The sequence below is a fragment of the Caulobacter sp. GW822-FHT01G02 genome, assembly GCF_058802865.1.
The window spans coordinates 1-54,872 of sequence record NZ_JBXAON010000006.1; the positions used below are offsets into that span (position 1 = coordinate 1).

Consider the following 54,872-nt stretch of genomic DNA (forward strand, 5'->3'; position numbering starts at 1 on the left):
GGGGTGGAGCAGCCCGGTAGCTCGTCAGGCTCATAACCTGAAGGTCACAGGTTCAAATCCTGTCCCCGCACCCAAGGCCCTAGACCGTAACACCCACCCTGTCCGCGCGCGGTCAGGGCTTTTTTGTACCTCCGCGTGCAATCCAGAGTGGCATTCCGGCAACGCTCGAAGCCGGAAGCGCGAATTTTTATGGCCTTGGCCGCCTTACAGCCGATTTTCTCCATTCAAAGCCCATAGCGCATGGCGCGGTTTTGCGTCATGACTTCCGTTGGAAGGACGCGGGCCGACTATCAGCCCGTCGATTGAGGTGTTTGAGGATAATATGGCGAACGGTGTCGTTAAGTGGTTCAACCCGGCCAAGGGCTTTGGTTTCATTCAGCCCGAGGACGGCGGCCAGGACGTGTTCGTCCACATCGCCGCGGTTGAACGTTCGGGCCTGGCTGGCCTGAATGAAGGTGACCTGGTCAATTACGAGCTGGAAGAAGATCGTCGCTCGGGCAAGACCTCGGCCGGCAACCTGCGCGTCACGGGCCAAGGCGCCGTGCCGGCCGGTGGCGGCGCCCGCGGTGGCCCCGGTGGCGCTCGTCCGCCGCGCAGCTTCGACGCCCCGCGTGGCGGCGGCTACGGCGGCGGCGGCGGCGGTGGTGGCGGTGAAGCCGGCACGGGCGTCGTGAAGTGGTTCAACACCACCAAGGGCTTTGGCTTCATCCAGCCGGACAACGGCGGTGGCGACATTTTCGTGCACATCTCGGCCGTGGAACGCGCCGGCCTGCGCGGCCTGAACGAAGGCCAGCAAGTCGGTTACGAGCTTGAACAGGACCGCCGCTCGGGCAAGACCTCGGCCGGCAACCTGCGCATCCTCTAAGGGTGCGAATTCGAAAAGGCCGCCCGGACGGACGGCCTTTTCAGAGACTTTTGAGGGGCCCCGCCGACGTGCGAACGTCGGACGGGGCCTTTCGACGTTCTGGACAAGCTTTACCGGTGGCCACCTTGGCGCTTCCGGCGGGCCGGCTCGGGCCACCCGGCGATGAAAAAAGGCCGCCCGGCATGGGGCGGCCTTTCAACATTCTGGATGGGGGCGAGGCTGACCGTCAGGTCTCCTAAAGGGCCCGTTCCGAAGCCGCCTGATTCACGCTGAGCGCCGTCAGGTTGACGATGCCGCGCGCCGTGACACTGGGCACCAGCACGTGCAGCGGCTTGCTCATGCCCAGCAGGATCGGGCCGACCAGCAGCGACTCCGTGGCGGCGCTGAGCAGGGTCAGGGCGATATTGGCCGCGTCGAGCGTCGGCATGACCAACAGGTTGGCCGAGCCCTTCAGCGGGCTGTCAGCGACCATACGCTCGCGCAGGTGCTGGCTGAGGGCGGCGTCGGCGTGCATCTCGCCGTCGACCTCGAGCTCCGGCGCCTGCTCGCGCAGGATCGCCAGGGCCTCGCGCATCTTGCGGGCGGTCGGCGAATTGCTGGCCCCGAACGAGGAGTGCGAGAGCAGGGCGGCCTTGGGCGTCAGGCCGAAACGCCGCACGGCCTCGGCGGCCAGCTGGGTGCACTCGGCGACCTGTTCGGCGGTCGGGTCGACGTTCACGTGGGTGTCGCAGAAGAACAGCGTGCCGTTGTCGAGGATCAGGGTCGACAGGGCGTAAACCCGGCTGACGCTCTCCCGGCGCGGGATGATCGGCAGGGCGTAGGTCATGTGCTGCCACCAGTCGCCGCTGCCGCCGACCAGGGCGGCCTCGACATAGCCCGACGACAGCAGCATCGAGGCGGCCACGGTGCGACGGCCCTCGACGCGACGCTCGGCGGCGGTCGGCGGCACGCCGCGGCGACCCACCAGCTTCTGATAGTCGGCGACCAGCGGCCCGAACAGGTCCTTGTCGGTATAGGGGTCGACGATCTCGACCTTACCGTCCAGGTCCAGGCGCAGGCCCATCTCGGCGACCTTGGCCTTGATCACTTCGCGACGGCCGACCAGCACGGGATGGGCCAGGCCTTCATCGACGACGGTCTGGACGGCGCGCAGCACGCGCTCGTCCTCGCCCTCGGCATAGGCCACCTTGACCGGGGCCTTGCGCGCGCGCTCGAACACCGGGCGCATCAGCTGGCCCGAGCGGTAGACGAAGAGCTCCAACTCCGCCTGGTAGGCGTCGAAGTCGGTGATCGGCCGGGTGGCCACGCCGCTGTCCATGGCCGCCTTGGCGACGGCCGGCGCGATCTGCAGGATCAGGCGCGGGTCGAACGGCTTGGGGATGATGTATTGCGCGCCGAACACCGGCGCGACGCCGCCATAGGCCGAGGCGACGACTTCGGAAGCCTCGGCGCGGGCCAGTTCGGCGATCGCCTCGACGGCCGCGACCTTCATCGCCTCGTTGATCTCACTGGCCCCGACGTCCAGGGCGCCCCGGAAGATGAAGGGGAAGCAGAGGACGTTGTTGACCTGATTGGCGTAGTCGCTGCGGCCGGTGGCCATGATGGCGTCGGGACGGGCGGCGTAGACCAGCTCGGGCAGGATCTCCGGCTCCGGGTTGGCCATGGCGAGGATCAGCGGGTTCGGCGCCAGCAGCGGCAGCCACTCGGCCTTGAACACCCGCGGAGCCGACAGGCCCAGGAAGATGTCGGCGCCGGCGATGACCTCCGACAGGGTGCGAGCGTCGGTCTGGCGCGCATAGCGGGCCATGTTGTCGAGCATGTCGTCGTCGCGACCGGCGTACACGACGCCCTTGATGTCGGTCAGGGTGACGTTCTCGACCGGCAGGCCCATCGAGACCAGCAGGTCGACGCAGGCCAGGGCCGCCGCGCCGGCGCCCGAGGTGACCAGCTTGACGTCCTTGAGGCTCTTGCCCTGGACCAGCAGGGCGTTGCGGACGGCCGCGGCGCAGACGATGGCGGTGCCGTGCTGGTCGTCGTGGAAGACCGGGATATTCATCCGCTCGCGCAGGGTGCGCTCGATGATGAAGCACTCGGGGGCCTTGATGTCCTCGAGATTGATGCCGCCGAAGGTGGGCTCCAGCGCCGCCACCACCTCGATGAAGCGGTCGGGGTCGTTGGCGTCGACCTCGATATCGAAGACGTCGATGCCGGCGAACTTCTTGAACAGGACGGCCTTGCCCTCCATCACCGGCTTGCTGGCCAGCGGGCCGATATTGCCCAGGCCCAGCACGGCGGTGCCGTTGGAGATCACGGCCACCAGATTGCCGCGCGCGGTGTAGTCGCGGGCCTTGTCGGGATCGGCGGCGATGGCTTCGCAAGGCGCGGCGACCCCGGGGGAGTAGGCCAGGCCCAGGTCGCGCTGGGTGGCCATCCGCTTGGTGGCCTCGATGGCCAGTTTCCCGGGCCGCGGCAGACGGTGGTAATCCAGCGCCGCCTTACGGAAATCCTCGTCCATCAGTGTCCCTCTTGAAGCATCTGCGCGCACGCGGCGCGGCCCGTCTCTGTCGCGAGCCGTCACGGGTCAAGCTATGGGGGTCTAGCTACCGGGGATGGCCCGGTTTTCCAACCCTGCGCGACGCCTTTGGCGTCGCTTGCGATGATAGCGTTATCGAAAAGGGTCCCGCCAAATCCCTCGGATAAGTAATAATTCTATTATATAATGCCTCTGCTTCGGGCGCCCGCCGCCCCGTTCCTCGGCGCTGTTCCTTCCCGCGCCGCCTCGAGGGGCATGGCGCTGGACAGGGCGCCCGGAGCGACCGAGCATCGACTCGGCAATGAGATCCGAGGGCGGAGCATGAGCGGACTGACGACACACATCCTCGACCAGGCGGCCGGAAAGCCGGCCGCCGGCGTGACGGTTCGGGTGTCGCGGCGCGAGGGTTCGCACGTCTCGCTGCTGGCGGAATGCCGCACGGACGCCGACGGTCGTGCGCGGCTTGTCGCCGGAGAGGACCTGGAGGTCGGCGCCTATCGCCTGGAATTCGCGATCGGCGCGCATTTCGCGCCGTCCGGCCTGCCGGTCACCGACCCGCCGTTCCTGGACGTGGTGGTCATCGATTTCGCCGTCTCGAACGTCGACCAGCACTGGCACGTGCCGCTGCTGGTTTCGCCGTACGGCTATTCCACCTACCGGGGCAGCTGATGGGCGAGACGATCCGCTTTCTGCTGGACGGTGAGGTCCGAGAGGTCCGTGGGGCGAACCCGACAACGACCCTGCTGGAGCACCTGCGCGGGCCAATGCGCCGGACCGGGACCAAGGAGGGCTGCGCCGAGGGCGACTGCGGGTCTTGCACCGTGCTGGTGGGCGAGGCGGACGGCGACGCCGTGGCCTGGCGAGCGGTCAACAGCTGCATCCAGTTCCTGCCCATGCTGCACGGCAAGGCGCTGCTGACGGTCGAGAGCCTGGCTAAAGGCGGCGCGCTGCATCCGGTGCAGCAGGCCATGGTCGACAAGCACGGCTCGCAGTGCGGCTTCTGTACGCCGGGCATCGTCATGTCGCTGTACGGTCGCGCGATCGCGGCCAAGGGCGCGGCCGCGCCGGTCGGCGAGGTGCTGGCCGGGAACCTCTGCCGCTGCACCGGCTATGGCCCGATCCTCGAGGTGGCCAAGGGCATGGCGGCCGAGGCGGCGCCGACGGTCGATCTGTCGGTCGTGCGCGACGAGACCATGCTGAGCCTCAGCTACGAGGACGAGATCCACGGCGTCACCCGCACGTGGCTGTCGCCGCGCACCGACGATGAACTTGCTCAGGCCTATCTGGAACATCCCGACGCGACGATCGTGGCCGGCGCGACCGATGTCGGCCTGTGGGTCACCAAGCAGCGGCGTCCGTTGCCGACCCTGATCAGCGTGTCCGAGGTCGTCGAACTGAAGGCTCTGGAGGAGACGGTCGAGGGTCTGCGCATCGGCGCCGGCGTTCGCTATGTCGACGCCATCGAGGCGGTGGCGAAGCTATATCCGGACCTCGGCGCGATGATGCGACGGCTGGGCTCCACCCAGGTGCGCAATAGCGGCACGATCGGCGGCAACATCGCCAATGGCTCGCCGATCGGCGACATGCCGCCGGCGCTGATCGCGGCCGGGGCGACCCTGGTGCTGCGCCGGGGCGGCGAGCGGCGCGAGCTGGCGCTGGAAGACTTCTTCCTCGACTACGGCAAGCAGGACCGCCGGCCGGGCGAGTTCGTCGAGGCGGTGATCACGCCGAAGCTGGACGCCGGCCGGATCTTCAAGGTCTTCAAACTTACCAAGCGCTTCGACCAGGACATCTCGGCGGTGTGCGGAGCCTTCTCGCTGGCGGTGGAGGGCGGCGTGGTCGCCGACGCCCGTATCGCCTTCGGCGGCATGGCCGGCACGCCGAAGCGGGCCAAGGCCTGCGAAGCGGCGCTGATCGGCCAGCCCTGGACCGAGGCGACGGTCGAGGCGGCGATGGCCGCGCTGGACGCCGACTACGCGCCGATGAGCGACATGCGCGCCTCCGCCGCCTACCGGTCGCTGACCGCCAGGAACATGCTGCGCAAGGTGTTCCTGGAGAGCCAAAACAGGGACGTTGAGACCCGCGTGGTTCCGGAGAGCGCCCATGGCTGATTCCGCCGCGACCGCGTCCGTCCAGAACGCCGCCTCCCAGGGCGTCTCCGCGCCGCTGCCGCATGACAGCGCCGCCCGCCACGTGGCGGGCTCGGCGATCTATATCGACGACATGCCCGAGCCAGCCGGCCTGCTGCACGTGGCCTTCGGGATGAGCGCCAAGGCGCACGCCAGGATCACCAGGATGGATCTGTCGGCCGTCCGCACCGCGCCCGGGGTGGAGCTGGTGCTGTCGGCCGAGGACATCCCCGGCGAGAACGACGTCAGTCCGGTCCTTCACGACGACAAGCTTTTCGCTGATGGCGAGGTTTATTGCGTCGGCCAGAGTCTGTTCGCCGTGGCCGCCATCTCGATCGCCGCCGCTCGCGCCGCCGTCGGCAAGGCCGTCGTCGACTACGAAGACCTGCCGGCCGCCATCGACATCGCCGCCGCGCGCGGGATGGACCAGAAGATCGAGGCCAGCCAGCGCATGGCGCGGGGCGACGCCCAGGCCGCGCTGGCGACGGCGCCGCGCCGCGTCCAGGGCCGGTTCGCGATCGGCGGCCAGGACCACTTCTATCTCGAAGGCCAGGTCGCCCTGGCCACGCCGGGCGAAGACGGCGATGTCCACATCTGGTCGTCGACCCAGCATCCCAGCGAGGTGCAGCATCTGGTGGCGCGCGTGCTGGATCGCCCGCACACCGCCGTCACCGTCGAGGTGCGCCGTATGGGCGGCGGCTTCGGCGGCAAGGAGACGCAAGCCTCGCTGTTCGCCGCCGCCGCCGCCCTGGTCGCGGTGAAGACAGGCCGCGCCGCCAAGTGCCGGCCGGACCGCGACGAGGACATGGTCATGACCGGCAAGCGGCATGACTTCGAGGTCGCCTACGATGTCGGCTTCGACGATGAGGGTCGGCTGACCGGCCTGTCGCTGGACCTGGCCTCGCGCTGTGGCGCGACCACCGACCTGTCCATGGCGATCAACGACCGGGCGATGTTCCACGCCGACAACACCTACTTCCTGCCGGCGGTCGAGATCCTGTCGCATCGGTTCAAGACGCATACGGTCTCCAACACCGCCTTCCGGGGCTTTGGCGGACCACAAGGGATGTTGGCCATCGAGCGGGTGATGGACGCCGTCGCCGCCGAGGTCGGGATCGACCCGCTGGAGGTGCGCCGCCGTAACCTCTATGGCGGCGAGGGGCGCAACCTCACGCCCTACCATCAGGTGGTGGAAGACAATGTCGCGCCGCAGCTGATCGACGAGCTGGCCGCGTCATGCGACTACGAGACCCGACGCCGCGAGATCGAGGCGTTCAACAAGACGAGCCCGGTGCTTAAGAAGGGCATCGCCCTGACGCCCGTGAAGTTCGGCATCTCATTCACCACCACCCACCTGAACCAGGCCGGGGCGCTGATCCACCTCTATGCCGACGGCTCGATCATGCTGAACCACGGCGGGACCGAGATGGGGCAGGGGCTGAACATCAAGGTCGCCCAGATCGTCGCCAACGCCTTCCAGGTCGAGATCGGCCGTGTGAAGATCACCGCGACCGTCACCGACAAGGTGCCCAACACCTCGGCCACCGCCGCCTCGTCGGGCGCGGACCTGAACGGCATGGCCGCCCTCAACGCGGCCGAGACCATCAAGGCGCGGCTGGTGGCGTTCGCGGCCGGGAAGTGGGGCGTGGGTCCCACCGAGGTGACGTTCACGCCGGACGGCGTTCGTGTCGGGGCCGAGACCTTTGAGTTCGGCTGGTTCGCGCGCCAGGCCTATCTGGCGCGGACCTCGCTGTCGGCGACCGGCTACTACGCCACGCCCAAGATCCACTACGACCGCGCGACGCACACGGGCCGGCCGTTCTATTACTTCGCCTATGGCGCGGCCTGCAGCGAGGTGCTGATCGACACCCTGACGGGCGAGATGAAGGTCACCCGCGCCGACATTCTGCACGACGTCGGCAAGTCGCTGAATCCCGCCATCGACCTCGGCCAGATCGAGGGCGGCTTCATCCAGGGCATGGGCTGGCTGACGACGGAGGAGCTGGTCTACGACGCGCAAGGCCGCCTGCGGACCCATGCGCCGTCGACCTACAAGATCCCGACCATCGGCGACCGCCCGGCGCACCTGGACGTTCGCCTGTGGAAGGCCGGCCGCAATGTCGAGGCCACGGTGCACCGCTCCAAGGCCGTGGGCGAGCCGCCGCTGATGCTGGCGATCTCGGTCTACTGCGCGATCAACCACGCGGTGGCCAGCGTCGGGGACTATCGGGTGTTCCCGAAGCTGGACGCGCCGGCGACGCCCGAGGCGATCCTGATGGCCTGCGAGGACGTGCGAGCGAGGGCTATGAATGCCTGAGTTTCTTTCTCCCGTTCTCCCCGGCCTTCGCCGGGGAAATCGGATTCTTGGGGTAGTCGCATGAGCCGGAACTGGGCGCGTGCGGCCTTGGCCAGGCTCGATGCCCACGACGAGGCCGCCCTGGTCACCGTGCTGGCCACCGAGGGCTCGGCCCCGCGCGAGGCCGGGACCAAGATGGTCGTCTGGCGTGACGGGCAGTCCGGCACGATCGGCGGCGGCAATCTGGAATACCGTGTCGCCGACCAGGCCCGGCGGATGCTGGACGGCGGCCAGGCCCATTTCGCGATCCAGGACTACCCGTTGGGCCCGCTGCTGGCCCAGTGCTGCGGCGGCCGCGTGCGCCTGTTCCTGGAGCGCCTGAACGACAACAGCCGCGACTGGCTGACCGAGGCCGCCAGGCGCATGGACGCCGCCCAGCCGTTCGAGGTCCGCACGCGCTTCGATCCCGGCCTGCTGACCAAGGTGGTCGCGCCGATCGTGGCCACCGATGGCGACGGCCCGGCGGTCTCCTTCGGAGAGGTCCCGGCCACCGCGCGCGGGGCGCGACCCGAGCTTGGCGACGTGATGGTCGAGCGCGCCGACGCGCCGCGTCCGCCGCTGCTGCTGTTCGGCGCCGGCCATGTCGGCCAGGCGATCGCCAGAGCTTTCGAGCCGCTGCCGTTCCGCCTCTTCTGGTACGATACCCGTCCCGAGACCGCCGACATCCCCGGCGTCACGGTGCTGACGCCCGCCGAGGTCGCCGCCAAGGCCATGGGCGCGAGCCCCGACGCCTACGGTCTGGTTCTCACCCACGACCACGCCCTCGACTATGCGCTGGTCTCGGCCGGTCTGGCGGGGGGCGGATTTTGTTTCTTCGGCGTCATAGGTTCGAAGACCAAGCGCGCTAGGTTCATGAGCCGGCTGCGCGACGACGGGTTCTCGGAGGCGGTGCTGACCCGCCTGACCAGTCCCATCGGCCTGCCGCAGCTGAAGAGCAAGGCGCCCGAGGTGATCGCGGTCTCGGTGGCGGCCGACCTCCTGATGCGCCAGGAAGCGGCGCGCATTCGAAACGACGAGAGCGCCAGTGCAAGCTTATAGGGCGTCGATCCTCCACCTCGTGGATGATCCGACCAAGAACGCGGAAGCCGTGGCCTTCCACGAGGACGGCCTGCTGCTGGTCGAGGACGGCCGCGTCGCGGGCTGCGGCGCCTATGCCGAGCTGTCGCCGTGGCTGGGCGACGCCGAGCTGCACGACCTGACCGGCCATCTGATCACGCCGGGCTTCATCGACACCCACATCCACTTGCCGCAGGTCGATGTCATCGCCGCCCACGGCAAGCAGCTTCTGGACTGGCTGGAGCAGCACACCTTCCCGGCCGAGGCGGCCTTCGCCGATCCCAAGCACGCGACCGACACGGCGGCGTTTTTCATCGACGAGCTGCTGCGCAACGGCACCACCACGGCGCTGGTGTTCGGCTCGGTGCACAAGGTCTCGGTCGACGCCCTGTTCGCCGAGGCCTATGAGCGCGACATGCGGCTGATCGCCGGCAAGGCGCTGATGGACCGCAATGCGCCGGACGGCCTGACCGACACGGTCGAGAGCAGTCGCGCCGACATGGAGCAGCTGATCGCCGACTGGCATGGCAAGGGCCGCCTTGGCTACGCCGTCACCCCGCGCTTCGCGATCAGCTGCAGCGACGCACAGCTGGCCATGGCCGGCGAGGTCCTGGCGGCGCATCCTGACGTCTGGATGCAGACCCACCTGTCGGAGAATATCCACGAGATCAAGGAGACGGCGCGCCTGTTCCCCGCGGCCAAGGACTATCTCGACGTCTACGACCGCTTCGGCCTGCTGCGCGAACGATCCGTCTTCGCCCACTGCGTCCACCTGAAGGGCGACGCGTTCCGGCGGCTGGCGGCCAAGGGCGGGGCGGTGGCCTTCTGCCCGACCTCGAACCTGTTCCTGGGGTCTGGCCTGTTTCCGCTGGAGGAGGCCTGCTCACATGGGGTCAAGGTCGGCATGGGCACCGACGTCGGGGCGGGCACGACCTTCTCGATCCTGCATACGCTGGGCGAGGCCTACAAGGTCGGCCAACTGCGGGGCGACGCGCTGGATCCGTTCCAGGCGCTGTACCTGGCGACCCTGGGCGGGGCGCGGGCGCTGGATCTCGGCGACAAGATCGGCAATCTCGAGCCCGGCAAGGAAGCCGACTTCGTGGTGCTGGACCTGGCCGCGACGCCGCTGATGGCGCGGCGCCTCGCCGGGGCGAAGAGCCTGGAGAACAAGCTCTTCGCGCTGACCGTGCTGGGGGATGATCGGGTCGTGGCCCGGACCTATCTGGCGGGCGTGGAGCGGTACAGGCGCTAGGCGCCCATCGTCTCCGCATAGAGCTTCAGCAACCGGGCCCCGTCCACCGCCACGGTCGCGGCCTGGATCGGCTGATCGTCCCAGGCTGACGGTCCGAACAGTTCGCCCTCGGGGCTCTGGCAGGTCTGGCCCAGCGTTATGCCCTGGGTCACCACGCGCACCGAGCCTCGACGCACGGTGAACAGTGTCGGATCGATCACGAAGGCCACCGCCGCGGCGTCGTGCACGCAGCAGCCGACGATGCCGTCGCGGCCGCCGTAGAACGCCGCATAGGGCTTGGAGATGGCGTTCAGGAACCCGCCGGCGTCACTGCCCGTGGCGGCCAGCGCCTCCATGTAGTCTGGCGACATCACCACCTGGGTGGTCACGTCCAGGCTGACGGCGGTCAGGTTCCAGGGAGCGGTGAACACCTGGTCGGCGGCTTCCGGGTCGTTCCAGATATTAGCCTCGGCCACCGGGGTGACATTGCCCGGCTTGCCGGCCACGCCGAACGCGCCGCCCATGATCACCACGGACTTCAGCAGGGTGGCGACCTCGGGATCGGCCTTGAGCGCCAGGGCGAGGTTGGTCAGCGGACCGACGGCGCAGAGGACCACCTCGCCCGGATACTGGCGGGCCAGGTCGATGATCGCCTGGTGGGCCGGTTTGGCCTCGGGCTCGGCGGGAACCAGGCCGGTCAGCTCGACATCGCCAAGGCCGTTCTCGCCATGCACGAAGGTCGGCGAGGGGTTGCGCGGCCGGGTCAGGGGCTTGTCCGCGCCCTTGTAGACCGGCGCCGTCAGGCCGAAGCGGGCCTTCAGGTAAAGCGCGTTGCGCGTCGTGGTCTCGATGTCGGAATTGCCGAAGACAGTTGTCACCGCGATCAGCTCGAGGGCGGGGCTCGCCTCGATGAACAGCAGCGCCATGGCGTCGTCGATGCCGGGATCGGTGTCGAAGATGATCTTGGTCGGGGTCGTCATTCGCGGGCTCTAGCGCTTTTCTTCGTTCGAGGCGAGGCGCTGGTCAGCCCCGCCCTGCATCAGGGATACGTGGGCCGAGGCGACCTTCCAGCCGTCGTCGGTGCGGATCCAGGTCTGGCTCTGGCGGCCGATCTTGCCGCTGTCGTCGCGGCGGAACTCGACGTGAGCGACGGCGAAGTCCGCGCCAAAAGTGGTGATCTCAGTGCGCAACCGGGTGCGCGGCGGCGAACCGCCGGACCGGCCGACGCGGAAGGCGGCGATCTCGTCGAAGCTCCACAGGTTCTCGGCCACGCCCAGCCGCACCGTGTGGGCCGAGTTCCAGAACGCGCCGTCCAGGGCCTCCACGTCGTTGCTCATCAGCGCCGCCTCATAGGCGTCGACCAGGGCCGTCACCTCGGCCAGCACGGCGGGATCGTTGACGATCATAGAGCGCCCTTCGGGGGATGGGCGGCCACGACACCCTCGCGCTGCAGCCTTGCGGCGGCGGCGAAGGCCAGGTCCTCACGCCAGGCCGGGGCGATGATCTGCACGCCGATCGGCAATTGGCCCGGACGGTTCACAGGCGCGGCCACCACCGGCAGGCCGATATAGCTGATCGGCTGGGTGAAGGCGCCGAGGTTCTTGCGCACCGAGACGGGGACGCCGTCCATCTCCATGGTCGCCTGGCCGATCGGCGGGGCGGGGCAGACCGACGATGGAGCCAAGAGGACATCGTAGCGCTGGAAGGCCTCGCGGACCTCGTCGCGGAAGATCGTGCGGAAGCGCTGGGCCGCCTTATGTACGCCCTCGGGCAAAAGGGCGCCGGCCAGCAGCCGGTCGCGGACGGCCGGGTCGTAGTCCATGGCGCGTTTGGCCAGGTCGTCGTGATGCAGTTCGCCGCCCTCGAAGGCGGTCAGGCAGAAGGCCGCGGCCCGGGCGGCGACCGCGTTCGGCAAGGTGACGAGGTCGTCGGCCTTCAGCGCCGAGCCGACGCGGCCGAGGGCTTCGAGCACTTCGGGGAAGGCGCCCTGCTGGAACCAGCCGCCCAGCACGCCGACCCGCAAGGGACGCTCGGCCAGTGTGTCGAGGCGATCGGCCAGAGGCTCGGCGTCGCGCACGCAGATGGAATCGCCTTGGGGATCGGGACCCTGCAGGGCGTCGTACGCCAGCGCCAGGTCCTCGACCGACCGCGCGAACGGGCCGACGTGGTCCAGGCTCTCGACGAACGGGAACACCCCTTGGCGCGACAGACGGCCGTAGGTGGGCTTTAGGCCGAAGACGCCGCACAGACTGGCCGGGATGCGGATCGAACCATTGGTGTCCGAGCCCAGGGTCAGGGGCACCAGCCCCGCCGCCACGGCCGCCGCCGACCCGCCCGACGAGCCGCCGGCGATCCGGCTGGGGTCGTGCGGATTATGGACCGGGCCGTCGTGGGCGTTCTCGGTGACGAAGCCGTAGGCGAACTCGTCCATGTTGAGCGCCCCGACCAGGATCGCCCCGGCGGCGGTCAGACGCCTTACCAGCGTCGCGTCGTGGGCCGGCGGGACGGCGTCGCGGCGGATCCTCGAGCCGGCCAAGGTCGGCAGACTCTCGATGTCGAACAGGTTCTTCACCGCCACCGGCACGCCGGCCAGCGGACCGACCGGACGGCCGGCGGCGAGGTCGGCGTCGACCGCCTCGGCGGCGGCCAGGGCGCGCTCGGCGGTGACGGCCGTGAAGGCGTTGATCCCGCCGTTCAGGCGCTGGATGCGCGAGAGGGTGGCCTCGGTGACGGCTCGGGCGGTGACGCGGCCCGCGCGGACCTCGCCGGCGATCTCGACGACGCTGCAGAAGCTCACGGCTGGAACGTCTCCGGCGGTTCGCCGGCGAGGTCACCCCCACCTGTCTCTTGGAGCGCTGACACGAACAGGGACGCCTGGGTGCGCAGCAGGGCGACGTTGTCGATCACGGTCGGCAGGACGTCCGGTGACAGGGTCAGGTCGCGCGCGGCGGCGCGGGCGGCCGTCCACGGCGCGATCTCGTGGTCCTTCAGGTCCAGAAAGGCCTTCGTCTCCGCGTCCAGCGCCATGCGGTCTCCCCGAAACTCAGCAAGTAAGAAAAAACTTCATACACCCGCGTTCGTGGGAATCGCCAGCCCCGCCGCCGCTGGAAGGGCGCAGCGCCCAAGCCCGCGCCATCCTGGCCGCCGATCGCCCGCGTCGCGAGCAGGGAAGGGCGATCGTCACTCCAGTCCTCCGCCAGGCCTAGGCGCTGAGCCAGCGCCAGCGCGAGATACGCTTGTAAGAAGGAACTTACTTGATGGCGCATCACCGGCTGGCTTCCACCCCCGACACCATCCGCTTCGGCATGTTCGATGCGGCTTTCGATCCCGTGTTGACGGTGAACTCCGGCGACAGCGTCACCTTCGAGTGCGTCTCGGGCGGCGTCGAGGTCATGCCGCCGCCGGGTTCGCCGCTCGTCGTGCCGCCCGCGCTTCAGGCGATCCATGACAGCAATCCGCCGAGGATCGGCCCGCACATTCTGACCGGCCCCGTCGCCATCGCCGGCGCCGAGCCGGGCGACACGCTGGAGGTGCGGATCGAGACGATCGAGCCCAATAACGACTGGGGCTATTGCGCCGTTCGGCCCCTGGCCGGCACCCTGCCGGAAGACTTCCCCGAGCGCTATGTCAGCCACATCGCCGTCGACCGCGCGGCCGGGACCTGCAAGCCGGAATGGGGCCCGGAGCTACCGTTGGCGCCGTTCTTCGGCACCATGGGCGTCGCCCCGCCGGCCAGCTACGGTCGCCTCTCCAGCCGCGAGCCCCGTGAGCACGGCGGCAACATGGACAACAAGGAGCTGGTCGCCGGCTCGACCCTCTACCTGCCGGTCTGGGTTCCTGGCGCGAACTTCTCGGTCGGCGACGGCCATGGCCGCCAGGGGGACGGTGAGGTTTGCGTCAACGCGCTGGAGATGGGCCTGACCGGGACCTTCACCTTCGCGCTGCACAAGGGGAGCGAGCCCTTCAAGTGGCCGCGCGCCGAGACGCCGACCCACTACATCCTGATGGGCTTCAACGAGGATCTCGACCTGGCCATGAAGCTGGCCCTGCGCCAGACGATCGACTTCATCACCGCGCGCTCGGCCCTGACCCGCGTCCAGGCCTACCAGTTCTGCTCCCTGGCCGTGGACTTCCGGGTGACCCAGACCGTCAACGGCGAGAAGGGGGTCCACGCGCTGCTGGCCAAGGGGCTGTTGTTCTAGCGACACTACTTCTGAGCGTGGCGAAGATCACACGCGAACCCACGCATCGCGCGCGGGCGTCGAAGAGTCTCACGCTTCATGCGATCGACGCAAACCCCAATCCCGTAAAGGGTTGGTTGTTCCAGAACGACACGCGCGCGCCGTTTCGGCACAGGATTTATCCTTAATATTCCCGCGAACGCTGAAAGCGATCCGGCCCACGTCTTGCACTCGCTAGGTCACGCTGAGGTTGCAGCTTGTTGCGAGGGGTTGAGGCGATGGATTTTCGGGGCACGGAAGGCGCGGACGTTCTGAACGGCGGCGCGGGTGACGATGTCATCTACGGGTTCGGCGGCAATGACACCCTGAAGGGCGGCGCGGGCAACGATGTCCTGGCCGGCAACGACGGCGCCGACATCCTGCAAGGCGGCGACGGCGACGACTACATCCTGGGCGGAGCCGGCAACGACACCATCGACGGTGGCGCGGGCAATGACTGGGCGGCCTACGAGGACGCCACGGCCGGCGTGAAGGTCGACCTGAACCTCGCCGGCGCGCAGAACACCGGCGGCTCCGGGACCGACAAGCTGACCGGGATCGAGAACGTCTACGGCTCGGCCTTCAACGACACCCTGACCGGCGACGCCAAGGACAACATGATGTTCGGGGACGCTGGCAACGACACGATCAGCGGCGGCAAGGGCAATGACACCCTGCTGGGCGGCGACGGCAACGACACCCTGGACGGCGGCGGCGACGATGACTACGTCGTTGGCGGCGCGGGCGACGATGTCATCAAGGGCGGCGCCGGCGACGACTGGAGCTCGTACGAGAATGCCACGGCCGGCGTCACGGTCGACCTGACCAAGACCACGGCTCAGGACACCGGCGGCGCGGGCAAGGACACCATCACCGGCGTCGAGCTGCTGTACGGCTCCAAGTTCGACGACGTTTTGACCGGCGACGCCAAGGCCAACTACCTCTGGGGCTCGGACGGCAACGACAAGCTCTACGGCGGCGCGGGCGACGACCACCTGTCGGGCGGCACGGGCGTCAACCTCATCGACGGCGGCGACGGCTGGGACACGGTCGACTACGCGTTCAGCGACAAGGGCGTGACGATCAACCTGTCGGGCGGTCCGGCGCCGCAGATCCCGATCCCGGACGGCTTCGACGCGATCCGCTCGGTCGAGGCGGCGATGGGCTCGGCCTATAGCGACGCCATCGTTGGCAACGACGCCGAGAACTACCTGTTCGGCGACGCCGGCGACGACGTCATCTTCGGCGTCGGCGGCAACGACACTCTGGACGGAGGCGACGGCAACGACGTCCTGCGCGGCAGCTTCTACAAGCCCGGCGACATGCTGCTGGGCGGCGCGGGCGCCGACCAGATCCTCGTGTGGACGGGGGCGGGTAGCGAGGGCTTGACGACAGTCGACGGCGGCTCTGGCGTCGACGTGCTCATGTTCTCGTCGGACTACAACCTCACACTGGACCTGAAGAACACTGGCGATCAACTGATCGCGCCCGGCATCCACATGATGGTGCGGAACGTCGAGAACGTCATGGGCGGTTACGGCGACGACCGTTTGACCGGCGACGCGAGCGGCAACGTGATCAACGGTGGTCACGGTGACGACATCCTGGATGGGGGCGCGGGCTTCGACGTTGCCTCCTACGCGACCTCCCCCGGAGTGTGGGTCGACCTTTCCAAGACCGGTCCGCAGGACACCAAGGGCGCTGGCGTCGACACCTTGATGAACTTCGAGGGCCTGGCGGGCTCCAACGCGAACGACGTCCTGATCGGCGACGCCAAGGACAACACCCTCGACGGGGCAGGCGGCGACGACATCCTCGACGGCGGCGCAGGCACGGACACCGCGATCTTTTTCGGCGACGCCAGAGACTACACTTGGAGCAAGAACGACAGCGGAACCTGGACGGTGAAGGGCTTCAATGAAGTCGACACACTGCTGAACGTCGAGGTCCTGAAGTTCCACGACAAGTCGGTGGCCCTGCCGTCCTCGAACGCGACGGTGACGGTAGGCGACCTGGTGAAGCCGAAAATGATCGTCTCCTCGGCCACCGGCGATCTGCGGGACGCGGTGCTTTCGGCTAGCGGCCGGCAGGCCTATGTCTCCGACAAGGACGGCTATGTCAGCATCGTCAACGCCACCACCGGCGACGTCTCCGCCCGCATCAAGGTCGGGACCGATCTAGGCGGAATGGATGTGACGGCCGACGGGCACTACCTGGTCGTCGCCGAGCACGCGGTCACGAATCTGGTCGCGGGCGAGGACTGGACGAAGACCCGGGCTACCGCGACGGTTCACATGGTGGACCTGTGGACCAAGACCGTGAGGGACTATACCACGACGGCCACGGGGCTCGATCGCGGCTTCGCCGACGTGGCCGTCCTGGGCAATAACACGGTGATCCTTACCCAGGATTTGGAGGCGTCAGGCACGAACTACGTCACAACGCTGACCCTGAGCACCGGGGTCTTCACCCAGGACACCCAGAACTACCGCCAGAGCAGCGTGATGGTCAGCAGCGCCGACCATGATCAGGCCCTGCTGGCCTCGGGCGGCTTCACGCTCGAACTGTTTGAATTCGACAAGGGCCACACCGTTTCGGGCGCGCCCTACGAGGGCAGCCAGGCCGGCGGCGGCTCCAGCACCATGGCCATTTCGCGTGACGGCTCGCTCATCGCCAGCGGCGGCGCTATCTTCGACGGCGCGCTGAACTACAAGCTCAGCCTGTTCGCCGGACAGCCGCAGGTTCTGGGCCTCTACGGCCTCGATTTCAGCGCCGACGGAAAACATCTCTTCGTCGTCGACAACTACGACCGGCTGTTCCAGTATTCGACGACGACGTGGGGCCTCGAGCAGGTGTTTTCGCTGGGCGTCGACATCAATCCGCTGGACTCGCCTGCCTATCACTTCGGCGGCTACGGCAACCGGGTCCAGGTCAGCGACGATGGCGGGACCATACTGGTCTTCAGCGCCACGGGCATCGTTTCGCTCAACATGATCGGCCTGGCTCCGATCTCCAGCACGGTGGCGATGCAGCCGACGTCGGGCGCAGACACCATCCAAGGCAGCGCCGATTATGATGTGATCACCGGCGGCGCCGGCAATGACGTCCTGTACGGCGGGGGCGGCAACGACCTGCTGAACGGCGGTGATGGCGCGGATGTGCTCTTCGGCGGCCAGGGCTCCGACATGCTGATCGGCGGCGCAGGCGCGGATGTCTTCAAGTTCCTCGCTGGTGACGGCTACTTCAGCCCGTCGCTGACGGGGGCGGACGTCATCACCGACTTCGGCGTCAACGACAAGCTGGCCTTCTCAGGCGCGCCGGCGGTGGTGAAGGAAGGCGACGTCATTCGCATGGGCGACGTCGGGCAGATCAGTCCGTTCACCGGCGCGATCAGCGCGGCCGCGCAACTGGCGCTTGCAGCCTACGACCAGCAGCGCCAGATGGGCTTCTATGGCCAGAAGTACATCATAGTCGGCGCTGGCGCAGACACCTATGTCGTCGCCGACACCGACGGGGTCGCGGGCTACGACCAGGTCGTCCTGCTCAAGAACGTCTCCTCGTCCCTCGTGACGGCGGACATGTTCATGGCCGCCTAAGGCGGGCCCGTCCGCAACCTCTGTCGGGTCCCCTACGTTGACGTTGCGTCGGCGTAGGGGCCTGTTGCCCCGGCCTTCGGGTTCTTGGAGGGAAGCGCATGAGATCGATCCTGCCCGTCATGGCGCTGCTCGCGGTGGCCGCCTGTTCGCCCCAGCCCGCCGCCGACAAGAAGGCGGACGCGCCCGTCGTCGCCGCGCCGCCGGCCGCCGCGCTGAAGCCGCCGAAAGCCGATATCCCGGCCGGCGACTATACGCTGGACAAGCATCACGCGACGTTGGTGTTCAGCGTCAGCCACCTCGGCTTCTCGAACTACACGGCCGCGTTCGCCGACTTCGACGCCAAGCTGCATTTCGACCAGAACAACGCCGCGGCCAGCACGCTGGAGGCGACGATCAATCCGATGTCGCTGACCCTGCCGGTCCCGCCGGAGGGATTCCTGGCCGAGCTGACCGGGCCGCAGTGGCTGAACACGGCGACCTATCCGGCCATCACCTTCAAGTCGACCAAGGTCGAGACCACCGGTCCCGACACCGGCAAGGTCACCGGCGATCTGACCCTGCACGGCGTCACCAAGCCGGTCGTGCTGGATGTGACCTATAACGGCGGCTATCCGGGCCATCCGATGGACCCGCACGCCCGCGTTGGCTTCTCGGCCAAGGGCGCGTTCAACCGCTCGGACTTCGGCATCGCCTACGGCGTTCCGGCCCCGGGCACGACCATGGGCGTCGGCGACGAGGTCCAGGTGAGGATCGAGGCCGAGTTCAGCGGCCCGCCGCTGGCGACCGCGCCGGCCGCCAAACCTTAGCGCGCGCCGCGCGTCAGATAGCCTTCGAGCAGCGCCAGGGCGTGGTCCAGCCGCGCCTTGCGCCACTCGGGAGCGCTCATGTCGGTGTCCAGGGTCGCCGACAGCGAATAGCCATTGGCCAGATGGAAGCGGCTCATGGCCGCGATGGTCACGTAGATCTGCACCGGGTCGAGGTTCGGACCAAAGATCCCCTGGCGCTGGCCGCTCTCGATCAGCTTCTCGATCGTGCGGCGCAGCGGGAAGGCGGTCTCGGTGACCACGCGCGACTGGGCGGCGAACTTGCCGTGCTGCAGGTTCTCGTTGCGCAGCAGGCCCTCGAAGCGGGGGTTCTTCTCGAAATAGTCGAAGGTGAAGCGCTGCAGCTCCAGAAAGCCGTCGAGGGGCTTGTCGAAGTCGATCTTCAGCTCGGCCTCGCGAGCGCGCAGGTCCATGTAGGCGCTCTCGAGGACGGCCATGTACAGGCCCTTCTTGTCCCCGAAGTAGTGGTACAGCATCCGGATGTTGCACTTGGCGGCCTTGACGATCCGCTCGATGCGCGCGCCGGCGAAGCCCGCCTGGGCGAATTCCTTCAAGGCCGCGGCGAGGATCGCCTTGCGCGTGCGCTCGGCGTTGCGCTTGCGCGGGGTGTTCTCGGTCTCGGTCTTGGTGGTCGCGTCCAGGACGGCGTCGGTCACGGGATCTTGGCTCCTTGATGGATCCAGGCGCCCAGCTGGGCGCGCTCCTCTACAGTCATGCTTGTCTCGTTGCCAAGGGGCATGCTGGTCGAGAGCACGGCGCGCTCGCGGATTTTCGGGGCGTAGGTCCGGATATGCTCAGGCGTGTCGAAGGTCGCGCCCAAAGGCGGCGCCGAGAAGCCCGCGTGCGTCGGCGTGGCGCCGTGGCACATGACGCAGTGCTTTTGCACGATCGCCTGGGCGGTTGAGAACGGGACCGGGGTGGAGATCTCGACCTTGTCCTTGGGCTTCATGCTGGCGACGACCGTGGCGGCGAAGATCAGCATCGCGCCGTAGAACAGGAAATCATGGCGGATCTTGCCGTGGTGCTTGAGCAGGAAGAACTGCCGGATCGAGATCCCGCCGGCGCTGATCATGGCCAGCAGTAGCCAGCTCAGCGGATGGCCGGTGACCATCGGATAGTGGTTGCTGATCATGATGAAGATGACCGGCAGGGTCATGTAGGTGTTGTGCACCGACCGCTGCTTGCCCATGGCGCCCAGGCGCGGATCGACCGGACGGCCGGCCAGCATGTCGGCGACGATCCTGCGCTGGTTGGGGATGATCACCAGGAAGACGTTGGCGACCATGGCCGTGCCAATGATCGCGCCGACGTGGATGAAGGCGCCGCGGTCGCTGAACAGCTTGGACAGGGCATAGGCCGCCGCCGTCAGCGCGCCGAACCAGACGATCCCGAACCACAGGCCGCGCTGGCCCAGCGGCGAGCGGCACAGCGCCTCGTAGAGCGCCAGCCCGCCGAAGATGAAGGCCAGGCCCGCGCCGATCGCGGCCGGCTGGCTGAACGCGTGCTTGGCGGTGTCGATCAGATAGACCGGCGCCTGCCAGTAGTAGAGCACGATCAGCAGCGCGAAGCCCGACAGCCAGGTGGTGTAGGCCTCCCATTTGAACCAGTGCAGGTGGTCGGGCATGTGCGCCGGGGCCACCATGTACTTCTGCGAATGATAGAAGCCGCCGCCGTGCACGGCCCACAGTTCGCCCTTCACGCCCTCTTTTTCGGGGACAGGAGCGCGCAGATTGTTGTCCAGCCAGACGAAGTAGAACGAGGCCCCGATCCAGGCGACGCCGGCGATCACGTGCAGCCAGCGCAGCGAGAGGTTCAGCCAGCCGGGAAGGTCGTAGTCCATCTATTCGGTCACCGCGTCGAGCAGCCGGAGTTTGGAGATCAGGCCGATCTGCAGAATCGCCTCGGCGATCTCCTCGGCCTCGTCGTTGGCGAGGCGCGCCTGCATGGCGGCCAGGATCGAGCTCTTGTCGTTCAGCCGCACCGCGATGATGAACGGGAAACCGAAGCGCTCGTAGTAGGCGGTGTTCAGCGCATGGAAGCGCGCGAACTCGTCCGGCGTCAGCCTGTCGAGGCCCGCGCTGGCCTGTTCGGCGTTGCTCTCGGCGGTCAGCGACTTGGCGATCGCGGCCTTGCCGGCCAGTTCGGGGTGGGCGCGGATCAGCGCGAGCTTGTCGGCGGTGGTCGCGGCGTCGAGCACGGCCATCATCGCGCCATGCAGGGCCTCGACGCTGGCGAAGGGCCGCTCATTGAAGGCGCGTTCGACGACCCAGGGCGACAGCTCGAAGGCGAAGCCCAGGGCGGTGGTGAAGCCAGTCTGGTTCATGCTGTTCAGCCGAGCCAGGGTCAGGGGCGGGGCGCCGCTCATGTCTTCACCTCATACGGATGGGTCGCGATCCAGTGGCGGGCGATGTCGATGCGCCTGGCCACCCAGACGCGGTCGTGCCGGGTGATATGCTCCAGGAACCGCCGCAGGGCGCCGATGCGACCGGGCTTGCCGACCACGCGGCAGTGCAGGCCGACGCTCATCATCTTGGGCGCGGTCTCGCCTTCCAGATAGAGGGCGTCAAAGGCGTCGCGCAGATAGGTGAAGAACTGTTCGCCGGTGTTGAAGCCCTGGGCCGCTGTGAAGCGCATGTCGTTGGCTTCCAGCGTGTAGGGCACGATCAACTGGGCGCGGCCGTGCTGGTCGTCCCAGTACGGAAGATCGTCGGCATAGCTGTCGGCGTCGTAGACGAAGCCGCCTTCCAGCGCGACCAGACGGGCGGTGTTGGGGCTGGTGCGCCCCTGGTACCACCCGAGGGGCCGCTCGCCGGTCAGCCGTTTCTGGATCTCGATGGCGCGATGAATGTGCTCCAGCTCCTGCTCGGGCGTGAAGTGCTGGTAGTCGATCCAGCGATAGCCGTGGCTGGCGATCTCCCAGCCGGACTTCATCATCGCCTCGACGGCGTCTGGATGGCGCGCCATGGCCTGGGCGACGCCGAACACCGTCAGCGGCAGGCCAAAGTCTTCGAACAGTCGCCGGATACGCCAGAAGCCGGCGCGCGAACCGTATTCGTAGAGGCTCTCCATCGACATGTTGCGCATGCCTTCGATGGGCTGGGCGCCGACCATTTCGGAGAGAAAGAACTCGCTGACCGGGTCTCCGTGCAGGATCGACCGCTCGGCGCCTTCCTCGTAGTTCAGCACGAACTGCACCGCCACGCGGGCGTCGTTGGGCCAATTAGCCTGGGGCGGGTGCTCGCCGTACCCGATCAGGTCTCTCGGATAGCTCATGCGTAGACCTTCGCCGCCGCGTCGACGCCCGCGCCGGCCGGGGCGCTGAAGCCCTCCCAGCGCAGCACGGCCTCGAACGCCGCCAGGGTCTGAAGCACCGCGTGCTTGCGCGCGTTCACGCCCATGGTCCCGATCCGCCAGATCTGGCCGGCCAGAGGTCCGAAGGCCGAGCCGATCTCGATCTCGAACTCGGTGCGCATGCGGGCCTTCACCCGGTCGTAGTCGACGCCGCTGGGCGCGATCACGCCGGTGACGTTGGTCATCTTGTGAGCCTGGTCGCCGTAGACCGTCAGGCCCAGCGCCTCGATCCCCGCGACCATGGCCGCGCCGGCCTGGGCGTGGCGGGCGAAGCGCGCGTCGAGGCCTTCCTCCAGCACGATCCGCGCGCACTCCCGCGAGGCGAACAGCATGCTGGCCGCCTCGGTGTGGTGGTTCAGGCGCTTGTCGGACCAGTAGTCCATGATCATCGCCAGGTCGAAGTAGTTGGAGGCGATCCGGCGACCCTGGCCCGAGGCGGCGCCCGCCGTGGCGATGCCGCGCTCGACATGTTTGCGACTGGCGATGTGCTCGGCGGCGCGGTCGCTGATGGTGATCGGGGCCGAGCCCGAGGGGCCGCCCAGGCACTTTTGCAGACCGGCGGTGACGATGTCGGCCTGCCAGGCGTCGACCGGGACGTTCATGCCGGCCAGCGTCGCGGTCGCGTCGACATAGAGCAGGGCGTCGTGGCGGCGGCAGATCTCGCCGATGGCCTCGATCGGCTGGGCGATGGTGGTCGAGGTGTCGCCGTGCACGCAGGCGACCAGGCGCGGCTTGACGCGCGCCACGGCGTCCTCGACCGCCTGCGGGTCGACGATCGCACCCCACGCGCCCTCGACGAAGGTGACCTTGGCGTCGCAGCGTTCGGCGATCTCGGCCAGCAGCAGGCCGAAGCGCCCGGCATTGACCACCACGACGTCGTCGCCCGGCGAAAGCGTCGAGACCAGGGCCGCCTCGATGCCGGCGCGCGAGGTGCCGTCGATCAGGAAGGTCCACTGGTTCCTGGTCTGGAAGACGCCGCGATACAGCGCCATGACCTCGTTCATATAGCCGGTGAACTCGGGGTCGAACTGGCCCAGCAGCTGTACCGACATGGCCCGCAGCACGCGCGGATGCACGTTGATCGGGCCGGGCCCCATCAGCAGGCGGGCGGGGTGGTCGAGCTCGCGGAATGTGTCGGTCATCGTGTCTTTGTTCTTGGGCCACCCTCGTCCTTCGACAGGCTCAGGATGAGGGTTACTGTTGGGTCGTCGCGGCGGATCATTCGTAGTCCTCACCCTGAGCCTGTCGAAGGGCGAGGATTACGCGCCGCCAGCTTCTCGACAAATCCGAGCATGGCCTGGGCCGCCAAGGCGCAATCGGCCTCGGTGACGGCCTCGGCCGGGTTGTGGCTGATCCCGCCCTCGCAGCGGATGAACAGCATGGCGACGGGGCAAAGGTCGGCCATCACCATGGCGTCGTGACCCGCGCCCGAGGGCAGGCGACGCACGGGCAAGAAAAGGTCAGCCAGCGCTCCATCCAGCAGGCCCATCAGCGATGGGTCGCAGGGGCTCTCGGCCAGGGCCTGCATCAGGGTGACGGTCGCCGACAGGCCGCGCTTGGCGGCGATGGCGTGGATCTCGGCGCCGATGGTGATCACCGCCTCGTCGCGCGTCGCCGAGGTCTCGGCGCGGATGTCCATCGAGAACTCGATCGCGCTGGGGATGACGTTGAAGGCGCCGGGCAGGGCGGTCATGCGTCCCACCGTGCCGACCAGGCCATCGGTCCCCGCGCGGCAGATCCGCTCCAGGGCCAGGATCGCCTCGGCGGCGGCAGGACCGGGATCCTTGCGCAGGTTCATCGGTGTCGTGCCGGCGTGGCCGGCGGTCCCCTCGATGCGCACCATCAGCCGCTTCTGGGCGGCGATGGCGGTGACGACGCCCAGGGCCAGGCCCTCGGCCTCCAGCACCGGACCCTGTTCAATGTGCGCTTCGAGGAAGGCCAGCACCTGCTCGGGCTTGCGCGCCGCGCTGGCGATAGCGTCTGGATCGCCGCCGAACGCCTTCAGCGCCTCCGCGACCGACACGCCGTCGGCGTCCTTCATGTCCAGCGCCGAGGCGTCCAACGTCCCGGCGATCGCCCGGCTGCAGCTCATCGAGGCCGGGAAGCGCGAGCCTTCCTCGTCGCCGAACGCCACGACCTCGATCGCGAACGGCAGGCGGCCGCCGGCGCGGTTCAAGGCCTCGACCACATCGATCCCGAGCATGATCCCCAGCGGCCCATCATAGCGCCCGCCGTTGCGGACGCTGTCGATATGCGAGCCAATGATCAGGGCCTTCGCGTCGGGGAACTCGCCCTCGTAGCGGCCAATCAGGTTGGCGGCGGCGTCGCGGCGGACGCTCATGCCGGCTTCCCGCATCCAGCCGCTCACGGCGGTCAGGGCGGCCTCGTGCGCCGGGGTCAGGAACCGTCGCGTCAGCTGCCCCTCGACCTCGCTGTAGGGCGCAAGGCCCAGCAGGTCGCAACGCGCCTTGGCTCTGGCCCCGATGTCGAACGCTTCCGCCACTCCCGATTCGACCCCGCTCTACTCGCCGTCGAGACCCCAGCGATAGCAGGAGAGACCCCGGAAGCCCCGTTCCGCAACCGTCGCCGCGTGCTCATCACGCGCGGGCGCCTCGACACGCGCCATCCATCGAGGGGCGGCGCCTGTTGCTAAGTCATAAACGACTTACTTGGCGACGGCGAGAGCGGCTATTCCGTCTGGGCCACGAACTTGCCCGCCGCGCGGACCTGACCGGTGGCGACGCCAGTGGGCGCGCCGCCGGGCGGCTCGTCGGTGATGGCTAGCAAGGCGGTGTAAGTCCCCGCGCCGGTCAGGCCGACGGGCAGGGGGATGGCCTTGGGCGCGTCGCTGGGAACAATGCCCAGGGAGATGGCTTTCTGGCCCTCGGGGATGATCCACAGTTCGGCCTCGCGGCCGGCCGGCATCTTCATCGAGACGGGCGTCAGGATCAGCTTGCCGGCGGCGTGATCGAGGGTCGCGACCAGGGCGGGCTGCTTGGTGGCCGGATCGGCGATCAGCGCCACCTCGGCGACGGCCGGCGGCGGCTTGGCCGGGGCGACGGCCGGCGGCGGGGCCGGACGCGGGGTCACGACAAGGGCGACGATGCTGGCCGCCGCCAGCGCCAGGGCGCCAGCCGAAGCGCCTTGCCACAGGCGGACATTGTTCCAGGCCGAGGGTTTCCGCGTCGCGGCTCCGATCAGATTGGCGATGCGCGGCCAGATGGCGGCCGGGGGCTCGACCGGCGGGATGCGTTCGGCCAGATGGGCCAGGCGACCTTCCCACCATTCGACGGCGCGGGCGAAGGCTGGTTCGGCGGCGATCCGGCGTTGCGCTTCCACGCGTTCGTCCGCGTCCAGGACGCCCAGAGCGTATTCGCCGGCCAGCGGGCGGTCTTCACCTTCGGGGGGCAGGGCGTCGGTCATGCTTCGAGGCACGCGCGCAGGCTGATCAGGCTGCGTCGGATCCAGCTCTTCATCGTGCCCAGAGGCACGCTCAGCATGTTGGCCAGGGCCTCATAGGTGACGCCCTCGAAGAAGGCGGTGCGCACCGCGCCGGCGTGCTTCGGGTCCAGCTGATCCAGGCAGCCTTCGAGGCGGCGGCGGTCGTCCTCGTCCTCGATCAGGGTCGAGGCCAGGGGGGCGCCATCGGGCAGGGCCTCGGCCTCCTCGACGCCAGCGGTCACGGCGCTTCCTCCCCGGGCGCCCCGGGCGCGCAGGCGGTCGATCGAGCGGTTGCGCGCCAGACTGACCAGCCAGGTGATCGGGCTGGCCTTCTCGGCGTCGAACCTGTCGGCCTTGTTCCAGACGGTGAGGTACACATCCTGAAGCACGTCTTCCGCCTCCTCGCGGTCGTTCAAGATACGGAGGCAGACGCCGAACAGTTTCGCGGATGTGTGACGATAGACGTATTTCAGCGCGTCTGAGTCGCGGTTGGCCACGCGCGCGATGGCGCGCGACAGCAAGGCGCGGCTGGTGTCGGCGTCCATCAAGCGTCCCCGCGAGCTCCCAAGGGCCGGGACGCTCGCACGGTCAATTCGGTCTGGCAACGTGACTATTTCCCCATCCAGCGCATCACGGCGTATCCGGTCGAGGCGGCGGCGGCGGTGACCAGGGTTCCCCAGGCCATGTCGACCAACGTGATCGTGGTCGACCAGGTCTTCAACGTCGCCTGGTTGGTCAGGTCGTAGGTGGCGTAGGCGACGAGGCCGAAGACGACCGCATGGGTCAGCAGGCGTCGCCACCCGCCCTCACGCAAGGCCGGCTGGATGGCCAGCACGACAATGGCGGCGACGTACAGAAAGTAGAAGACGACGGCCGGCGGCAGCGACGGCTTGTCGGCGAGCAACTCGCCGATGCGTGGCTTGTAGAGGCGCGGCGTGGCCAGGGTCAGCCAGACCCCGTCCAGGACCAGCATGGTCAGGGCGGTGGTCGCGTAGCCGGCGGCGAGGCGGATCATCGGGCGGTCTCCAGAACCGGACGCATACGATAGTGGCTGACGCCCCATTCCTCGCCGCCGCGATGGCCGAAGAGGCCAGCGGTGGCCAGGAAGAACAGTCGCCAGCGCCGCCGCCAGACGGCCGCGTCCTTGCCGTAGACCTCGGTCAGCACCGGATCGAGCTTGGCGCGGCTGGCGTCCATGTTGGCCAGCCACTGGCGGGCGGTGCGGGCATAGTGCTCGCCGCTCCAGCGCCAGTCGGCCTCGACGGTGAACAGGTCCGGGAACTGCCGCGCCAGGTCGTGGCTGGGCATCACCCCGCCGGCGAAGAAGTATTGGGCGATCCAGTCGGCCGGGTCGTCGGTCTCGAACCGGTAGGGCGTCGCGCGGTGGGTGAAGACGTGCAGGAACAGCAGTCCGTCCGGCTTCAGCCAGCCGCGGACCCGCGCCAGCAGCGCGCGCCAGTTGGACATGTGCTCGAACATCTCGACCGAGACCACGCGGTCGAAGCGGCGGTCCGTGCTGAAGTCGTTCATGTCCGCGGTGACGACGGTCAGGTTGCTCAGGCCGCGTTCGGCCGCGCGACCCTCGATGAAGGCGCGCTGCGAGGCGGCGTTGGAGACGCTGACGATCCGAGAGTTCGGATAGCGCTGGGCCATCCACAGCGACAGCGAACCCCAGCCGCAGCCCAGTTCCAGCACGTCCTGGCCGTCGCGCAGGTCGGCATGGGCGGCGGTCTCGCGCAGGGCCTCGGCCTCGGCATGCTCCAGCTTGGTGGCGCCGGGCGGATAGAGGCCGCTGGAATATTTCAGGTTCGGGCCCAGCACGGTCTCGAAGAAGGCGGCGGGCAATTCGTAGTGCTGGGCGTTGGCGTCTTCGGTGTGAGTGGCGATCGGATGGCGGTCCATGTCGCGGGCGAAGAGGGCGGTCGCGTCGGCCGGGGCGTAGGACAGTCGGCGGCGCACGTCGCCGACCAGCATGTCGATCGCCCTGCGCGACAACACGTCGGGCGCCGGCGCGTCCTCGAACGCGCGGATCGCCGCCTTCACCAAGCTCATGGGCCGTCCTCTTCCCTGTTCCGGAGACAGTTACGCGCGGACCGGCCGATAGGATGCGTCCGTTTGTCTCGACGACCCGTAGCTGCTCCCGAAGCGTCGCTCGGACGCCGTTGGGAGATCGCCTTGGCCACCGCAGTTCCTCGTCTGTCCGTCGCCGTGATCGGCGCCGGAATCTCGGGACTTTCCGCCGCCTGGCTGCTGTCGCGCGGCCATGACGTGACGTTGTACGAGGCCGACGACCGGCTCGGCGGTCACGCCCATACGGTGCGCGTGGACGGGACGGCGATCGACACCGGCTTCATCGTCTACAACGAGCCGAACTATCCGAACCTGACGGCGCTGTTCCAGCATCTGGGCGTCGAGACGGCGGCGACCGACATGTCGTTCGGCGTGTCTCTGGACAACGGAGCGCTGGAATATTCCAGCACCAACATCCTGGCCCAGAAGCGCAACGCGCTGAACCCGCGCTTCATCAAGATGCTGCTGGACGTCATGAGGTTCTATCGCGAGGGCCGCCGCATCCCGCCGGATCTGGAGAGCGGCGGTCTGTGCCGGCTCGACGAATATCTGCGCCAGCAGGGTTTCGGGCGGGCGTTCCAGGAAGACCACCTGCTGCCGCAGGCGGCGGCGATCTGGTCGACCTCGATGAGCGATATCCGCGAGTTTCCGGCGGCCGCCCTGCTGCGGTTTTTCGACAATCACGGGCTGATGCTGCCGGTCGACAAGCGGCCGATCTGGCGCACCGTGGCCGGCGGCAGCGCCCGCTACGTGGAGAAGCTGGCCGCCGGGATCTCGGGCGACATCCTTACGGGGCGGCCCGTGAAGGCGATCCATCGTCAGCCCGACGGGGTCTCGATCGAGGACGCGGCCGGTCAGACGCGGATCTACGACCAAGTGGTCATCGCCGCCCACGCCGACCAGGCGCTGGCCATGCTGGCCTCGCCGACGGCCGAGGAACGCGCGCTGCTGGGCGCCTTCCGCTATAGCCGCAACCGGGCGGTGCTGCACCGCGACGTCGGCCAGATGCCGCGCCGCCGGGCCGCCTGGGCCAGCTGGAACCATGTCGGCCGGCGCGGCGAGGACGGTGGGGTGACCTACTGGATGAACCGCCTGCAGCCGATCGGCGAGGCGCCGGTGTTCCTGTCGCTGAATCCCGACAAGACGCCGGGCGAGCTCCTGCACGACCAGGTCTATGAGCACCCGCTGTTCGACAGTCCGGCCATGCTGGCCCAGCGACAGTTATGGTCGCTGCAAGGCCGCCGCCGGACCTGGTTCTGCGGCGCCTATTTCGGCTCGGGCTTCCACGAGGACGGCCTGCAGGCGGGCCTCGCCGTCGCCGAGCAGTTGGGCGGGGTCCATCGTCCGTGGATGACGCCGGATCCGTCGGGGCGCATCTTCCTCAAGTCTCCCGCGGTCGAGGCCGAGCGGGCGCTGGTCGCATGACGTTCCGCTCGGCGCTTTACAGCGGTCATGTCCTCCACGAGCGCATGCGACCCAAGCGCCATCGGCTGCGCTATCGGGTATTCATGCTACTGCTGGATCTCGACGAGATCGACGCGCTGGACCGGTCGCTCAAGCGGTTCTCGCGCGGGCGCTGGAACCTGATCGGCTTCCACGATCGCGACCACCTGGACGAGCCCGAGACGTCGTTGAAGGAGACCGTGCTGGCCAAGCTGGCGGCGCGGGGGCTGGCGCCGGAGGGCGCCCGGATCAGCGTGCTGGCCATGCCCCGCATCCTGGGTAAGGGCTTCAATCCGCTGAGCGTGTTCTTCTGCCACGACGCCGACGGCAAGCTGGTCGCCACGGTCCACGCCGTTCGCAACACCTTCGGCCAGCGCCACGATTACGTGCTTCCGGCCCGGCGGACGGTGGGCGGCTGGATCGAGCAAGACGCCCGCAAGGCCTTCTACGTCTCACCGTTCCTGCCGATGGACCTGCGCTACGGCTTCGAGATCGCGCCGCCGGGCGAGACCGTCCATGTCGGCGTCGATGTGCTGGACGAGGAGGGCCTGGTGCTGGCCGCGACTTTTTCGGGTGAGCGGCGCGATCTGACCGATGGCGCGATCTGGAAGGCGCTCGCTAGCCATCCCTGGCAGGTAGCGGGCATTCTGGCGGCGATCCATTGGGAAGCGCTGAAGCTCGTTGCGAAGGGCTTCAGGATCTTCCCGCGGGATCGCGCCACGCGCGGCCTCAGGCGGCCGGCGTCGCCGCTTCCGCCCACGCCTCCAGAGCCTTCAGAGCGCGCAGGCTCATCAGCCGCTTCTTGGCCCGGCCACGCTCCTTGAGCGGGATCTTCTTGCCGTCCTCGTCGACCTTGGGCGCTTCCAGCGGCGGCAGCAGGCCGTAGTTGATGTTCATCGGCTGGAAACTACCGGGGCCATTGCCCGCTTCCAGGTGGCCGCCGGTGATGTGCTCGACCAGAGCGCCCAGCGCCGTCGTCGGCGGCGGGGCGTCGATCGGCGCGCCCTTGCGGTCGGCGGCGGCGAAGCGACCGGTCAGCAAGCCCATGGCGGCGCTCTCGACATAGCCCTCGACACCCGTGACCTGGCCGGCGAAGCGCAGGCGCGGCTGGACCTTCAGGCGCAACGACCTGTCCAGCAGCTTGGGCGAGTTGATGAAGGTGTTGCGGTGCAGGCCGCCCAGCCGGGCGAACTGGGCGTTCTCCAGGCCCGGGATCATCCGGAAGGTCTCGGCCTGGACGCCGTGCTTCAGTTTCGTCTGGAAGCCGACCATGTTCCACAACGTGCCCAGGGCGTTGTCCTGGCGCAGCTGGACGATGGCGTAGGCCTTGACCAAGGGATCGCGCGGGTTGGTCAGGCCGACCGGCTTCATCGGGCCATGGCGCAGGGTCTCGCGGCCGCGCTCGGCCATCACCTCGATCGGCAGGCAGCCGTCGAAATAGGGGACGTTTTCCCACTCCTTGAACTCGGACTTCGGACCGGCCAGCAGGGCGTCGATGAAGGCCTCGTACTGCTCTTTGTTCATCGGGCAGTTGATGTAGGCGGCCGCGTCGCCGCCGGGGCCTTCCTTGTCGTAGCGCGACTGGCGCCAGGCCTTGTCCATGTCGATCGAGTCGAAGTGGATGATCGGCGCGATGGCGTCGAAGAAGCTGAGCTGGCCTTCGCCGGTCACGTCCAGGATCGCCTGGGCCAGGGCGGGCGAGGTGAGCGGGCCGGTGGCGACGATGACATTGTCCCACGCTTGCGGCGGCAGGCCGGCGATCTCCTCGCGGACGATGGTGACCAGCGGATGGGCTTCCAGGCGGCGGGTGACTTCGCCCGAGAAGCCGTCGCGGTCGACGGCCAGGGCGCCGCCGGCCGGTACCTGGTGCTGGTCGGCGCAGGCCATGATCAGGCTGTCCAGCTTGCGCATCTCGGCGTGCAGCAGGCCCACGGCGTTGAACTGCCAGTCGTCCGAGCGGAACGAGTTGGAGCAGACCATCTCGGCCAGGCCGTCGGTGTTGTGGGCGTCGGTGCGAATCTTTTTTACTTGCCCTAGCGCTTCGCTGCTTGAGGGCGCTCCGGTCGCCTCGTCCCTGCGCATCTCGTGCAGGATGACGGGCACGCCGCCCTGGGCGATCTGCCAGGCGGCTTCGGAACCGGCGAGGCCGCCGCCGACGACGTGGACGGGCTGATGAGTGGAATTCGTGGTCATGGGGCGGGCCTATACCCCCGGCTGTCGCTCGGCGAAACCTGCTGTTAGTGTCACGTGACTGGGCGGGGCCCTTCGCGCCTGGCGAGCATGGGTGGGAACATGGCGAGCTTTTCCGTGGGCGAGGCCGCGACGGCCAGCTTTGGCTTGGTCGGTCGCAAGCCCTTGGCGGTGGTCGGATGGGCGATCGCCGTCGTGGCGGCGCTGATCGTCCCGGCCGTCCTGTGCGTCCTGGCGATGGGGCCGGCTTTCGCCCAGATCCTCCAACTGGCCATGACCCAGCGGGGCGGCGATCCCAGCCCCGAGATGATGCAGCAGATGCTCCAGGCCCAGTCGGGCATGACGGCCTTCAACCTGCTCTACTGGCTGTGGTCTTCGTTCGTGAGGGCGGTGTTCTGCGCGGCGGTGTTCCGGGCGGTGCTGACGCCTGAGCAGTCGGCCTGGGCCTATCTTCGGGTCGGCTCTCGCGAGCTGTGGCTGACCCTGCTGCTGCTGGTCGAGCAGGTGCTGGCGATGATCGCCATCTTCGTCATTGTCCTGGTCGTGGTGGTGATCGTGGCGATCGTCGCGGTCGGCGGCGGCGAGAGCGGCCACATGGCGGCGATCGCGACGGCCGTTGTCGGCTGTTTCGTGGCGGGAGGTCTTATCCTGTGGGTGGCGCTGCGCCTGTCGATGGCCGCGCCGATGACCTTCGTCGACAACCAGTTCCGCCTGTTCGAGTCGTGGAGCCTGACCAAGGGTCAGGGTTGGCGGCTGCTGGGCGTGGCCCTGCTGCTGGTGATCTTCGTGCTGGGACTGGAGATCCTGGTCGGCGCGGTGATGGTGGGCCTGCTGATCGCCGCCGGCGGTTCGCTGACGGCGCTGCGCGGATCGGGCGCGATCGAGACCTTCATGGCCCGCCCGCCGCTGGAGATCCTGCGCGACGTCTGGCCGTGGTTGACGGGGCTGGGCGTGCTCGGCGCCCTGTTCAGCGCGGTGGTCCAGGCGGTGTTCTTCGCGCCCTGGGCGGTCATCCACCGGGCGTTGACGCGCGAGACGTAGCGGCGAGCGCGGCGAGGCCATAGATTGCGCGGATCGCGGCGACTCGGCGCGCAAGAGGACTTGGAAGGATGACGGACGGATCGGCGACGATCAGCGCGACCTTGCGCGCGGGCCTTTCCGATGTGGTCAGCGCCGTTCGCGACTGCTGGGCGGCCCTGGCCGTCGCGGCGGTGGTCAGCGTCGCCGCCGATGTCCTGCCACCGGGTTTGAAGACCATCGGCGCCGTGCTGCCCATCGTCATCGCTCAGGGCGCGCTGTTTCGACGCGCGTTCGGCCGCGAGATGGGCCTGAAGGGCCTGCGGTGGGGCCGCGACGAGTGGCGGCTGCTGGCCGCTCAACTGATGGTCCTGGCCCTGCTGTGCCTGATCGGCGCGATCCTGATGGTCATTGTCGGCGGCGTCGCCCTGGGCGTGGCCCGCACCGCCGCGCCGAACTTCGACCCCGGCACGATCGACGGCTGGAAGGGCGCCTTCGCTAGCGCCGGCCCGGCCGGCTTCGTGCTCAGCCTGGTCCCGCTGGCCAGCCTGGCGATCCTGATCTGGCTGAGCCTTCGCCTGTCGCTGTCGGCCCCGGCCACGGTCGAGCAGTCGGGCGTGCGGGTCCTGAGCGCCTTTCCGCTGACCAAGGGCCGCGTGCCGACCCTGTTCGTCGTCGGCCTGGCGATCGCCGCACCGCTATTCGTGCTCAGCGCGCTGCTGGCCCTCGCGCCTGGCCAGGGGCTGGTCATCGCGGCGATCCTGGCGGCGAGTTCCTATTTCTACGCCATGCCGGCCTGGGCCGGTTCGCTGGCCCATTTCTACCGCGTCAGCGCGGTCACGCAGGAAGCCTAGATGTCCGTCCGCCCCGTCGACGCCGCGCTCGAAGGCCTCCAGACCATGCGGCGCAAGCCGCTGGCGGTGCTGGCCTGGGCGACCTTCTCACTGGTCATGCTGCCGATCCTGGGCCTGTTCGCCAAGATCGTGCTGGGCGACGAAGGTCGGGCGGCCCTGGCGGGGCGCGCCGGCTCGGCCGACCCGCGCGAGATCCTCGACCTGATCACGCACCTGGGCGGGGTGATGGTGATCCTGATCGCGGTGGCCCTGTTCCTGGCCTCGGTGCTGCAGGCGGCGGTCATCCGCTCGGTGGTGGAGCCCAACAATGACCGCTTCGCCTATCTGCGCCTGGGCAAGGAAGAGCTGCAGCTGCTGATCGTGTCGCTGATCACCTGGGCCGCGGCCCTGGGGGTGACGGTGATCCCGTCCGGGGCGGTGGTGCTGGGCGCGTCACTGCTGTCGGGCGCGGCGGCCGGCTGGTTCGCCACCCTGGGCGCTCTGGCGGTGATCGGCCTGTCGCTATGGGTGGCCGTGCGCCTGTCCTTGCTGGGCCCGCACGCCTTCTCGCATCACCACATCGACATCCGGGAGGCCTGGGTGCAGACCCACGGCCAGTTCCTGCGCCTGCTGGGCATGTACGTCCTGGCCATCGTTCTGGCGGCCGTGGTCTCGATCATCGGGACGACGGTGTCGTCGATCATCGGCAACGTGCTGGGCGGCGGCGTCGACGCTGGCGCGGGCGACGTGGTGGCCAGCCACCCGCGCCTGATCCTGATGCTGCTGGCCAACCTGCTGCTGGCCCCGATCTTCCTGACCCTGCAGACCGTGATCCTGGTCGCCGCTCCGGCTCGCGCCTTCGCCCAGCTGAACCAGGACGAGATCGACGCGGGCCTGCACGACTGAGGGATCGAAACCTCGTCCTTCGACAGGCTCAGGATGAGGTTTCTACTTCGGCCTCGGCAATGGTCCTCATCCTGAGCTTGTCGAAGGACGAGGATCAAGCGCCCGCGCTAGGCCTCGCCGCCATCCGCTCGCGCCAGGCCAGGACGTTTTTCGCCTCGGCCGGCGTGTGCAACCCCGTGAAGTCCGCGAAGTCCAGCGTCGTCTGTCCCGCGATGTCGGCGATCGTATAGGCGTCGCCGGCCAGGTAGGGGCGGCCGTCGGCCAACTCGCGGTCCAGCCACAGCAGGGCCTTTTCCACGACCTCGCGGTTCGACTCCCCAAACTCGACGTTCTGCTTCAGCAGCCGCGCGGTCAGCGGATGGGCGTGGCGCCAGAACAGGCCGACGGGGACCATGAGGCGGAACTCGATCCGCCGGGTCCACATCTCGACCGTCGCCTGCTCAAGGGCGGAGACGCCGAATAGCGGCGGGCTTGGGTGCAGCACCTCGAAATAGCGGCAGATGGCGACGGTCTCGCTGATCGTCGTTCCGTCGTCGAGCTCCAGCACCGGCACCTGGCCCAGGCTGTTGCGCGCCAGATGCTCGGGGCTGCGGTGGCCGCCCTGGCGCAGGCCGATCTGGATCTCCGGGACCTCGACGCCCTTCTCGGCCAGGAAGATCCGCACGCGCCGCGGATTGGGCGCGGGCATGGCCTCGCCGTAGAGCTTCATGGTGTCCTCCCTGATTTCAAACGGATGTTAGAGGCGCCCGTCGACGGGTCGCAAGCCCGCGCGAATAAAGCCGGCCTCGGCCCTGTCGAAGCGGCGCGAACCTGTTTAGCCTTGGGCGTCCATCCTTCGAAGAGCACGACATGTCCAAGTTCTCCGCCTCCGACGCGGCCTTCTCCGGTTTCCGGCTCGTGCGGGAGAACCTGAAGACCGTCGCCATCTGGGGCGGACTGCTGACGGTCGCCTCGTTCCTCTACAACGTCGTGTCGATCCATTTCTTCGGACCGCAGATGCACGCCCTGTCCGAATATTTCGCCAGCAATACCGACAATCCCGACGTGGAGGAGTTCGGCCGTCGGGTCGCGGACCTGACCCCGATGATGCTCTGGACGCTGCCTTACAGCCTGGTGCTGAACGGGGTGCTGTTCGCGGGGATCAATCGGCTGGTGCTGCGGCCCGAGGAGAAGGGCTTCGCCCACCTGGGCTTTGGCCTGACCGAGGCGCGGCAGGCGGCGGTCTGGCTGTCGATCAACGTCGCGATCTGCGGGGTGGTCGGCGTCGGCCTCGGCCTGGCGGAGTTCATGGGCGCGTTGGGCGGTCCCACCGGCGCGCTGCTGGCGCTGGCGATCACGCTGGCGACCCTCGGCGCGCTCTTTTATCTGCCCGTGCGCCTGTCCATGGCCTCGGCGACAACCTTCGACACCGGCAAGCTCACCGTCGTGCGCTCCCTGCCCCTGACCAAGGGTCTCTTCTGGTCGCTGCTGGGCGCCTATTTCCTGGCGGTGGTGATGTGCGTGATCGTCTTCCTGCTGCTGATGGTTATCCTTTCGGCCGCCACCGCGCTGCTGACCGGCGATATCGGCGCCGGCGGTCAGGTGCTGCACGCCGACAGCACCTCGCTGAAGGCCTATTTGACGCCGCTGGGCATGGTGCAGACCGTGATCTCGACGGCGATGTCGCTGTTGATCAGCCTGATCGTCTTCTCGCCGCCGCCGACCATCTACAGGATCCTGCGTGAGCAGGGCGCCGATCGCGACAGCACTGGCGGCTGGTAGGCGGGCGCTCTACGCCTTCAGCCACTTGCGGATCCGGTCCCGCGCATTGGCGTAGGGCGAGGACGTGTTGAACTGGATCATCCGGCCCTTGGTCCATTTGTCGTACCAGGGCCGGCCGTAAAGTTCGGTGTCGGAGCGCGCCGAGATGGTTTCGGCCAAGCGAGCCTTAGCCAGGGTCAGGCGCTCCAGTCGCTGGGGCCAGTCCAGCGCGCGGTAGTCGGTGTAGAACTTGCCGGCCAGCAGGCCTAGCTGGTTCCATTTGAAGCCCGTCTCGGGGAAATCGACGGGCTGGCCCCGATCGTCGCGATCCAGCCATTTCAGAACCAGCTCGTTCCAGCCGATCAGATAGGCCACCAGATCCGCCGGGCTCATCAGCGTCCCGGCGGCGTGGCCCTGGAGCAAGGTCTCGTCGATCCGCTCCAGAGGCGTGCGGGCCAGGTCGACCATCAGCTTGTCGAACGTCTGGTCGATCGCGGCCAGCAGTTCGGCCTTGGAGGCGGGAACGGCCACGGCCGCCTTAAGCCCGCTTGGCCTTCTTCAGTTCGGCCACCCGCGCCTTGCGGCGGTCCTCGTGGCGGTCCAGCAGTTCCTTGAGGTAGCGGCCGGTCCAGCTGGCCTCGACCTTGGCCACGTCCTGCGGCGAGCCGGTGGCGACGATCTCGCCGCCGCCGTCGCCGCCCTCGGGCCCGAAGTCGATCAGCCAGTCGGCGGTCTTCACCACGTCCAGATTATGCTCGATGACGACCACGGTGTTGCCCTGGTCGGCCAGTTCGTGCAGCACCTCGAGCAGCTTCTTGGTGTCCTCGAAGTGCAGGCCGGTGGTCGGCTCGTCGAGGATGTAGAGCGTCCGGCCGGTGGCCCGGCGCGACAGCTCCTTGGACAGCTTCACGCGCTGGGCTTCGCCGCCCGACAGGGTCGTGGCCTGCTGGCCGACCTTGATGTAGCTGAGGCCGACGCGCTTGAGCGTCTCCATCTTGTCGCGGATCGGCGGCACGGCCTTGAAGAAGTCGGCGGCCTCCTCGACGGTCATGTCCAGCACGTCGGCGATGGTCTTGCCCTTGAACAGCACGTCCAGGGTCTCGCGGTTGTAGCGCTTGCCCTTGCAGATATCGCAGGTGACGTAGACGTCCGGCAGGAAGTGCATCTCGATCTTGATGACACCGTCGCCCTGGCAGGCCTCGCAGCGGCCGCCCTTGACGTTGAAGCTGAAGCGACCCGGGCCATAGCCCCGCGCCTTGCTCTCCGGCAGGCCGGCGAACCAGTCGCGGATCGGACCGAAGGCGCCGGTATAGGTCGCAGGGTTCGAGCGCGGGGTGCGGCCGATCGGGCTCTGGTCGATGTCGATGACCTTGTCGAACTGCTCCAGCCCCTCGATCCGCTCGTGCGGAGCGGGGGCGTCGCTGGCGTTGTTCAGCCGGCGCGCGGCGGCCTTGTAGAGCGTCTCGATCGTGAAGGTCGACTTGCCGCCGCCCGACACGCCCGTGACGCAGGTGAAGGTCCCCACGGGGATCTCGGCCGTGACGTTCTTCAGGTTGTTGCCGGTGGCGCCGATGACCTTCAGCACCTTCTTCTTGTTGATCGGCCGGCGCTGTTCGGGGACCTCGATCTCGCGCGCGCCGGTCAGGTACTGGCCGGTGATGCTCTTGGGGTTGGCCATGATGTCGGCCGGCTTGCCCTCGGCGATGATCTCGCCGCCGTGGACGCCGGCGGCCGGACCCATGTCGATCACGTAGTCGGCGGTGAGGATGGCCTCCTCGTCGTGCTCGACAACTAGCACGGAGTTGCCCAGATCGCGCAGGCCTTGCAGCGAGGTCAGCAGGCGGGTGTTGTCGCGCTGGTGCAGGCCGATCGACGGCTCGTCCAGCACGTACAGCACGCCGGTCAGGCCCGAGCCGATCTGGCTGGCCAGGCGGATGCGCTGGCTCTCGCCGCCCGACAGGGTGCCCGAGCCGCGGGACAGGTTGAGGTAGTCGAGACCGACATCGACCAGGAACCGCAGGCGATCGTTGATCTCCTTCAGGATCCGCCGGGCGATCTCCATCTGCTTGTCGGTCAGCTTGCCTTCCAGGCTCGCGAACCAGTCGCGCGCCGGACGGATGGCCAGCATCGAGACCTCGGCGATGTCCATGGCGTCGATCTTGACGGCCAGGGCTTCGGGTTTCAGGCGCTTGCCGTGGCAGGTCTCGCAGGGGGTGTCGGACTGATAGCGGCCCAGCTCCTCGCGCACCCAGCTGCTGTCCGTCTCACGCCAGCGGCGTTCCAGGTTCGGCAGCACGCCTTCGAAGGGCTTCTCGACCTCATACTTGCGGGCGTTGTCGTCGTAGATGAACTTGATCTTGGTCCCCTTGGACCCGTTCAGCACCACGTCACGCGCGTCAGGCGACAGCTTGTACCAGGCGTCATCCATCGAGAAGCCGTAGTGGCGCGCCAGGGCCTGCAGGGTCTGGGTGTAGAGCGGGGAAGGGCCCTTGGCCCACGGGGCGACCGCGCCCTTGTGCAGGCTCTTGTCCTTGTCGGGGATCACCAGGTCGGCGTCGAAGGCCAGCTTGGCGCCCAGGCCGTCGCAGACCGGGCAGGCGCCGGCCGGATTGTTGAACGAGAACAGGCGCGGCTCGATCTCGGCGATCGTGAAGCCGCTGACCGGACAGGCGAAGCGTTCCGAGAACAGGATGCGCCGCGGCTCCTTCTCGCCTTCCTCGATATTGGCGAACTCGGCGACGGCCAGGCCATCGGCCAACCGTAGGGCCTGCTCGATGGAGTCCGCCAGGCGCTGCTCCATGTCGGGCTTGGTCACCACGCGGTCCACGACCACGTCGATGTCGTGCTTGAACTTCTTGTCGAGGACCGGGGCGTCCTCGATCGGATAGTATTCGCCGTCGATCTTCAGCCGCTGGAAGCCGGCCTTCTGCCACTCGGCGATCTCCTTCCGGTACTCGCCCTTGCGGTCGCGAACGACCGGGGCCAGCAGGTAGAGACGCGTGCCTTCGGGCAGGGCGGTGATCTTGTCGACCATCTGGCTGATGGTCTGGCTCTCGATCGGCAGGCCGGTGGCGGGCGAGTACGGCACCCCGACCCGCGCCCACAGCAGGCGCATGTAGTCGTGGATCTCGGTCACCGTGCCGACGGTCGAGCGCGGGTTGCGGCTGGTGGTCTTCTGCTCGATCGAGATCGCGGGCGACAGGCCCTCGATCAGATCGACATCGGGCTTGCTCATCAGCTCAAGGAACTGACGGGCGTAGGCCGACAGGCTTTCCACATAGCGACGTTGGCCCTCGGCATAGATCGTGTCGAAGGCCAGGGACGACTTGCCCGAGCCCGACAGGCCGGTCAGCACGACCAGCTCGCCACGCGGGATATCGACGCTGACGTTCTTCAGATTGTGCTCACGGGCGCCGCGAACGCGGATGAAGTTCAGTTGCTCAGCCATGTTTTCCGGAACGTTGGGCCGCGACATTGGTCGCGGCGCAGCGGCTATATGTAGGGCTCGACGCGCGAATTAACACAAGAACAACATGCGAACAAATGTCGCGCACGCGCCGTGGCGCTGCTGCTGACAGCGGATGTCAGCAGGGCGACTCTTCGATGGGCGCTGATTGAACACGCCACCGCCTCGAAAACGGCGCCAGCGGCGCGCGTGCTGCCACTCAGCTTAACCAGAGGTGGCGGCCAGGGGGCGGAAATGTTGCGGGGAGGGCGACGCTGGATCGCCGTGTCGGGCGGCGTCCTGATCAATAGCCTGATCCTGGCCGCCCTGGTGCTGGTCGAGGACACGGCGCCGGTCGTTGAGGAGCCGACGGTGATCGTCGTGGACCTGGAGCGGTTCGATCGGCAGAGGCCGCGATCCCTACCGCTGAGCGGGCGGGCGGCCTCCCGGAGCGCTGCTCCCGCAAAAGAGACGCCGTCGGCCGCGCCGGACGGGGCGACGGGGCAACTCACCGGACCGCGCGCCACGGGCTCCCCCGCGATCGAGCCCGCCTGGACGGTCGATCCGAAGGCCGTCGAGCAATGGCGGCTGACCGAGGGCAATCCGGACTATGGCTGGGGCCGCTACCACCGGGCGTGCAGGGGGCTCAGCAACGAGCACATGACCCCGGAGGAGAAGGAGCGCTGCTATGGCGGTGTTCCCAAGCCGCCCGGCACGTTCATCGGCCCGACCGACGGGCGCGAGGTCTGGCAAAGGGAACCGAAGTTCGAGAACAAGCAGACACTCCGCCAGGAACGCTGCCGCACCTATCGCACCATCCGCACTCAGCCCGGCGCGGATCCCCCGCCTATGCCGTCGATGCGCGAGGGCGGCTGCTTCTGAGCGGCGCCGTTGGGATTCCCTCAACCCTGTTTGGAAGCGGGTTCTTCAGTCCACGCATGATTAAAAGCGCAGGTTCGGGCCGAAGCTCGACCCTACGAAGGAATGAGCCATGGCCAAGAAAGAGGCCGGGAACGCCAAGCTGGACGCCAAGCAGGAGGCGTTCGACGCGCTGAAGGCGCCCAAGCCGCGCTCGATCGTCATCGACATGATGGTCTTCTGCGCCGGGATCGGCTCGCTGGTCTGGGTCCTGCGCGAGATGGCGCCAACCTAGAACCTGGCCTCAGGCGCGGTCTATCCGCGCCGCGTAGCAACCCCACTTGGCGTAGTGGGCGTGCAGATAGGCGATCCGCGGATCCTCGAACATCCTTTCGATCAGGCCTTGCGCCTGGGCGCCCTCGACGATGTCGGCGGCGATCATCATGCCGTCGGCGTCGAAGGCCCGCAGCGACAGCAGGCGGCGGCGCAGGGCGGGGGGCATTTCGTCGATCGCGGCGACGGGTTCGACGCCCTCGCGCACGAAGATGGCGTGACTGGCGCGGAACGGCGTCGAGGCGCTCTGGTGCTCGTAATTGACCAGGATCAGGGTTTCGCCCGGCTCCGCGTCATCCAGGCTGACCCGGCAGGGAAAGCCCAGCGGCGCATCGGCGACGACGCGACGGGCGCCGCGCGAGGCCAAGGCTTCGTCGTCCATCGCGAACAGCGGGGCGAACGGTTCGGCGGACAGGCTGGTGACGGTGTAGGCCATGGAAAACTCCTCGGGGTTGTCCGCGTTGTCGCGCCAGCCGTCGAAGAACGACACCCGATCCTTGCGACGGCGGTCCAGCTTGCCGAACTTCGTTCGCGAGCGTAAAAGCCGCCCCTTCCCATCCGATGGAGGCTCCCATGATCAGCAAGACGGAAGACCGCTTCGTCCTTCCCGTTTCCCTGACCGTGGGTTCGCATGTCCTTCGTCACTCTGGACGCCGTTTCCGCCGCCACGCCTGACGGCAGGCTTCTTTTCGAAAATCTGAACCTGGCGATCGGGACCGAGCGGATCGGTCTCGTCGGGCGCAACGGCGTCGGCAAGAGCACCTTGCTGGCTTTGATCGCCGGCGCACGCGCGCCGCTGACCGGGACGGTCACGCGGGCGGGGACTGTCGCGACCCTCGATCAAGCGCCAGACGTCTCGCCGGGGGCGCGACTGGCCGACCTGTTGGGTGTCGGCGAGGCCTGGGATCGCCTGTCGCGCATCGAACGCGGGGAGGGCGACGAGGTCGACCTGGCCGAAGCGGACTGGGATCTGCCGGCGCGGCTGGATCAGGCGCTGGCCGATGTCGGCCTGGCGGGCTTCGACCCCGAGCGACCGGCGGCGGCGCTGTCGGGTGGGCAGGCGACGCGCGCCGGCCTCGCGCGACTGCTGATCGCCCGGCCCGACGTTCTCTTGCTTGATGAGCCGACCAACAATCTCGACACCGAGGCGCGGGGGACCGTCGGCAAGGTGCTGGCCCGCTGGCGTGGCGGGGCGGTGGTGGTCAGCCACGACCGGGGCCTGCTGCGCGGCATGGACCGGATCGTCGAGCTGTCGTCGCTGGGCGCGCGGTCCTACGGCGGCGGCTGGGACCTCTATGCCGAACGCAAGGCCGAGGCGGCGCAGGCCGCCCAGCGCGACCTCGACCACGCCGAGAAGGAGGTCCGCCGCGTCGCCCGCGAGGCCCAAGTGGCCCGCGAGCGCAAGGAGCGCCGGGACGCCGCCAGCCGCAAGTTCGCGGACCGGGGCGGGACGCCGAAGATCGTGCTGGGCATGATGGCCGAGCGGGCCGAGAACAGCGGCGCGCGCGAGGGTAAGCTCGCCGACAGGCTGACGGCCGAGGCGGCCCAGGCCAAGGTCTCGGCCGAGGCCCGCGTCGAGCGCGCCCGGACCCTGGGCTTCGACCTGCCGTCGTCAGGCCTGTCGGAAGGGCGCGGCGTGCTGGCTTTCGAGGCGGTGACCTTCGGCTGGCCGGACGGAACGCCGGTGATCGAAGACCTGTCGTTTCGCATCGCCGGGCCCGAGCGGGTGGCGATCTCCGGACCGAACGGGACGGGCAAGACGACCCTGATCCGGCTGGCCACCGGCGCGTTGGCGCCGGCGGCGGGGGCGGTGAAGCTGTCCGTACCGTTCGCTCTGCTTGATCAGCGGGCGGCGCTGCTGGCCGACGGCGAGACCATCCTGGAGAACTTCCGCCGCCTGAACCCGGCCGCGAGCCAGAACGACGCCCATGCGGCGCTGGCGCGGTTCCTGTTCCGCAACACCGCGGCGCATCAGGTCGCGGGGACCCTGAGCGGCGGCGAGCGCCTGCGGGCGGCTCTGGCCTGCGTGCTCTGCGCCGCCGTCCCGCCGCAACTGCTGATCCTGGACGAGCCGACCAATCACCTGGACCTGGCCTCGATCGAAGCCGTCGAGGCGGCGCTGTCGGGCTATGACGGGGCGCTGCTGGTGGTCAGCCACGACGCCGATTTCCTGGATGCGATCGGCGTCGAGAGAACGATAAGCTTGGGCGGCGAGCCATGACGACCGATCTCGAAGCCTTCATCCTGGGCCGTCTGCCGCTGGAGCCCGCGCCAGGCGTCCCGGAGATCCGCCTGCATCGCGCGGGGCCGCGCAGCGGCCTGACGCGGCTGGCCGAGGCCGATCCGGACTTCGGCTCGCCCTACTGGGCGCGGCCGTGGGGCGGCGGCCTGGCTTTGGCGCGACACGTCCTCGATCATCCGGAGATCGTCGCCGGTAAGCGCGTGCTGGACCTCGGCGCGGGCTCGGGCCTGGTGGCCATCGCCGCCGCCCTGGCGGGCGCGGGTACGGTGAGGGCGGTCGACATCGATCCCTATGCCGCGACCGCCACGCGCCTGAACGCCGCCGCCAACGGCGTGGCGGTCGAGGTGACGCCGTCCGACATCACCGGTGGCGATCCGCCGGAGGTCGACCTGATGCTGGTGGGGGATCTCTTCTACGACCCGGACCTGGCCGAGCGGATCGAGGGCTTCCTGCGGCGGTGCCTGGCGGCGGGGATCATGGTGCTGATCGGCGACCCGTTCCGGGCCTTTCTGCCCACCGAACGCTTGCGTGTCGTGGCCGAGTATCCGGTCGCCGACTATGGCGATGCCCAGGGGGCGATGCGAGCGGCGGCGGTGTTCGAATTCATCGGTTAGGCAGAGCGTGATCCTCGTCCTTCGACGGGCTCAGGATGAGGATCAGTGCTGGCGTTCGGTGGAAACCTCATCCTGAGCCTGTCGAAGGACGAGGTTTCTGTTCCTAGGCCTTGCGGTTCAGGGTGATCGCCGCGCCGTGCTGCGGGCGGTCGGTGACCATGCCGCCGGCGCCGTAGGTGGCGGCCGGGGCGGCGCGCTGGCTGGCGATCTCCTGGGCCACGGCGTGGACCAGGCCCTCTGTGACCGTCTTGGCCGCGTTCACGGCGCGCGCCTGGCGGGCGAGAACAGCGTCGAAAGCCTCGGTGGCGCGGATCAGCCGCTGGCGCAGCTCGGGGCGGGCGCTTTCGAGCAGGGCGGGGTTGTGGCGCACCCGCATCGACTCGTGCCGGTAGACATTGGCCAGCTTGGCCGTCTCTTCGACATACTGCGCCGCCTCGTGCGGGCGGTGGCTTTCGAAGGCCGAGGCCTCCCTGGCGATCAGGTCGGTCAGGCGCTCGGTCAACAGGGTCAGCTGGTGGACGCGATCGTCGGCGTCGATGGCGGCGATGGCCATGGGGTTACTCCTTCAGACCTTGCATCTTCAGCATTTCGCGCTGGATCGTGGCGGCCAGGCCGATGCCGCCGGCCTTGGTCACTTCCTTCGACATCGCGTCGGTCAGGACCGACTTGAACATCTCCTCGCCGTTGCCGCCGCCGAACGGTTCGGAGGTTTTCACGCCCTCGAACATCTGCTGCATCATCACGGACATGAACGAGGACTCGAAGGTCTTGGCCGTGTCGGCGATCTTGGCGCGCCGGGCGGCCTCCTTGGCCGCGCTGGCGGCGTCCTGAACCGCGCCCTGGGCCGTGCTCGCGGCGCTCTGCACCGCCTTGGCGGCGGTCTTGATCGTGGCGGCGGTCGCGCCGAACTGCGGGACGAAGGTGGAGATGGTCGACAGCGTGCTCATCACATCACCTCGATGTCGGCTTGCAGGGCGCCCGCGGCCTTCACGGCCTGCAGGATCGAGATCATGTCGCGGGGCGTGACGCCCAGCGCGTTGAGGCCGCCGACCAGGCTCTTGAGCGACGGCGAGCCGCCCAGGGTGAGCAGTTTCTTGCCCTTCTCCTCGTCGACATTCACCGTCGATTGCGGGACCACGGCCGTCTGGCCTTGGCTGAAGGGCGCCGGCTGGCTGACGGCGGGGTTTTCCTGGACCGAGATGGTCAGGTTGCCCTGGGCGATGGCCACCTTGCTGATGCGGACGTCGTCGCCCATGACGATGACGCCGGCCACTTCGTCGATCACCACCTTGGCCGGACCGTCGGGCTCGACCATGAGGTTCTCGATGTTGGTCATGAAGGTGATCATGTCCGTGCCGGGAGGGGCGCGGGTGGCGATGATCGTGGGGTTCTGGGCCTGGGCGCAGCCCGGGAACTTGGCGTTGATGGCGTCGGCGACGCGGCGGGCGGTGGTGAAGTCCGGATTGCGCAGGGTCAGGCGCATGATGTCCATATTGACCATCTGGAAGCCGGTCTCGCGCTCGATGACGCCGCCGCTGGCGATGCGGCCGGCGGTCGGAACGCCCTTGGTGACCGAGCTGCCCGAGGCGCCGCCCGCCGAGACCGAGCCGGTCTGAACCGTGCCTTGCGCCACGGCATAGGTCTGGCCGTCCGCGCCTTGCAGGCTGGTGACGAGCAGGGTGCCGCCCAGCAGGCTCTTGGCGTCGCCCAGGGTCGAGACGGTGACGTCGACCTTCGAGCCGGCCGCCGAGAAGGGGGGCAGGGCGGCCGTGACCATGACGGCGGCGGTGTTCTTGGTGTTGAGATTGCCGTCGCGGACGTTGACGCCCTGGCGTTCCAGCATGGCTTCGAGGCTCTGCTTGGTCATCGGCGCGTTGCGCAGGCTGTCGCCGGTGCCGTTCAGGCCGACCACGATGCCGTAGCCGATCAGCTGGTTCTCGCGAACGCCTTCGAAGGCGACGATGTCCTTGATCCGCGACTTGGCGAACGCCGGGGCGGCGACCAGCGCCGAAGCGGCGACCAGGGCGGTCAGCAGGATGCGAAAGAATGAACGCGGCATGGCAATCTCGTCGTGGGGAACCGTCCCCGCGCCGCTCCATGCCAGAAGCGGGCCAGTTTCCTGATCGTGCTCAGGGCCTTGTGACTCAACGGATTCGGGATTCGGCGGTGGTCCGCAGGGCGCCTCGCGGCAGAATCTGCCCGGCATTAACCATACTTCAAGCGCCCAGGCGGATTATGTTGAGATCGCGGGATAAGTGACTCGCGCCATGAGCTTTTTGGAGCTGTCGGATGAAGGTTTCCAGCACGGGGGGCGTAGGTGCGAGCGGCGCGTCGCGGGCCAAGCCGGCCGGCGGGTCGACGGGCTTTTCGCTGCCATCCGTGAACGCCGCCAGCGGCGCCGCGAGCACCGCCTCGGTCGGCGGCTTGTCCGGCGTCGGCTCGGTCGACGCCCTGCTGGCGCTTCAAGAGATGGGCGCGGTCGGCAATCCGCTGGAGCGCAAGCGCCGCGCGGTGCGCCGCGCCGAGCACATCCTCGACCTGCTGGGCGATGTGCGGGTCGGGCTGATCGACGGCGACATCTCATCCGACACCCTGGACCGCCTGACGCGCGCCATCCGCGAGCAGCGGGACAATACCGACGATCCCAACCTGGAAGGGATCCTCAACGACATCGAGACGCGCGCCGCCGTCGAGCTGGCCAAGCTTCAGGCGCGTAGCTGAGATGGCCGGGGCGGGGACTTCAAAATCGGCGTTTCCCTGCCACGCCAGTCTTTCTTGCGCGTTCTATACGCGTCGCCGCCGTGTTCACGGCCCTTTTGCGGGAGGCGCGCGACCTGAACGCGCCGCTCACGCGAGGTTCATTGAACCCGGCTCACCTTTTGCTATAAGCACGCAGCCCTTAAGGGCTGAGTTCATTGGGGCGTGAGGCGTTGATGCAAACGGCCACTGTTCTTGTCGAGAAGTCTGACTATCGTCCTTCCGAGGACGAGCCTTTCATGAATGAACGGCAGCTTGAGTATTTCAAGAACAAGCTGCTGGCCTGGAAAGAGGAGATCCTTCGCGAATCTCGCGAAACGGTCGCTCATCTCCAGAAAGAAACCGAGAATCACGCCGATCTCGCTGATCGCGCGTCCTCGGAAACCGACCGGGCTCTTGAGCTCCGTACCCGCGATCGTCAACGGAAGCTGATCTCCAAGATCGACCAGGCCCTGCGCCGCGTCGAGGACGGCTCCTACGGCTATTGCGAGGAGACGGGCGAGCCCATCGGCCTGGCTCGACTGGATGCTCGCCCTACGGCGACCATGAGCGTCGAAGCCCAGGAACGCCACGAGCGCCGCGAACGCGTCCATCGCGACGACTAAGCGCTGCTCTCCAAGGGAACTTGGGGCGACTCAATGTGTTTCAAGCGGCCTTGGGTGGGGAGCCCAGGGCCGCTTTTGTTTTGAGATCAGGTGCGTAAGGTCGTGCGCCGACCCGGAGACACCGCTTGAGCTTTTTCGAGAGCCTGCTCGTCCTGCTGGCCGCCGCCGTCCTGCTGCTGCAGGTTTCGCGTCGGCTGAACGCGCCCTATCCGGCCCTGCTGGCCGCGGCCGGCGTATGCTTCGCCCTTGTCCCAGGCCTGCCGAAGATCTCGATGGAGCCGCATACGGCCCTGGCCCTGTTTCTGGCCCCGGTGCTGGTCGACGCGGCCTTCGACTTCCCGGTCGCTGATGTGCGCAAAATGTGGCGGCCGTTATTCGCCCTGGCCATCGTGGCGGTGGTCCTCAGCGCTGGCGCGGTGGCGTGGCTGGGCGTGACCATGGTCGGCCTGCCGATCGCCGCGGCCCTGGCCCTGGGCGCGATCGTCGCCCCGCCGGACGCGGCGGCCGCCACCGCCATCCTCACCAGCGTGCGCCTGCCGCGCGGCTCGGTCGCGGTGCTGAAGGGCGAGAGCCTGCTGAACGACGCTTCGGCCCTGCTGCTGTTCTCGGCGGCGCTGGCTTTCCAGGCCCAGGGCGGCATCGACACCGCCCTGGCGGTGAAGCTGACGCTGGCGGCGCCCGGCGGGGTGATCCTGGGGGTCGTCCTGGCACGCGTGCTGCGCTTCATGAACCCTTTCGTGACCGGCACGCTGGGCGGCAACATGGCGGAGTTCGTCGCGTGTTTTGGAGCCTGGATCATCGCCGAGCGCCTGGGGCTTTCGGCGGTGCTGTGCCTGGTGGCCTTCGCCATGACCATCGCCAGAACGGCCAGCCTGCGCACGCCGCCGCGCATGCGCATCCACAGCTTCGCGGTCTGGACCTCGTCGGTGTTCCTGCTGAACGTCCTGGCCTTCCTGTTGATGGGCCTGCAGGCGCGCACCATCGTCGCCAGCATGCCGCGCGAGCGCCTGATGGAGGCGGCCGTTTTCGCCGCCGCGGTGGTAGGCTGCCTGGTCGCGGTGCGGATGGTCTGGGTGCTGACCTATATCCGGCTGTCGCAGATCCTCCCCGGCCTGCGAGGCGACGCCTATCCGACCCCCAGCCTGCGCCACGGCGTGCTGGTCGGCTGGTGCGGCATGCGCGGCCTCGTGACCCTGGCGACAGCCTTCGCCCTGCCGGGCGACTTCCCGCAACGCGACCTGATCGTGCTGACCGCCTTCGCCGTCGTGCTGGCCACCCTGGTGCTGCAGGGCCTGACCCTGTCGCCGCTGGTCCGTCTGCTGCGCTTGGACGGCGAGAACGGCCTCGACGCGGAACTGGTCCGTATCCGCGCCGACATGGCCGGCGTCGCCCTCAAGGCGCTGGAGGGCAAGACGAGCGCGGCCGCAGACCACTGGCGCTACCGTTTCGCCGCGGTGCCGACCACCTTCCCGACGCGGACCGGTGAGCTGGAAGCGCGGAGAGCCCTGGGCCTCAAGGCCATCCGCCGCCAGCGTGAGCGGCTGGAGGAACTGCGCGACGGCCAGGCTGTCGGCGCCGACGCCTTTCTGGTCCTGCAGGAGGAGCTGGATTTCGAGGAGGTCTCGATCAGCCGTGAGGACGAACGGCAGATCGAGGAAAGCTGATCATCACCACATCGTCTTCGCCGCGCGACCCGGCCATTCGCGGTCGTAGGCCTCGCCGCCGACCTCACCGGCGGTGACGGCGGCCAGCATGGCGCCGGGCGTGGGCAGGGACTTCGGGTCGACCTGGCTTTCCGGCTTCCAGAGGCCCGAGCGGACGATGGCGCGGGCGCATTGAAAGTAGGCTTCGACGACCGTGACCACCATGGCCGTGCGCGGCGGCTTGCCGTCGACGGCGAAGCTGTCCAGTAGGTCGGGATCGACGCTCAGCATCGCCCGGCCATTGATGCGGAAGGTGGTGCCCGAGCCCGGGATCAGGAACAGCAGCGCCACGCGCGGGTCGCGGACGACGTTGCGCAACGAATCGATTCGGTTATTGCCGCGCCGGTCGGGCAGGATCAGCGTCCGGGGATCAGCGATGCGGACAAAGCCTGGCAGGTCGCCGCGCGGGCTGCAGTCCAGGCCTTCGGGGCCGACGGTGGCCAGGGCCACGAACGGGGAGGCCTGGATCAAGGCCGCGTAGTGCGGGGTGATGTGGTCGGTGACCTTGACGGTCGAGGCGGGGGCCGGCTGGGGCTGATACAGCGCCTCAAGAGCCTCGAGGGTGGTGATCTCGTGCATCGCATCCTCCCGTGGCCCTGCTTCTAGAGCCTTGGCGGACGGCGGACAATCTCAGGACAGGGCGGCGCGGACGCAGGCCTCGCGCAGGCGGCGAGCCGAGATCGGCTTGTCGACGATCGGGGTGAGGCGGCCCTGCAGCTGGTCGGCGTTGCCGGTGACATAGACGACGGGGATGCGGCCCAGCTTCCGCTGGATGGCCTCGACGGCCTCCTCGCCGGTGCCGCCGACGATCCGATAGTCGGCGGTGATCAGATCTGGCGGATTCGCCAAGGCCAAGGCCAAGGCGTCCGACAGGCTGTCGGCGATATCAAAACTCGTGAAGCCCTGCTCCGCCAGAAGGGCTTCGACCTCGAACGCGACGAGGATTTCATCCTCGATAATCAACACGTGTCGGGCCTTCGCGTGCTCGGTCATTCGCCGCAGCCTTCGTGATCGTCCCTATGTCCAGTCAATGTCGCCGCGCGTCGCCGCGCCAGTCGCGTTTTCGTGATCTTCATAAGCGCAAAGGTTGTGTGAGCCTGTTCGGCTGCGCAGCGTGGGAAAGCAGGCTATGGAAGGAAAAAACAGAATTCGCAGGAGCGCCCAGCCTTGTCCTTGATCCTTACCGAGAAGCGCGGCCACGTCGCCATCCTCACCCTGAACCGTCCCGAGACGATGAACGCCCTCGGAGCGCCGGGCGACGGCGACCAGGTGGTCGCCGCCTGCGAGGCGATCAACGACGATCAGGAGATCCGCTGCGTGATCCTGACCGGCGCGGGAAAGGCCTTCTCGGCCGGCGGCGATGTCAAGGCGATGAAGGCGCGCGAGGGCGCGTTCGGCGGCAACGGCGTGGCCGTGCGCGACGGCTACCGCAAGAACATCCACCGAATCGTCCGGGCCATCTACGGCCTTGAGGTCCCGTCGATCGCGGCGGTGAACGGGGCGGCGATCGGCCTGGGCTGCGACGTGGCCTGCATGACCGACATCCGCATCGCCGCCGACACGGCCCGGTTCGGCGTCACCTTCCTGAAGCTGGGTTTGATTCCCGGCGACGGCGGCGCCTGGCTGATGCCGCGCACGATCGGCATGAGCCGCGCGGCGGAACTGCTGTTCACCGGCGACGTCATCGACGCGGCCAAGGCCGCCGACTGGGGTCTGATCAGCAAGGCCGTGCCGGCCGAGACGCTGATGGACGAGGCCCTGACGCTCGCCAATCGCATCGCCCAGCAGCCGCCGCATGCCCTGCGCATGGCCAAGAGCCTGCTCAAGCACGGCCAGACGGCCAGCTATGACACCCTGATGGAGATGAGCGCGGCCGCCCAGGCCATCGCCCACCACACCGAGGACCACATGGAAGGCGTCGACGCGATCCTCGAAAAGCGCGCGCCCGTGTTCAAGGGCGCCTGAGGTCATGGGCAAGGAAGCAAGTGGCGTCTGGGGTCAGCTGTCGGACGGCGACAGCGAGGGCAAGCTGCTGTGGGAGCCGCCGAAGCTGATCTTCCGCGGGGCCTATCGCGGCATCTACCAGGGCCACGCGCTGAAGAACCTGCGGACCGAGGGCGATGACCTGGTGCTGAGCGACGGCACGCGGTTCACCCTGGAGCCGGGCCAGGCCGACAAGTGGCTGCACGCCATCCAGAACCCGCCCTCGCGCCTGGACAAGCTGGGTGTGAAGCCGGGCATGACCGTGGTCGTCGACGGCGTCGAGGACGAGGCGTTCCTGGCCGAGCTGTCTACCCGCGTCGAGCCGGTCGACGCCGACGAGGCCGATGGCGTCGACATCCTGTTCCTGGCGGCCGACGACCTGGCCGACCTCGACCGGCTGGAGGACCTGATGTGGATCCTGGCCGACAAGGGCGCGATCTGGATCGTCTCCCAGAAGGGCAAGGGCGCGCCGCTGAAGGACACCGACGTGCTGACCGCCGCGCGAGGCTTTGGCCTGTCCGACACCAAGGTCTGCGCCTTCTCCAAGACCCACACCGCCCTGCGGTTCGTGAAGCGCAAGACGCCGAAGGCCGCGCCGGCGACGGCTCCGGTGGCGGACGACGAAGGGTTCGACGAGGAGGCGTAGAGCTATCGCCGATACCGCTCATTCCGCGAAGGCGGGGAGGAGATGGCGATAGGGAAGCCTCGTCAGGCCGCTTCCATCGCCTTCACGGGCTGGGCCTTCACTCCGGTCTTGCGCCCGAACTGCATCACCCCGTCCTCGACCTTGCCCAGGCGCAGGGCGGCCAGGTCCAGGGCGTAGTTCTGGTGCACCTTCCACGGCTTGCGCAGGCCCTGCTTGGGGAACTGGCCGATCGCGCGGGTGACGTAGCCGGACGAGAAGTCGAGCCATGGCGCGACCTCCATCTCGCCGTCGACGCGCGGCACGCAGAAGTCGGTTCGCGTGCGATCCATGTGGTTGAGCAGGCGGCAGACATATTCGGAGGTCAGGTCCGCCTTCAGCGTCCAGCTGGCGTTGGTATAGCCGAACGCGGAGGCCAGGTTCGGCACGTCGCTGAACATCATGCCCTTGTAGCTCATCGACTGGGACAGGTCGGCGACCTTGCCGTCGACCACGACCTCCATGCCGCTGAGCAGTTGCATCTGCAGGCCCGTGGCCGTGACGATGACGTCTGCGTCCAGGGTCTTGCCGGACTTCAGCTGGAGGCCGGTCTCGGTGAAGGTCTCGATGTGGTCGGTGACCACCGAGCTGGCGCCCGACTTGATCGAGTCGAACAGGTCGGCGTCCGGCACCAGGCACAGGCGCTGGTCCCAGGGATTGTAGCGCGGCGTGAAGTGGGTCTCGATATCGTAGTCCGAGCCCAGGTGCTCGCGGACCATGCCCAGCAGGCGTTCCTTGACCTTCTCCGGCTTCTTGCGGGCCATGTTGAAGAACAGCATCTGGAAGAGGACGTTCTTCCAGCGGGTGAGGCCATAGGCGGTCATGGCCGGCAGCTTGGAGCGCAGCCAGTTGGCGATCCCGTCCTCGGCCGGGCGCGAGACCACATAGGTCGGCGAGCGCTGCAGCATGACGACGTGGCTGGCCGTCTTGGCCATCTCTGGCACCAGGGTCACGGCGGTGGCGCCGCTGCCGATCACCACGACCTTCTTGCCGGTGTAATCGAGGGCTTCGGGCCAGTGCTGCGGGTGGACGATCGCCCCCTTGAAGCGCTCGGTCCCCGCGAATTCGGGCGTGTAGCCGGCCGAATAGCGGTAATAGCCGGCGCACATATAGAGGAAGCCGCAGGTGAAGGTGACGGTCTGACCGTTATGCTCGGCCTCGACCGTCCAGGTCGCCGTCTGCGTCGACCAACTGGCGCGCTTGACCATGTGCTTGAAGCGGATGTGACGGTCGACGTCGTGCTCGCGCGCCGTTTCGCGGACATAGTTCAGGATCGACGGACCGTCGGCGATGGCCTTGGCGGCTTTCCACGGCTTGAAGCTATAGCCCAGAGTGTACATGTCGCTGTCGGAGCGGATGCCCGGATAGCGGAACAGGTCCCAGGTGCCGCCGATCGCCTCGCGCCCCTCCAGGATCGCATAGATCTTGCCGGGGCAGTGCTTCTTCAGGTGATAGGCCGCGCCGATCCCTGAAAGCCCCGCGCCCACGATCAGGACGTCGACATGTTCGATGGTCATTCCGTTTCCCGCCCGGTCTTCACGCCCGCCGGTTGACCCGGCGTGGTCGTATGTGAACAGTGTTCACTAACAAACGACCGTTTTGACCGAACGTCAACCGCGGCCTATCGGATACTTCATGTCCCTTCGCGACTTCGGCCTTCTCGTCCTGATCTGTCTGGTTTGGGCCAGCAACAACATCATTTCCAAGATCGTGGTCGCCCACTGGGGGGTGCCGCCGCTGTTCTACGCGGCGGTGCGCTTCTCGCTGGTGGCCTTGGCGACCCTGCCGTGGCTGCTGCCCGCGCCCAAGCCGACGTGGCGGATCGTGGTGGTGGCGCTGCTGATGGGAGCGGGGAACTTCGCCCTGCTGTTCATGGGCTTCAAGACCGCCTCGCCGTCGGCGGCGTCGGTGGTGATCCAGCTGGGCGTGCCGTTCACGACCCTGCTGTCGATGCTGATGCTGGGCGAGACGATCCGCTGGCGGCGCGGTCTCGGCATCGCGCTTACCCTGGCTGGCGCGGTGACGGTGATGTGGAGCCCGCACGGCTTCGTGCTGTCGCCGGGGCTCTGGCTGATCGTGGCGGCCGCCTTCGCCGGCTCGCTGGGCGCGGTGATGATGAAGCAGGTCGAGGGCGTGCGGCCCTTGCAGTTCCAGGCCTGGGTCGGCTTCTCGTCGATCTGGCCGCTGGCGGCGATGAGCGCGGCGATCGAGCCCGGGCAGGTCGCGGCGGGGATCGCGGCCGGCTGGCCGTTCGTGGCGGCGGTGGTGTTCTCGGCCCTGGTGGTTTCGGTCGTGGCCCATACGGCCTATTACGGGCTGATCCAGCGCTACGAGGCCAATCTGATCGCTCCGCTCACCCTGCTGACGCCGCTCTTCACCATCCTGCTGGGCGTGCTGGTCACCCACGATCATTTCGACCTGCGGATGGGCGTGGGGGCAGGCCTGGCCCTGACCGGCGTCTTGATCATCGCGCTTCGGCGGAATCAGGTCATGCCGTTGCTGATGTCGATCCGGAACCGCGCCCAATGAGTCTGAGCCTTATCGAGGCCCCGTCGCCCAATTTCGACGCCCGCAAGGCCGTGCCCGATACGATCGTGCTGCACTATACGGGCATGGAGACCGGCGAGGCCGCGATCGAGCGCCTGCGCGACCCCGAGGCCAAGGTGTCGGCGCACTACTGCGTCGAGGAAGACGGCCGCATCTTCCGCCTCGTGCCCGAGGAGCGCCGCGCCTGGCACGCCGGGGCGGCCTTCTGGAAGGGCGTCAAGGACATCAACTCGGCCTCGGTCGGCATCGAGATCGTCAATCCCGGCCACGAGTTCGGCTATCGCCCGTTCCCCGAGGCCCAGATCGCCTCCGTGATCAACCTGCTGGCCGACGTGCGCTCGCGTTGGATGATCCCCGATAGCCGCATCCTCGGCCACTCCGACATCGCGCCGGGCCGCAAGGTCGATCCGGGCGAGCTCTTCCCCTGGAAGCGCCTGGCGCAAAGCGGCCACGGCCTCTGGATCGAGCCCGCGCCGTCGCCCGGCGCGCCGCTGGGCCAGGGCGAGGAGGGGACCGGCGTCTTCGCCCTGCAAGCTGGCCTGACCCGCCTGGGCTTCGACTGCGCCCCGACCGGCAAGTACGACGAGTGGACCACGACGGTGGTGTCGGCCTTCCAGCGCCACTGGCTGCAGAGCCGCTTCGACGGCATCGCCGACGGCGAGACCCGGGCGCGGTTGGTGGGCCTGCTGCGCGCGGCGGCGGACTGATGCACCCGGACGGCCGCTTCCACGTCGAGGATCGCGCGGTCCTGCTGGACTTCATCCGCGCTCATCCGTTCGTTACGATCGCCGCGTCCGTCGGCGGACGGCCGCTCGTGGCTCAGTCGCCCGTCGTGATCCGCGACCTGAACGGCGAGATCGCCCTCGACTTCCACCTGTCGCGCGGCAACGTGCTGACGCGGCACCTGACCCAGGGCTTCCGGGCGGTGGTGCTGGCCACGGGGCTCGACGCCTATATCAGCCCCGACTGGTACGAGAGCGCCGACCAGGTGCCGACCTGGAACTACCAGTCCGTCGAAGCCGAGGGCTCGGTCGCGCCGCTGGACGACGTCGAGCTGATGGCTTTGCTCGACGACCTTTCGGCGCAGGAAGAGGCGCGGTTGCTCCCCAAGCCGCCTTGGACCCGCGACAAGATGAAGCCTGGCAAGTTCGAGTCCCTGCTGCGCGGGATCATGGGCGGGCGGCTGTTCGTCGAGCGGCTGGAGGGTACGTTCAAGCTCTCGCAGAACAAGAACGACGCCGATCGTCTGGGCGCGGCCCGGGGGCTGGGAGACAATCCGATCGCGCGCCTGATGCGAGACCT

At 68.2% G+C, this 54,872-nt stretch carries 54 protein-coding genes and 3 pseudogenes (1 of these 57 running past the window's edge); 29 read left to right on the plus strand and 28 right to left on the minus strand.

Annotation, left to right across the window (positions count from 1 at the left end; genetic code table 11):
• Positions 1-322: 322 nt before the first annotated feature.
• Positions 323-526: pseudogene (locus AC1RNC_RS17580) on the plus strand (cold-shock protein); the annotation flags it as partial.
• A 144-nt stretch (positions 527-670) separates the two neighbouring features.
• Positions 671-865, plus strand: coding sequence for a cold-shock protein (locus tag AC1RNC_RS17585; RefSeq protein ID WP_233206781.1), 195 nt, complete (start codon positions 671-673; stop codon positions 863-865).
• Positions 866-1,100: 235 nt separating this feature from the next.
• On the opposite strand, the gene AC1RNC_RS17590 is transcribed toward AC1RNC_RS17585, so the two are convergent.
• Positions 1,101-3,380, minus strand: a complete 2,280-nt coding sequence (locus AC1RNC_RS17590; protein WP_492887627.1) for an NADP-dependent malic enzyme — start codon at positions 3,378-3,380, stop codon at positions 1,101-1,103.
• Positions 3,381-3,719: 339 nt separating this feature from the next.
• On the opposite strand from AC1RNC_RS17590, the gene uraH reads away from it, so the two are divergent.
• The 5 genes from uraH to guaD are packed head-to-tail and all read left to right on the plus strand — an operon-like array spanning position 3,720 to position 10,191.
• Positions 3,720-4,067 (plus strand): hydroxyisourate hydrolase, encoded by a 348-nt coding sequence (gene uraH / locus AC1RNC_RS17595; RefSeq protein ID WP_492887628.1) that lies wholly within the window; start codon positions 3,720-3,722, stop codon positions 4,065-4,067.
• The gene (gene xdhA / locus AC1RNC_RS17600; protein WP_492887629.1) at positions 4,067-5,509 is read left to right on the plus strand and encodes a xanthine dehydrogenase small subunit; all 1,443 of its coding nucleotides are present in this window, start codon (positions 4,067-4,069) and stop codon (positions 5,507-5,509) included. Before uraH ends, xdhA begins: the two co-directional genes overlap by 1 nt.
• Positions 5,502-7,844 (plus strand): xanthine dehydrogenase molybdopterin binding subunit, encoded by a 2,343-nt coding sequence (xdhB, locus tag AC1RNC_RS17605; protein WP_492887630.1) that lies wholly within the window; start codon positions 5,502-5,504, stop codon positions 7,842-7,844. The genes xdhA and xdhB overlap by 8 nt, the downstream gene beginning before the upstream one ends.
• A 60-nt stretch (positions 7,845-7,904) precedes the next feature.
• Positions 7,905-8,921 (plus strand): xanthine dehydrogenase accessory protein XdhC, encoded by a 1,017-nt coding sequence (gene xdhC, locus AC1RNC_RS17610; protein WP_492887631.1) that lies wholly within the window; start codon positions 7,905-7,907, stop codon positions 8,919-8,921.
• The gene (gene guaD / locus AC1RNC_RS17615; RefSeq protein WP_492887632.1) at positions 8,908-10,191 is read left to right on the plus strand and encodes a guanine deaminase; all 1,284 of its coding nucleotides are present in this window, start codon (positions 8,908-8,910) and stop codon (positions 10,189-10,191) included. Before xdhC ends, guaD begins: the two co-directional genes overlap by 14 nt.
• Here the strand turns inward: guaD and AC1RNC_RS17620 are convergent.
• From AC1RNC_RS17620 to AC1RNC_RS17635, 4 genes are read right to left on the minus strand one after another with little or no spacing between them, the layout of a single operon-like run.
• On the minus strand, positions 10,188-11,150 hold the full coding sequence (locus tag AC1RNC_RS17620) for a nucleoside hydrolase (protein WP_492887633.1): 963 nt from the start codon (positions 11,148-11,150) through the stop codon (positions 10,188-10,190). The two genes, guaD and AC1RNC_RS17620, sit on opposite strands and share 4 nt — an antisense overlap.
• 9 nt (positions 11,151-11,159) lie before the next feature.
• A complete protein-coding gene (hpxZ, locus tag AC1RNC_RS17625; protein ID WP_492887634.1) occupies positions 11,160-11,576 on the minus strand; it encodes an oxalurate catabolism protein HpxZ in 417 nt (138 codons plus the stop codon).
• Positions 11,573-12,967 carry an AtzE family amidohydrolase gene (locus tag AC1RNC_RS17630; RefSeq protein WP_492887635.1) on the minus strand — a complete coding sequence of 465 codons (1,395 nt, stop codon included), beginning with the start codon at positions 12,965-12,967 and terminating at the stop codon, positions 11,573-11,575. The genes hpxZ and AC1RNC_RS17630 overlap by 4 nt, the downstream gene beginning before the upstream one ends.
• Positions 12,964-13,197: a hypothetical protein gene (locus tag AC1RNC_RS17635; RefSeq protein WP_492887636.1), complete on the minus strand. Its 234-nt coding sequence runs from the start codon at positions 13,195-13,197 to the stop codon at positions 12,964-12,966. Before AC1RNC_RS17635 ends, AC1RNC_RS17630 begins: the two co-directional genes overlap by 4 nt.
• A 227-nt stretch (positions 13,198-13,424) precedes the next feature.
• Here AC1RNC_RS17635 and AC1RNC_RS17640 point away from each other — a divergent pair, with 227 nt between their 5' ends.
• From AC1RNC_RS17640 to AC1RNC_RS17650, 3 genes are all read left to right on the plus strand, one after another.
• Positions 13,425-14,372: an acetamidase/formamidase family protein gene (locus AC1RNC_RS17640; RefSeq protein ID WP_492887637.1), complete on the plus strand. Its 948-nt coding sequence runs from the start codon at positions 13,425-13,427 to the stop codon at positions 14,370-14,372.
• Between the two features lie 257 nt (positions 14,373-14,629).
• On the plus strand, positions 14,630-17,986 hold the full coding sequence (locus AC1RNC_RS17645) for a hypothetical protein (RefSeq protein ID WP_492887638.1): 3,357 nt from the start codon (positions 14,630-14,632) through the stop codon (positions 17,984-17,986).
• Between the two features lie 98 nt (positions 17,987-18,084).
• The gene (locus AC1RNC_RS17650) at positions 18,085-18,792 is read left to right on the plus strand and encodes a YceI family protein (protein WP_492887639.1); all 708 of its coding nucleotides are present in this window, start codon (positions 18,085-18,087) and stop codon (positions 18,790-18,792) included.
• Here AC1RNC_RS17650 and AC1RNC_RS17655 read toward each other — a convergent pair.
• The 10 genes from AC1RNC_RS17655 to AC1RNC_RS17700 all read right to left on the minus strand — a co-directional run bounded on the left by AC1RNC_RS17655 (position 18,789) and on the right by AC1RNC_RS17700 (position 27,654).
• A complete protein-coding gene (locus AC1RNC_RS17655) occupies positions 18,789-19,466 on the minus strand; it encodes a TetR/AcrR family transcriptional regulator (RefSeq protein WP_492887640.1) in 678 nt (225 codons plus the stop codon). The two genes, AC1RNC_RS17650 and AC1RNC_RS17655, sit on opposite strands and share 4 nt — an antisense overlap.
• A complete protein-coding gene (locus AC1RNC_RS17660) occupies positions 19,463-20,650 on the minus strand; it encodes a urate hydroxylase PuuD (RefSeq protein ID WP_492887642.1) in 1,188 nt (395 codons plus the stop codon). Before AC1RNC_RS17660 ends, AC1RNC_RS17655 begins: the two co-directional genes overlap by 4 nt.
• Positions 20,651-21,175, minus strand: a complete 525-nt coding sequence (gene uraD, locus AC1RNC_RS17665) for a 2-oxo-4-hydroxy-4-carboxy-5-ureidoimidazoline decarboxylase (RefSeq protein ID WP_492887643.1) — start codon at positions 21,173-21,175, stop codon at positions 20,651-20,653.
• Positions 21,172-22,083, minus strand: a complete 912-nt coding sequence (puuE, locus tag AC1RNC_RS17670; RefSeq protein ID WP_492887645.1) for an allantoinase PuuE — start codon at positions 22,081-22,083, stop codon at positions 21,172-21,174. The genes uraD and puuE overlap by 4 nt, the downstream gene beginning before the upstream one ends.
• Entirely contained in the window at positions 22,080-23,303 is a 1,224-nt protein-coding gene (locus AC1RNC_RS17675; protein WP_492887646.1) for a pyridoxal-phosphate-dependent aminotransferase family protein, read from the minus strand. Before AC1RNC_RS17675 ends, puuE begins: the two co-directional genes overlap by 4 nt.
• An 89-nt stretch (positions 23,304-23,392) precedes the next feature.
• Positions 23,393-24,664 carry an allantoate amidohydrolase gene (locus AC1RNC_RS17680; RefSeq protein WP_492887647.1) on the minus strand — a complete coding sequence of 424 codons (1,272 nt, stop codon included), beginning with the start codon at positions 24,662-24,664 and terminating at the stop codon, positions 23,393-23,395.
• 185 nt (positions 24,665-24,849) lie between these two features.
• Positions 24,850-25,584: an anti-sigma factor gene (locus AC1RNC_RS17685; protein WP_492887648.1), complete on the minus strand. Its 735-nt coding sequence runs from the start codon at positions 25,582-25,584 to the stop codon at positions 24,850-24,852.
• On the minus strand, positions 25,581-26,147 hold the full coding sequence (locus AC1RNC_RS17690) for a sigma-70 family RNA polymerase sigma factor (RefSeq protein ID WP_492837836.1): 567 nt from the start codon (positions 26,145-26,147) through the stop codon (positions 25,581-25,583). The genes AC1RNC_RS17685 and AC1RNC_RS17690 overlap by 4 nt, the downstream gene beginning before the upstream one ends.
• A 65-nt stretch (positions 26,148-26,212) precedes the next feature.
• A complete protein-coding gene (locus tag AC1RNC_RS17695; protein ID WP_492887649.1) occupies positions 26,213-26,617 on the minus strand; it encodes a DUF2177 family protein in 405 nt (134 codons plus the stop codon).
• On the minus strand, positions 26,614-27,654 hold the full coding sequence (locus AC1RNC_RS17700; protein ID WP_492887650.1) for an SAM-dependent methyltransferase: 1,041 nt from the start codon (positions 27,652-27,654) through the stop codon (positions 26,614-26,616). Before AC1RNC_RS17700 ends, AC1RNC_RS17695 begins: the two co-directional genes overlap by 4 nt.
• Before the next feature lie 123 nt (positions 27,655-27,777).
• On the opposite strand from AC1RNC_RS17700, the gene AC1RNC_RS17705 reads away from it, so the two are divergent.
• Both AC1RNC_RS17705 and AC1RNC_RS17710 read left to right on the plus strand, forming a co-directional pair.
• On the plus strand, positions 27,778-29,097 hold the full coding sequence (locus AC1RNC_RS17705) for an NAD(P)/FAD-dependent oxidoreductase (RefSeq protein ID WP_492887651.1): 1,320 nt from the start codon (positions 27,778-27,780) through the stop codon (positions 29,095-29,097).
• On the plus strand, positions 29,094-29,939 hold the full coding sequence (locus AC1RNC_RS17710) for a DUF1365 domain-containing protein (RefSeq protein ID WP_492887652.1): 846 nt from the start codon (positions 29,094-29,096) through the stop codon (positions 29,937-29,939). Before AC1RNC_RS17705 ends, AC1RNC_RS17710 begins: the two co-directional genes overlap by 4 nt.
• Here AC1RNC_RS17710 and trmFO read toward each other — a convergent pair.
• Positions 29,845-31,308: a methylenetetrahydrofolate--tRNA-(uracil(54)-C(5))-methyltransferase (FADH(2)-oxidizing) TrmFO gene (gene trmFO, locus AC1RNC_RS17715; RefSeq protein WP_492887653.1), complete on the minus strand. Its 1,464-nt coding sequence runs from the start codon at positions 31,306-31,308 to the stop codon at positions 29,845-29,847. The two genes, AC1RNC_RS17710 and trmFO, sit on opposite strands and share 95 nt — an antisense overlap.
• 99 nt (positions 31,309-31,407) lie before the next feature.
• Between trmFO and AC1RNC_RS17720 the strand changes: the two genes are divergently transcribed.
• From AC1RNC_RS17720 to AC1RNC_RS17730, 3 genes are all read left to right on the plus strand, one after another.
• Positions 31,408-32,346 (plus strand): hypothetical protein, encoded by a 939-nt coding sequence (locus AC1RNC_RS17720; protein WP_492887654.1) that lies wholly within the window; start codon positions 31,408-31,410, stop codon positions 32,344-32,346.
• A gap of 68 nt (positions 32,347-32,414) precedes the next feature.
• Entirely contained in the window at positions 32,415-33,176 is a 762-nt protein-coding gene (locus AC1RNC_RS17725; protein ID WP_492837847.1) for a hypothetical protein, read from the plus strand.
• Entirely contained in the window at positions 33,177-34,061 is an 885-nt protein-coding gene (locus tag AC1RNC_RS17730) for a hypothetical protein (RefSeq protein WP_492887655.1), read from the plus strand.
• Positions 34,062-34,070: 9 nt separating this feature from the next.
• Here the strand turns inward: AC1RNC_RS17730 and AC1RNC_RS17735 are convergent.
• Positions 34,071-34,159 (minus strand): annotated as a pseudogene (locus tag AC1RNC_RS17735) (hypothetical protein); the annotation flags it as partial.
• Positions 34,156-34,770, minus strand: a complete 615-nt coding sequence (locus AC1RNC_RS17740; protein WP_492887657.1) for a glutathione S-transferase family protein — start codon at positions 34,768-34,770, stop codon at positions 34,156-34,158. The gene AC1RNC_RS17740 and the pseudogene AC1RNC_RS17735, both read right to left, overlap by 4 nt.
• Before the next feature lie 140 nt (positions 34,771-34,910).
• Between AC1RNC_RS17740 and AC1RNC_RS17745 the strand changes: the two genes are divergently transcribed.
• Entirely contained in the window at positions 34,911-35,822 is a 912-nt protein-coding gene (locus AC1RNC_RS17745) for a hypothetical protein (RefSeq protein WP_492887658.1), read from the plus strand.
• A 9-nt stretch (positions 35,823-35,831) separates the two neighbouring features.
• Here the strand turns inward: AC1RNC_RS17745 and AC1RNC_RS17750 are convergent, their stop codons facing one another.
• Together AC1RNC_RS17750 and uvrA are read right to left on the minus strand one after the other, a co-directional pair.
• A complete protein-coding gene (locus AC1RNC_RS17750) occupies positions 35,832-36,332 on the minus strand; it encodes a ClbS/DfsB family four-helix bundle protein (RefSeq protein ID WP_492887659.1) in 501 nt (166 codons plus the stop codon).
• Between the two features lie 7 nt (positions 36,333-36,339).
• Positions 36,340-39,249: an excinuclease ABC subunit UvrA gene (gene uvrA, locus AC1RNC_RS17755; RefSeq protein WP_492887660.1), complete on the minus strand. Its 2,910-nt coding sequence runs from the start codon at positions 39,247-39,249 to the stop codon at positions 36,340-36,342.
• A gap of 252 nt (positions 39,250-39,501) precedes the next feature.
• Between uvrA and AC1RNC_RS17760 the strand changes: the two genes are divergently transcribed.
• Together AC1RNC_RS17760 and AC1RNC_RS17765 are read left to right on the plus strand one after the other, a co-directional pair.
• A complete protein-coding gene (locus AC1RNC_RS17760; protein ID WP_492887662.1) occupies positions 39,502-40,128 on the plus strand; it encodes a hypothetical protein in 627 nt (208 codons plus the stop codon).
• 109 nt (positions 40,129-40,237) lie between these two features.
• On the plus strand, positions 40,238-40,399 hold the full coding sequence (locus AC1RNC_RS17765) for a hypothetical protein (RefSeq protein ID WP_492887663.1): 162 nt from the start codon (positions 40,238-40,240) through the stop codon (positions 40,397-40,399).
• A 9-nt stretch (positions 40,400-40,408) separates the two neighbouring features.
• On the opposite strand, the gene AC1RNC_RS17770 is transcribed toward AC1RNC_RS17765, so the two are convergent.
• Complete coding sequence (locus AC1RNC_RS17770) at positions 40,409-40,873, minus strand: DUF1203 domain-containing protein (protein ID WP_492887665.1); 465 nt, start codon at positions 40,871-40,873, stop codon at positions 40,409-40,411.
• A 125-nt stretch (positions 40,874-40,998) separates the two neighbouring features.
• Here AC1RNC_RS17770 and AC1RNC_RS17775 point away from each other — a divergent pair, with 125 nt between their 5' ends.
• The 3 genes from AC1RNC_RS17775 to AC1RNC_RS17785 are packed head-to-tail and all read left to right on the plus strand — an operon-like array spanning position 40,999 to position 43,293.
• Positions 40,999-41,112, plus strand: a complete 114-nt coding sequence (locus AC1RNC_RS17775) for a hypothetical protein (RefSeq protein WP_395444437.1) — start codon at positions 40,999-41,001, stop codon at positions 41,110-41,112.
• Positions 41,069-42,658 (plus strand): ABC-F family ATP-binding cassette domain-containing protein, encoded by a 1,590-nt coding sequence (locus AC1RNC_RS17780; RefSeq protein WP_492887667.1) that lies wholly within the window; start codon positions 41,069-41,071, stop codon positions 42,656-42,658. The genes AC1RNC_RS17775 and AC1RNC_RS17780 overlap by 44 nt, the downstream gene beginning before the upstream one ends.
• The gene (locus AC1RNC_RS17785) at positions 42,655-43,293 is read left to right on the plus strand and encodes a class I SAM-dependent methyltransferase (protein ID WP_492887669.1); all 639 of its coding nucleotides are present in this window, start codon (positions 42,655-42,657) and stop codon (positions 43,291-43,293) included. The genes AC1RNC_RS17780 and AC1RNC_RS17785 overlap by 4 nt, the downstream gene beginning before the upstream one ends.
• A gap of 11 nt (positions 43,294-43,304) precedes the next feature.
• Here the strand turns inward: AC1RNC_RS17785 and AC1RNC_RS17790 are convergent.
• The 4 genes and pseudogenes from AC1RNC_RS17790 to AC1RNC_RS17805 all read right to left on the minus strand — a co-directional run.
• A pseudogene (locus tag AC1RNC_RS17790) lies at positions 43,305-43,386 on the minus strand (hypothetical protein); the annotation flags it as partial.
• A 10-nt stretch (positions 43,387-43,396) separates the two neighbouring features.
• Positions 43,397-43,846 carry a flagellar basal body protein gene (locus tag AC1RNC_RS17795; protein ID WP_492837862.1) on the minus strand — a complete coding sequence of 150 codons (450 nt, stop codon included), beginning with the start codon at positions 43,844-43,846 and terminating at the stop codon, positions 43,397-43,399.
• Positions 43,847-43,850: 4 nt separating this feature from the next.
• Positions 43,851-44,240 carry a rod-binding protein gene (locus AC1RNC_RS17800; RefSeq protein ID WP_492837864.1) on the minus strand — a complete coding sequence of 130 codons (390 nt, stop codon included), beginning with the start codon at positions 44,238-44,240 and terminating at the stop codon, positions 43,851-43,853.
• Positions 44,240-45,352, minus strand: coding sequence for a flagellar basal body P-ring protein FlgI (locus tag AC1RNC_RS17805; protein WP_492887671.1), 1,113 nt, complete (start codon positions 45,350-45,352; stop codon positions 44,240-44,242). The genes AC1RNC_RS17800 and AC1RNC_RS17805 overlap by 1 nt, the downstream gene beginning before the upstream one ends.
• Before the next feature lie 230 nt (positions 45,353-45,582).
• On the opposite strand from AC1RNC_RS17805, the gene fliX reads away from it, so the two are divergent.
• The 3 genes from fliX to AC1RNC_RS17820 all read left to right on the plus strand — a co-directional run bounded on the left by fliX (position 45,583) and on the right by AC1RNC_RS17820 (position 48,319).
• Positions 45,583-46,014, plus strand: a complete 432-nt coding sequence (gene fliX / locus AC1RNC_RS17810) for a flagellar assembly regulator FliX (RefSeq protein WP_492837866.1) — start codon at positions 45,583-45,585, stop codon at positions 46,012-46,014.
• Positions 46,015-46,226: 212 nt separating this feature from the next.
• Positions 46,227-46,655, plus strand: coding sequence for an RNA polymerase-binding protein DksA (gene dksA, locus AC1RNC_RS17815; protein WP_125159473.1), 429 nt, complete (start codon positions 46,227-46,229; stop codon positions 46,653-46,655).
• Between the two features lie 125 nt (positions 46,656-46,780).
• Positions 46,781-48,319, plus strand: coding sequence for a cation:proton antiporter (locus tag AC1RNC_RS17820; protein WP_492887673.1), 1,539 nt, complete (start codon positions 46,781-46,783; stop codon positions 48,317-48,319).
• Positions 48,320-48,322: 3 nt separating this feature from the next.
• Here AC1RNC_RS17820 and AC1RNC_RS17825 read toward each other — a convergent pair whose 3' ends face one another.
• Both AC1RNC_RS17825 and AC1RNC_RS17830 read right to left on the minus strand, forming a co-directional pair.
• A complete protein-coding gene (locus tag AC1RNC_RS17825) occupies positions 48,323-48,937 on the minus strand; it encodes a pyridoxamine 5'-phosphate oxidase family protein (RefSeq protein WP_492887674.1) in 615 nt (204 codons plus the stop codon).
• Between the two features lie 51 nt (positions 48,938-48,988).
• On the minus strand, positions 48,989-49,351 hold the full coding sequence (locus tag AC1RNC_RS17830) for a response regulator (protein WP_492837870.1): 363 nt from the start codon (positions 49,349-49,351) through the stop codon (positions 48,989-48,991).
• Positions 49,352-49,525: 174 nt separating this feature from the next.
• On the opposite strand from AC1RNC_RS17830, the gene AC1RNC_RS17835 reads away from it, so the two are divergent.
• Together AC1RNC_RS17835 and AC1RNC_RS17840 are read left to right on the plus strand one after the other, a co-directional pair.
• Entirely contained in the window at positions 49,526-50,323 is a 798-nt protein-coding gene (locus tag AC1RNC_RS17835; RefSeq protein WP_492887676.1) for a crotonase/enoyl-CoA hydratase family protein, read from the plus strand.
• 4 nt (positions 50,324-50,327) lie between these two features.
• Positions 50,328-50,987 (plus strand): DUF3052 family protein, encoded by a 660-nt coding sequence (locus AC1RNC_RS17840; protein ID WP_492887677.1) that lies wholly within the window; start codon positions 50,328-50,330, stop codon positions 50,985-50,987.
• Positions 50,988-51,049: 62 nt separating this feature from the next.
• Here AC1RNC_RS17840 and AC1RNC_RS17845 read toward each other — a convergent pair whose 3' ends face one another.
• Complete coding sequence (locus AC1RNC_RS17845; protein WP_492887678.1) at positions 51,050-52,540, minus strand: flavin-containing monooxygenase; 1,491 nt, start codon at positions 52,538-52,540, stop codon at positions 51,050-51,052.
• Between the two features lie 118 nt (positions 52,541-52,658).
• On the opposite strand from AC1RNC_RS17845, the gene AC1RNC_RS17850 reads away from it, so the two are divergent.
• The 3 genes in view from AC1RNC_RS17850 to AC1RNC_RS17860 are tightly spaced (each overlapping or abutting the next) and all read left to right on the plus strand, a layout consistent with a single transcriptional unit that may run on beyond the window.
• Positions 52,659-53,552 (plus strand): DMT family transporter, encoded by an 894-nt coding sequence (locus tag AC1RNC_RS17850; RefSeq protein ID WP_099576215.1) that lies wholly within the window; start codon positions 52,659-52,661, stop codon positions 53,550-53,552.
• The gene (locus tag AC1RNC_RS17855; protein ID WP_492887680.1) at positions 53,549-54,277 is read left to right on the plus strand and encodes an N-acetylmuramoyl-L-alanine amidase; all 729 of its coding nucleotides are present in this window, start codon (positions 53,549-53,551) and stop codon (positions 54,275-54,277) included. Before AC1RNC_RS17850 ends, AC1RNC_RS17855 begins: the two co-directional genes overlap by 4 nt.
• Positions 54,277-54,872: the 5' portion of an FMN-binding negative transcriptional regulator gene (locus AC1RNC_RS17860; RefSeq protein WP_492887681.1), read on the plus strand. 4 nt of this gene lie beyond the right edge of the window; only the first 596 of its 600 coding nucleotides appear in the window; the start codon lies at positions 54,277-54,279; its stop codon lies off the right edge, out of view. Before AC1RNC_RS17855 ends, AC1RNC_RS17860 begins: the two co-directional genes overlap by 1 nt.

Coding starts and splice junctions, on each gene's coding strand:
- AC1RNC_RS17685 (WP_492887648.1), bottom strand. CDS start 25,584: ATGACCGACGCCCTGCCCCCCGAAGGTGAAGACCGCCCGCTGGCCGGC.
- AC1RNC_RS17720 (WP_492887654.1), top strand. CDS start 31,408: ATGGCGAGCTTTTCCGTGGGCGAGGCCGCGACGGCCAGCTTTGGCTTG.
- AC1RNC_RS17745 (WP_492887658.1), top strand. CDS start 34,911: ATGTCCAAGTTCTCCGCCTCCGACGCGGCCTTCTCCGGTTTCCGGCTC.
- xdhC (WP_492887631.1), top strand. CDS start 7,905: ATGAGCCGGAACTGGGCGCGTGCGGCCTTGGCCAGGCTCGATGCCCAC.
- AC1RNC_RS17635 (WP_492887636.1), bottom strand. CDS start 13,197: ATGGCGCTGGACGCGGAGACGAAGGCCTTTCTGGACCTGAAGGACCAC.
- AC1RNC_RS17775 (WP_395444437.1), top strand. CDS start 40,999: ATGGAGGCTCCCATGATCAGCAAGACGGAAGACCGCTTCGTCCTTCCC.
- AC1RNC_RS17695 (WP_492887649.1), bottom strand. CDS start 26,617: ATGATCCGCCTCGCCGCCGGCTACGCGACCACCGCCCTGACCATGCTG.
- AC1RNC_RS17645 (WP_492887638.1), top strand. CDS start 14,630: ATGGATTTTCGGGGCACGGAAGGCGCGGACGTTCTGAACGGCGGCGCG.
- AC1RNC_RS17770 (WP_492887665.1), bottom strand. CDS start 40,873: ATGGCCTACACCGTCACCAGCCTGTCCGCCGAACCGTTCGCCCCGCTG.
- dksA (WP_125159473.1), top strand. CDS start 46,227: ATGCAAACGGCCACTGTTCTTGTCGAGAAGTCTGACTATCGTCCTTCC.
- AC1RNC_RS17590 (WP_492887627.1), bottom strand. CDS start 3,380: ATGGACGAGGATTTCCGTAAGGCGGCGCTGGATTACCACCGTCTGCCG.
- AC1RNC_RS17700 (WP_492887650.1), bottom strand. CDS start 27,654: ATGAGCTTGGTGAAGGCGGCGATCCGCGCGTTCGAGGACGCGCCGGCG.
- AC1RNC_RS17830 (WP_492837870.1), bottom strand. CDS start 49,351: ATGACCGAGCACGCGAAGGCCCGACACGTGTTGATTATCGAGGATGAA.
- AC1RNC_RS17690 (WP_492837836.1), bottom strand. CDS start 26,147: ATGGACGCCGACACCAGCCGCGCCTTGCTGTCGCGCGCCATCGCGCGC.
- AC1RNC_RS17795 (WP_492837862.1), bottom strand. CDS start 43,846: ATGGCCATCGCCGCCATCGACGCCGACGATCGCGTCCACCAGCTGACC.
- uvrA (WP_492887660.1), bottom strand. CDS start 39,249: ATGGCTGAGCAACTGAACTTCATCCGCGTTCGCGGCGCCCGTGAGCAC.
- hpxZ (WP_492887634.1), bottom strand. CDS start 11,576: ATGATCGTCAACGATCCCGCCGTGCTGGCCGAGGTGACGGCCCTGGTC.
- AC1RNC_RS17785 (WP_492887669.1), top strand. CDS start 42,655: ATGACGACCGATCTCGAAGCCTTCATCCTGGGCCGTCTGCCGCTGGAG.
- AC1RNC_RS17805 (WP_492887671.1), bottom strand. CDS start 45,352: ATGCCGCGTTCATTCTTTCGCATCCTGCTGACCGCCCTGGTCGCCGCT.
- puuE (WP_492887645.1), bottom strand. CDS start 22,083: ATGAGCTATCCGAGAGACCTGATCGGGTACGGCGAGCACCCGCCCCAG.
- uraD (WP_492887643.1), bottom strand. CDS start 21,175: ATGAGCGGCGCCCCGCCCCTGACCCTGGCTCGGCTGAACAGCATGAAC.
- AC1RNC_RS17850 (WP_099576215.1), top strand. CDS start 52,659: ATGTCCCTTCGCGACTTCGGCCTTCTCGTCCTGATCTGTCTGGTTTGG.
- AC1RNC_RS17725 (WP_492837847.1), top strand. CDS start 32,415: ATGACGGACGGATCGGCGACGATCAGCGCGACCTTGCGCGCGGGCCTT.
- AC1RNC_RS17840 (WP_492887677.1), top strand. CDS start 50,328: ATGGGCAAGGAAGCAAGTGGCGTCTGGGGTCAGCTGTCGGACGGCGAC.
- AC1RNC_RS17730 (WP_492887655.1), top strand. CDS start 33,177: ATGTCCGTCCGCCCCGTCGACGCCGCGCTCGAAGGCCTCCAGACCATG.
- AC1RNC_RS17845 (WP_492887678.1), bottom strand. CDS start 52,540: ATGACCATCGAACATGTCGACGTCCTGATCGTGGGCGCGGGGCTTTCA.
- AC1RNC_RS17780 (WP_492887667.1), top strand. CDS start 41,069: ATGTCCTTCGTCACTCTGGACGCCGTTTCCGCCGCCACGCCTGACGGC.
- AC1RNC_RS17620 (WP_492887633.1), bottom strand. CDS start 11,150: ATGACGACCCCGACCAAGATCATCTTCGACACCGATCCCGGCATCGAC.
- trmFO (WP_492887653.1), bottom strand. CDS start 31,308: ATGACCACGAATTCCACTCATCAGCCCGTCCACGTCGTCGGCGGCGGC.
- fliX (WP_492837866.1), top strand. CDS start 45,583: ATGAAGGTTTCCAGCACGGGGGGCGTAGGTGCGAGCGGCGCGTCGCGG.
- AC1RNC_RS17825 (WP_492887674.1), bottom strand. CDS start 48,937: ATGCACGAGATCACCACCCTCGAGGCTCTTGAGGCGCTGTATCAGCCC.
- AC1RNC_RS17660 (WP_492887642.1), bottom strand. CDS start 20,650: ATGGACTACGACCTTCCCGGCTGGCTGAACCTCTCGCTGCGCTGGCTG.
- uraH (WP_492887628.1), top strand. CDS start 3,720: ATGAGCGGACTGACGACACACATCCTCGACCAGGCGGCCGGAAAGCCG.
- AC1RNC_RS17765 (WP_492887663.1), top strand. CDS start 40,238: ATGGCCAAGAAAGAGGCCGGGAACGCCAAGCTGGACGCCAAGCAGGAG.
- AC1RNC_RS17710 (WP_492887652.1), top strand. CDS start 29,094: ATGACGTTCCGCTCGGCGCTTTACAGCGGTCATGTCCTCCACGAGCGC.
- AC1RNC_RS17740 (WP_492887657.1), bottom strand. CDS start 34,770: ATGAAGCTCTACGGCGAGGCCATGCCCGCGCCCAATCCGCGGCGCGTG.
- xdhA (WP_492887629.1), top strand. CDS start 4,067: ATGGGCGAGACGATCCGCTTTCTGCTGGACGGTGAGGTCCGAGAGGTC.
- AC1RNC_RS17675 (WP_492887646.1), bottom strand. CDS start 23,303: ATGACCGACACATTCCGCGAGCTCGACCACCCCGCCCGCCTGCTGATG.
- xdhB (WP_492887630.1), top strand. CDS start 5,502: ATGGCTGATTCCGCCGCGACCGCGTCCGTCCAGAACGCCGCCTCCCAG.
- AC1RNC_RS17800 (WP_492837864.1), bottom strand. CDS start 44,240: ATGAGCACGCTGTCGACCATCTCCACCTTCGTCCCGCAGTTCGGCGCG.
- AC1RNC_RS17760 (WP_492887662.1), top strand. CDS start 39,502: ATGTTGCGGGGAGGGCGACGCTGGATCGCCGTGTCGGGCGGCGTCCTG.
- AC1RNC_RS17855 (WP_492887680.1), top strand. CDS start 53,549: ATGAGTCTGAGCCTTATCGAGGCCCCGTCGCCCAATTTCGACGCCCGC.
- AC1RNC_RS17650 (WP_492887639.1), top strand. CDS start 18,085: ATGAGATCGATCCTGCCCGTCATGGCGCTGCTCGCGGTGGCCGCCTGT.